37 protein-coding genes and 2 pseudogenes are annotated in these 45,260 nt (G+C 63.7%); 17 read left to right on the forward strand and 22 right to left on the reverse strand.

All coding sequences use genetic code 11. From position 1 onward, the window contains the following. The first annotated feature begins 655 nt into the window (after window positions 1–655). The 6 genes and pseudogenes from AC19YT_RS22125 to AC19YT_RS22150 all read left to right on the forward strand — a co-directional run bounded on the left by AC19YT_RS22125 (window position 656) and on the right by AC19YT_RS22150 (window position 5,462). A complete protein-coding gene (locus AC19YT_RS22125; RefSeq protein WP_095109044.1) occupies window positions 656–976 on the forward strand; it encodes a hypothetical protein in 321 nt (106 codons plus the stop codon). Window positions 977–1,275: 299 nt separating this feature from the next. After that, a pseudogene (locus tag AC19YT_RS22130) lies at window positions 1,276–1,715 on the forward strand (cytochrome-c peroxidase); the annotation flags it as partial. Between the two features lie 141 nt (window positions 1,716–1,856). Then, window positions 1,857–2,210, forward strand: coding sequence for a cytochrome-c peroxidase (locus AC19YT_RS22135; RefSeq protein ID WP_500611051.1), 354 nt, complete (start codon window positions 1,857–1,859; stop codon window positions 2,208–2,210). A gap of 276 nt (window positions 2,211–2,486) precedes the next feature. Further along, window positions 2,487–4,610 (forward strand): putative bifunctional diguanylate cyclase/phosphodiesterase, encoded by a 2,124-nt coding sequence (locus AC19YT_RS22140; RefSeq protein ID WP_500611039.1) that lies wholly within the window; start codon window positions 2,487–2,489, stop codon window positions 4,608–4,610. 41 nt (window positions 4,611–4,651) lie between these two features. After that, window positions 4,652–5,161: a M48 metallopeptidase family protein gene (locus AC19YT_RS22145; protein ID WP_095109041.1), complete on the forward strand. Its 510-nt coding sequence runs from the start codon at window positions 4,652–4,654 to the stop codon at window positions 5,159–5,161. Window positions 5,162–5,165: 4 nt separating this feature from the next. Beyond that, window positions 5,166–5,462, forward strand: a complete 297-nt coding sequence (locus AC19YT_RS22150; RefSeq protein ID WP_095109040.1) for a winged helix-turn-helix domain-containing protein — start codon at window positions 5,166–5,168, stop codon at window positions 5,460–5,462. A gap of 13 nt (window positions 5,463–5,475) precedes the next feature. Here AC19YT_RS22150 and AC19YT_RS22155 read toward each other — a convergent pair whose 3' ends face one another. After that, window positions 5,476–5,937 (reverse strand): GNAT family N-acetyltransferase, encoded by a 462-nt coding sequence (locus AC19YT_RS22155; RefSeq protein WP_500611040.1) that lies wholly within the window; start codon window positions 5,935–5,937, stop codon window positions 5,476–5,478. Between the two features lie 268 nt (window positions 5,938–6,205). Here AC19YT_RS22155 and AC19YT_RS22160 point away from each other — a divergent pair, with 268 nt between their 5' ends. After that, a complete protein-coding gene (locus AC19YT_RS22160) occupies window positions 6,206–6,949 on the forward strand; it encodes a substrate-binding periplasmic protein (RefSeq protein WP_095109038.1) in 744 nt (247 codons plus the stop codon). A 30-nt stretch (window positions 6,950–6,979) separates the two neighbouring features. Here the strand turns inward: AC19YT_RS22160 and yccS are convergent, their stop codons facing one another. The 10 genes from yccS to betI all read right to left on the reverse strand — a co-directional run bounded on the left by yccS (window position 6,980) and on the right by betI (window position 21,663). Beyond that, window positions 6,980–9,163: a YccS family putative transporter gene (gene yccS / locus AC19YT_RS22165; protein ID WP_095109037.1), complete on the reverse strand. Its 2,184-nt coding sequence runs from the start codon at window positions 9,161–9,163 to the stop codon at window positions 6,980–6,982. A gap of 353 nt (window positions 9,164–9,516) precedes the next feature. Further along, a complete protein-coding gene (locus AC19YT_RS22170) occupies window positions 9,517–10,695 on the reverse strand; it encodes a BaiN/RdsA family NAD(P)/FAD-dependent oxidoreductase (protein ID WP_500611041.1) in 1,179 nt (392 codons plus the stop codon). A gap of 77 nt (window positions 10,696–10,772) precedes the next feature. Continuing rightward, complete coding sequence (gene dbpA, locus AC19YT_RS22175) at window positions 10,773–12,158, reverse strand: ATP-dependent RNA helicase DbpA (protein ID WP_500611042.1); 1,386 nt, start codon at window positions 12,156–12,158, stop codon at window positions 10,773–10,775. Between the two features lie 143 nt (window positions 12,159–12,301). Then, window positions 12,302–13,729, reverse strand: a complete 1,428-nt coding sequence (gene mdtD / locus AC19YT_RS22180; RefSeq protein ID WP_095109034.1) for a multidrug transporter subunit MdtD — start codon at window positions 13,727–13,729, stop codon at window positions 12,302–12,304. A gap of 160 nt (window positions 13,730–13,889) precedes the next feature. Beyond that, window positions 13,890–15,215 carry a TldD/PmbA family protein gene (locus AC19YT_RS22185; RefSeq protein WP_500611043.1) on the reverse strand — a complete coding sequence of 442 codons (1,326 nt, stop codon included), beginning with the start codon at window positions 15,213–15,215 and terminating at the stop codon, window positions 13,890–13,892. Next, window positions 15,215–16,657, reverse strand: a complete 1,443-nt coding sequence (locus tag AC19YT_RS22190) for a TldD/PmbA family protein (protein WP_500611044.1) — start codon at window positions 16,655–16,657, stop codon at window positions 15,215–15,217. The genes AC19YT_RS22185 and AC19YT_RS22190 overlap by 1 nt, the downstream gene beginning before the upstream one ends. A gap of 82 nt (window positions 16,658–16,739) precedes the next feature. Then, window positions 16,740–17,435, reverse strand: a complete 696-nt coding sequence (locus AC19YT_RS22195) for an RraA family protein (protein ID WP_095109031.1) — start codon at window positions 17,433–17,435, stop codon at window positions 16,740–16,742. A 208-nt stretch (window positions 17,436–17,643) separates the two neighbouring features. Further along, on the reverse strand, window positions 17,644–19,347 hold the full coding sequence (gene betA / locus AC19YT_RS22200; RefSeq protein WP_095109030.1) for a choline dehydrogenase: 1,704 nt from the start codon (window positions 19,345–19,347) through the stop codon (window positions 17,644–17,646). A gap of 134 nt (window positions 19,348–19,481) precedes the next feature. Next, complete coding sequence (betB, locus tag AC19YT_RS22205) at window positions 19,482–20,954, reverse strand: betaine-aldehyde dehydrogenase (protein WP_095109029.1); 1,473 nt, start codon at window positions 20,952–20,954, stop codon at window positions 19,482–19,484. Window positions 20,955–21,069: 115 nt separating this feature from the next. Continuing rightward, window positions 21,070–21,663, reverse strand: a complete 594-nt coding sequence (gene betI, locus AC19YT_RS22210) for a transcriptional regulator BetI (RefSeq protein WP_095109028.1) — start codon at window positions 21,661–21,663, stop codon at window positions 21,070–21,072. Window positions 21,664–22,136: 473 nt separating this feature from the next. On the opposite strand from betI, the gene AC19YT_RS22215 reads away from it, so the two are divergent. Continuing rightward, window positions 22,137–24,077, forward strand: coding sequence for a BCCT family transporter (locus AC19YT_RS22215; protein ID WP_256576590.1), 1,941 nt, complete (start codon window positions 22,137–22,139; stop codon window positions 24,075–24,077). 137 nt (window positions 24,078–24,214) lie between these two features. On the opposite strand, the gene choV is transcribed toward AC19YT_RS22215, so the two are convergent. The 3 genes from choV to AC19YT_RS22230 form a co-directional block, all read right to left on the reverse strand. Then, entirely contained in the window at window positions 24,215–25,393 is a 1,179-nt protein-coding gene (gene choV, locus AC19YT_RS22220) for a choline ABC transporter ATP-binding protein (protein WP_095109026.1), read from the reverse strand. After that, window positions 25,390–26,235: a choline ABC transporter permease subunit gene (gene choW, locus AC19YT_RS22225; RefSeq protein WP_095109025.1), complete on the reverse strand. Its 846-nt coding sequence runs from the start codon at window positions 26,233–26,235 to the stop codon at window positions 25,390–25,392. Before choW ends, choV begins: the two co-directional genes overlap by 4 nt. Window positions 26,236–26,301: 66 nt before the next feature. Continuing rightward, window positions 26,302–27,252 carry a choline ABC transporter substrate-binding protein gene (locus AC19YT_RS22230; protein ID WP_095109024.1) on the reverse strand — a complete coding sequence of 317 codons (951 nt, stop codon included), beginning with the start codon at window positions 27,250–27,252 and terminating at the stop codon, window positions 26,302–26,304. Between the two features lie 434 nt (window positions 27,253–27,686). Between AC19YT_RS22230 and AC19YT_RS22235 the strand changes: the two genes are divergently transcribed. Continuing rightward, window positions 27,687–29,063, forward strand: a complete 1,377-nt coding sequence (locus AC19YT_RS22235; RefSeq protein WP_095109023.1) for an L-serine ammonia-lyase — start codon at window positions 27,687–27,689, stop codon at window positions 29,061–29,063. A 388-nt stretch (window positions 29,064–29,451) separates the two neighbouring features. Beyond that, complete coding sequence (gene gbdR / locus AC19YT_RS22240; RefSeq protein ID WP_095109022.1) at window positions 29,452–30,555, forward strand: choline metabolism transcriptional regulator GbdR; 1,104 nt, start codon at window positions 29,452–29,454, stop codon at window positions 30,553–30,555. Between the two features lie 76 nt (window positions 30,556–30,631). On the opposite strand, the gene AC19YT_RS22245 is transcribed toward gbdR, so the two are convergent. The 5 genes from AC19YT_RS22245 to choX all read right to left on the reverse strand — a co-directional run bounded on the left by AC19YT_RS22245 (window position 30,632) and on the right by choX (window position 34,734). Beyond that, complete coding sequence (locus AC19YT_RS22245) at window positions 30,632–30,895, reverse strand: hypothetical protein (protein WP_095109021.1); 264 nt, start codon at window positions 30,893–30,895, stop codon at window positions 30,632–30,634. Between the two features lie 255 nt (window positions 30,896–31,150). Continuing rightward, a complete protein-coding gene (locus tag AC19YT_RS22250) occupies window positions 31,151–31,630 on the reverse strand; it encodes a thioesterase family protein (protein WP_095109020.1) in 480 nt (159 codons plus the stop codon). Window positions 31,631–31,736: 106 nt separating this feature from the next. Beyond that, window positions 31,737–32,702 (reverse strand): L-carnitine dehydrogenase, encoded by a 966-nt coding sequence (locus AC19YT_RS22255; protein ID WP_500611045.1) that lies wholly within the window; start codon window positions 32,700–32,702, stop codon window positions 31,737–31,739. A 132-nt stretch (window positions 32,703–32,834) separates the two neighbouring features. After that, window positions 32,835–33,722 carry a 3-dehydrocarnitine:acetyl-CoA trimethylamine transferase CdhC gene (gene cdhC / locus AC19YT_RS22260; protein WP_095109018.1) on the reverse strand — a complete coding sequence of 296 codons (888 nt, stop codon included), beginning with the start codon at window positions 33,720–33,722 and terminating at the stop codon, window positions 32,835–32,837. A 70-nt stretch (window positions 33,723–33,792) separates the two neighbouring features. Further along, window positions 33,793–34,734: a choline ABC transporter substrate-binding protein gene (choX, locus tag AC19YT_RS22265; protein WP_095109017.1), complete on the reverse strand. Its 942-nt coding sequence runs from the start codon at window positions 34,732–34,734 to the stop codon at window positions 33,793–33,795. A gap of 192 nt (window positions 34,735–34,926) precedes the next feature. Here choX and AC19YT_RS22270 point away from each other — a divergent pair, with 192 nt between their 5' ends. Continuing rightward, complete coding sequence (locus tag AC19YT_RS22270; protein WP_500611046.1) at window positions 34,927–35,886, forward strand: GlxA family transcriptional regulator; 960 nt, start codon at window positions 34,927–34,929, stop codon at window positions 35,884–35,886. Window positions 35,887–35,995: 109 nt separating this feature from the next. Here the strand turns inward: AC19YT_RS22270 and AC19YT_RS22275 are convergent, their stop codons facing one another. From AC19YT_RS22275 to AC19YT_RS22285, 3 genes and pseudogenes are all read right to left on the reverse strand, one after another. After that, the gene (locus tag AC19YT_RS22275; protein ID WP_500611047.1) at window positions 35,996–36,412 is read right to left on the reverse strand and encodes a DUF3010 family protein; all 417 of its coding nucleotides are present in this window, start codon (window positions 36,410–36,412) and stop codon (window positions 35,996–35,998) included. A gap of 32 nt (window positions 36,413–36,444) precedes the next feature. Beyond that, window positions 36,445–36,657, reverse strand: a pseudogene (locus AC19YT_RS22280) (helix-turn-helix domain-containing protein); the annotation flags it as partial. A gap of 27 nt (window positions 36,658–36,684) precedes the next feature. Beyond that, on the reverse strand, window positions 36,685–37,086 hold the full coding sequence (locus tag AC19YT_RS22285; protein WP_095109014.1) for a lysozyme inhibitor LprI family protein: 402 nt from the start codon (window positions 37,084–37,086) through the stop codon (window positions 36,685–36,687). 220 nt (window positions 37,087–37,306) lie between these two features. Between AC19YT_RS22285 and AC19YT_RS22290 the strand changes: the two genes are divergently transcribed. The 6 genes from AC19YT_RS22290 to etfB all read left to right on the forward strand — a co-directional run bounded on the left by AC19YT_RS22290 (window position 37,307) and on the right by etfB (window position 45,024). After that, window positions 37,307–38,284, forward strand: coding sequence for a dipeptidase (locus tag AC19YT_RS22290; RefSeq protein ID WP_095109013.1), 978 nt, complete (start codon window positions 37,307–37,309; stop codon window positions 38,282–38,284). A 78-nt stretch (window positions 38,285–38,362) separates the two neighbouring features. Further along, window positions 38,363–38,893 (forward strand): DUF5943 domain-containing protein, encoded by a 531-nt coding sequence (locus AC19YT_RS22295; RefSeq protein ID WP_095109012.1) that lies wholly within the window; start codon window positions 38,363–38,365, stop codon window positions 38,891–38,893. Window positions 38,894–38,908: 15 nt separating this feature from the next. Next, window positions 38,909–40,969 carry a dimethylglycine demethylation protein DgcA gene (gene dgcA / locus AC19YT_RS22300; protein WP_095109011.1) on the forward strand — a complete coding sequence of 687 codons (2,061 nt, stop codon included), beginning with the start codon at window positions 38,909–38,911 and terminating at the stop codon, window positions 40,967–40,969. Between the two features lie 104 nt (window positions 40,970–41,073). Then, a complete protein-coding gene (dgcB, locus tag AC19YT_RS22305; protein ID WP_500611048.1) occupies window positions 41,074–43,017 on the forward strand; it encodes a dimethylglycine demethylation protein DgcB in 1,944 nt (647 codons plus the stop codon). Further along, complete coding sequence (gene etfA, locus AC19YT_RS22310; RefSeq protein ID WP_500611049.1) at window positions 43,017–44,237, forward strand: electron transfer flavoprotein subunit alpha; 1,221 nt, start codon at window positions 43,017–43,019, stop codon at window positions 44,235–44,237. The genes dgcB and etfA overlap by 1 nt, the downstream gene beginning before the upstream one ends. Window positions 44,238–44,253: 16 nt before the next feature. Then, entirely contained in the window at window positions 44,254–45,024 is a 771-nt protein-coding gene (gene etfB, locus AC19YT_RS22315) for an electron transfer flavoprotein subunit beta (protein ID WP_500611050.1), read from the forward strand. The last annotated feature ends 236 nt before the right edge of the window (window positions 45,025–45,260 follow it).

Genomic DNA, 45,260 nt, shown 5'->3' on the forward strand with positions numbered 1-45,260 from the left:
GGCTGAAACCTTGGGCAAGGCCGAGTTGAAGGGTCGCACGTTCGGGGATACTGAGTTCGTGATAGGACATAGTGGCAGCACCGTACCGGAAAGGTCAGGTGTTGCACTCAGTTTTTGCGGCCGCCCTCTTTATGTTTGCCTCTGTGTTCGGCTTGTTGGATGCGTCCAATCAGTAAAAATACATATCTGGATAGCTGCTGATTTATCTTTGAACCAGATCACAGAGGCTAGGCTGCCCCGCTAAGACTAAATGGAGGGGCTTCTCGGCTTCCTTGCTCCCCATTGAAACTAGCATATGGTTGTGCGCAGTTGACCTGTCATATTTACCGGTTTTTTATAGAGTTTTAGACGGGTTGTTATTCCAGTTTTGACAGTATGGCAGCGCTCAGCCATGTAGGTTATAAGCAAGTTTTGTGGATGAAGAGTAGAGCTCTATAAGCCGGATTGGGTCTTTGGGGGTTGCCGGACTCTTGCGTTGAATTGTCATCGCGGATGGAGTTAAAGGGTATGTTGGTTATGTGCTAACAATATTAAAAATGTTGTTTTTCGGTTTATATTATTTCGTGTTCTTCATATTATGTACTTCCTGCTCAACGTTAGCTTGTGAGCGAGACTTGGGTTGTTCGTTGTACTGTGTATTAGAGGAGTGCTTGAAATGGCAGATATCAAAGGCATGTACGGCCGTATGGGCCAGGAAATGTACTTGGATCTATCGAATCCAATTTTAGGGGAAGTTCATGGTTGGGTGATGACACGCACCAGCCAAGTGGGGTTGCAGTTCAAACCAACGGCAAATCCCATTACGCATGGCTGGGGTATGAAATTTACGACGGTGGAAGGCGATAGAACTTATTCATGGAGCCTCAGTTTAAGTGAGGTGAGGTTGGCAGGGACGCGGAGTTTTACTTACCCTGATGGACTCGTCGAAGTTGAAAATATCGACTTTGTCAGGATTAATAAATTGCCGTGGACTTAAGTGTGGTTTTGCCATGTCATGTTTGACAAAGGGGATGGGTAGGTTTTTTTTAATATATCCATCCCTTTTTTGCATCGACTCGCTTGTTTCATTATCAAGTACCCAGCGTTGCCCCCCCCTCCACACACCCCCAGCGCTTTTGTCGCACGCCAACCCCGCGCCCCATTGACTCAAATCACCCACTCCGGCCCTTGGCTGACCCATGGTTGAAGCAGACCAAAAACAGCAAAGGGAGCAGTACCGTGTTTAGACCGATGATTTTCATGTTGGGCATGGGGTTGGTGGCGAGTGCCTCGGGGATGGTGGCGAGCAACGAGCCCATTGTGCCGGTGCAACCGGTGAAGGTGGCGGATGCGGGCAAGGTGGAGTTGGGCAAGCAATTGTTCTTTGACCCGCGCCTGTCCAAGTCCGGGTTTATTTCCTGCAACTCGTGCCACAACCTGAGCATGGGCGGCAGCGACAACCTGCCGACGTCGATCGGGCATAACTGGCACCAGGGGCCGATCAACTCGCCCACGGTGCTCAACTCGGGGATGAGCATCGCGCAGTTCTGGGACGGGCGCGCCAAGACCCTGGCCGAGCAGGCCGGCGGGCCGATTGCCAACCCGGGGGGATGGGCTTTACCCACAACCTGGCGGTGGACGTGGTGGCGTCTATCCCGCAATACCGCGAAGCGTTCAAGAAGGTCTACGGTAAGAACGCGGTCGATATCGAGCAGGTGACCGACGCCATTGGCGAGTTCGAGAAAACCCTGGTCACCCCCAACGCACCATTCGACCGCTGGTTGAAGGGTGATAGCAAAGCCATCAGCGCCACGGCGCAAACCGGTTATCAACTGTTCAAATCCATCGGTTGCGTGGCCTGCCACAACGGCGAAGCCGTGGGCGGCGGTTCGTTCCAGAAGATGGGCGTGGTCGAACCCTACGCCACCAAGAACCCCGCCGAAGGCGTAGCTGGCCTGACCGGCAAGGACGCCGACCGCATGCGTTTCAAAGTGCCGACGCTGCGTAACGTCGAGCTGACCTACCCCTACTTCCACGACGGCGCGTACTGGAAACTCGAAGAAGCGGTGGACGTGATGGCCCGTCTGCAACTGGGGCGCAAGCTGAGCACCGATGAAGTGGGCCAGATCGTGGCCTTCCTCAAGACCCTGACCGGCGATCAACCGGACTTCAAACTGCCGATCCTGCCGCCCTCTTCGGCGCAGACGCCGCTGCCGGTGCCGTTCAACTAAAGGCCGCAGCCCAGGCAGTAAGCCAGGTAAAGGCCCGGGTGGCGACGCTCGGGCTTTTTTGTACCTGGCCATTGGCGTAGATCGCACATCTGGAAACGACAATTCCTGTCCTACAAGATGGCCATTTCCTACCGTTAGTCGGCTGCCCACGGGTTTGGGCCCTTGAGGGCCGGGGCTTTCCTATTGCTTTCCCATAACCGGGTCTAGAGTGAAAGCTCAGTATTTGCCCGGTTTTCCGTTCGATCGCCGGCAGGACGCTCCGACAAGAGAAGCAGCATGGAATGCGCGCAGCCCAAGCCTGGTGACAGCAGTTCGGTCCTTTTGATAGTCGATGACTATCCCGAGAATTTGGTCAGTATGCGCGCGCTGTTGCAGCGCCAGGACTGGCAGGTAATGACTGCGGCCTCCGGGGTTGAAGCCTTGGGACTGCTGCTCGAGCACGAAGTCGACTTGGTGCTGCTGGATGTGCAGATGCCCGGCATGGACGGCTTTGAAGTTGCCCGCTTGATGCGCGGCAGCCAGCGCACGCGGTTGACTCCGATCATTTTCCTCACCGCCAACGAGCAGTCCCAGGATGCCGTCATCAAGGGCTATGCCAGCGGCGCGGTGGATTACCTGTTCAAACCCTTCGACCCGCAGATCCTCAAGCCCAAGGTGCAGGCGTTGCTGGAACATCAGCGCAACCGCCGTGCCTTGCAGCGCCTGAGCCATGACCTGGAGGTGGCGCGGGCGTTCAACGCCTCGGTGCTGGACAACGCCGCCGAGGGCATCCTGGTAGTGGACGAGGACGGCGTGATCCGCTTCGCCAACCCGGCGATCTGCCGTTTGCTCAACGCCACTGTTGGCGAGTTGCAGGGCACGGAGTTCATCGCCTTCCTGCAAAACCCCCACGTGCCGAATTGGGCGGATTCCCTGCTCTACGAAACCTACCGCCGAGGCGAAACCTGGCGCCTGCACGATGCCTTACTGCGTACCGCGCCAGGGCAGTTGCTGCCGGTGGCGCTGTCGTGTGCGCCGCTGCCGGCCGAGCAGAAGGCCATGGTGGTGACGGTGCTGGACATGTCGGTGGTGCGCCACCTGCACCAGCAACTGGAGTATCAAGCCGTCACCGACCCGCTGACCGGGTTGTTCAACCGCCGCGGTTTTTATCAGGCCGCAGAAAACCAATTGCTGCGCAACGAGCGCACCAGCACCACCTCGGTGCTGCTCTACCTGGACTTGGACGGTTTCAAGCGGGTCAACGATTGCCTGGGCCACGACGCCGGCGACCGGGTGCTGCGCTGGGTGTCGGAGCAGTTGAAAGGCAGCCTGCGCTCATTCGACATTTTGGCGCGCATGGGCGGCGATGAGTTCACCGCGTTGCTGGATCTGGAGTTCCCGGAGCAAGCGGCGAAAATCGCTGAAAAGCTCATCGAACGCCTGTCCATCTGCCAGCAAATCGAAGGCCTGGACATGACCCTGGGGGCGAGCATCGGCATCGCCACCTACCCCGATTGCGGCGCCAACCTCGATGGCCTTTTGCGCGCGGCGGATATCGCCATGTACGAGGCCAAGCGCGCCGGGCGCCAGCAATACCGCTTCTACGATCACGAAATGAACGGCCGCGCCCGCTCGCGCTTGATGCTCGAAGAAAGCGTGCGCACGGCCATCGAAAGCAAGGATTTCAACCTTGTCTACCAGCCCCAGGTGTCCATCACCGATGGCCGTTTGCGTGGTTTTGAGGCGTTGTTGCGCTGGCAGCACCCCAGCGTTGGCGATGTGCCGCCGGGGCTGTTTTTGCCGTTGCTGGAAGAGGCACGCCTCATCAGCCGCCTGGGCAGTTGGATCTACCAGCAAAGTACTGCCCAGCGCCGCGCGTGGAGCACCGTGTTCAACGATGACCTGGTGCTGGCCGTGAGCCTGAGCAGCACACAGTTCGGCATGCCCAACCTGGTCACTGAGCTGCGCCAGGTGTTGGAGCGCCACAGCCTGCGCCCCGGGCAACTGGAGGTGGAGGTGACCGAGGACACCCTGGTGCGCAACCTGGACGAAACGCGCAAGCAACTGCGCCTGTTGCGCAACCTGGGGGTGCGGGTGGCGCTGGATGATTTCGGCTCGGGAGATTGCTCCCTGGCCCATCTGCGCGACCTGGACCTGGACACCCTCAAACTCGATCGGCACTTGGTGGCGCGGCTACTGGAATCGCCCCGCGACGCAGCCATGGCCCGCGGTGTCATTGAGTTGTGCAAGCAGTTCGGCCTGCTGGTGGTGGCCGAAGGGGTGGAAACCCTGGCGCAGTACGAGTGGCTGCACGCCCATGGCTGCGAGTACGTGCAGGGCTACTTGGTGGCGCGGCCGCTGCTCGCCGGGGACGCCAGCCAATTTCCCCTGGCCTTTGACTGGAGCGCAGTACGCGACTGAATTGGGTACACTGGCGACCTTTTACGCCCCGTTGCCGTCCCATGACCGCCCTTAAATACCTCCAGGCCTACCCTTTTGCGTTGCAGGAACAAGTGCGCCAGATGATCGCGCAGGATCGTCTTGGCGATTACCTGCACCAGCGCTACCCCGACAAGCATGCGGTGCAGAGCGACAAAGCGTTGTACAACTTCGCCCTGGCCCTCAAACAGGAGCATCTGCGCAACGCTCCGGCCATCGACAAAGTGCTGTTCGACAATCGCCTGGACCTGACCCACCGCGCGTTGGGCCTGCATACGGCCATTTCCCGGGTGCAGGGCGGCAAGCTCAAGGCCAAGAAAGAGATCCGCATCGCCTCGTTGTTCAAAGACGCGGCGCCGCAGTTTTTGAGCATGATCGTGGTGCATGAGCTGGCGCACTTCAAAGAGTCGGACCATAACAAGGCGTTCTACCAACTCTGCGAGCACATGCTCCCCGGCTACCACCAACTGGAGTTCGACCTGCGGGTGTATTTGACGTACCGGGATCTGCCGCCAAAAACCATTCAGGAATAAGCCGATGGACGTGAGCAAGACCAAAAGCAGCTTTTACCGACGCCTCTACGTGGCGTACCTGATCGACAGCCAACTGGCCAGTAGCGTGCCAGCCCTCACCGAAGCCACCGGCATGCCCCGGCGCACCGCCCAGGACACCATCGCCGCCCTGGCAGACCTGGACATCGTCTGCGAGTTCGAGCAACAGGACGGTGCCCGCAACCACGCCGGGCGCTACCGCATCCGCGACTGGGGCGCCATCGACAAAGGCTGGATCACCCTGCACCTGGGGCGGATCAAGGCTGTGTTGGGCTACCCCTGAGCCCTACCGCTTGCTACAACGACGACACCCTGCGCATGCCGATATGGGGAATGCCGTCTTCGACATACGGCTCGCCTGCTACTTCAAAGCCGTAGTTGGCGTAGTAACCCTGCAAATGGGCCTGGGCCGAGAGGTAGATCGGCACGTCGGGCCAGTATTTTTCGGCCTGTTTGAGGCCCTGTTTCATCAGCTCATGGCCAAGGCCCTTGCCGCGGGTCGATTCGGCGGTCACCACCCGGCCAATCACCACGTCGCCGCCCTGGGACGTGGGGTCGAGCAGGCGCAGGTACGCCACCAACTCATCGCCCTCCCAGCCCATCAGGTGGCAGGTGTCGCCGTCCAGGTCCAGGCCATCGAGGTCTTGGTAGGCACACTTCTGTTCCACGACAAATACCTCGTCGCGCAGTTTGAGGAGGGCGTAGAGCTGTTCCTTGCCCAAGTCGCTGTGGTGTTTGCACACCCATTCAATGGTCATCGCTTCGTCCTGTAGGAAAACTTCCCTGGATACTAAGCGCCCCGTCGCGCCTTGTCTGCCGCTGCGGGGCGTCTGTTTTTGTGAGAGCAATCAAATTGCCATCATTCATTTTGCGCGGGGCTGACTTCTTTGTGTAATCTGCTGTGCAGCTTGCAAATAGCTGCGATGAGCTAAGGTTAAGGCCGCAGATGGGCCCGGCCACCGACGCATCGGTCTTCGGTTTGAGCTAAAAACACGCAGGGCACCCGCCCGCTAAGGACGTTTTAGCATGTCGCGATTGCATCGAGCCTTTGCTTTGATCGGATTGCTCTTGCTAGGGCAGCACGCGCACGGGGAAAAACTGCGCCTGGTGGCGGATGCCTGGCCCCCCTTTACCGACGCCACGCTGCTCAACGGCGGCTTGGCCACCGACATTGTCAGCACCGCCCTGGCGCGGGCGGGGTATGCCAGCGAGTTCGAGCAAGTGCCCTGGGCCCGGGCGTTGCTGGGCATCGGCGAAGGTCGCTATGACGTGCTGGTCAACGCTTGGTTCAACGAGGCACGCACCCATCTGGGGCAGTTCTCCGGCGAGTACCTGCTCAACCGTGTGCGCTTTCTCAAGCGCAAGGACGCGCCCATCGAATACAAGAACCTGCAGCAACTGCACGAGTACCCGGTGGCGGTGGTGCGCGGCTACGCCTATTCCCAGGCATTCGACGAAGACCCGGGGTTGCAGAAGGTGCCGGTGCACAACTTTTCCATGGCGGTGCGCATGCTCGCCGCCGACCGGGTCAAGCTGACCCTGGAAGACGAGTTCGTGGCGCGCTATCACCTTTCTCGCGAATCCCCTCGGGTGCGCAATGCGGTGGAGTTTTTGCCCAAGTCCTTGAGCGAAAACAGCCTGCACATTCTGGTCAGCCTGAAAAACCCCGAGCACCAGCAGATCGTCGCCGGTTTCGACCGCGAGATCGCGGCCATGAAGGCCGATGGCAGTTATCAGCGCCTCTTGCGCCAGCATGGGATGGCGCACTGAACCATCTCCTTGCAGGCGAGCCTGTGGGCGCTAAACCTCGCTCGTATCCTTGATGAGATGCGCCGCCAAGGTGCGCAGCGGCCCCAGTTGCCGGCAGATCAGCGCCAACTGGCTTTGCACCAGGCGCTGGCTTTCGTCGATGTCGTCGCTCATCTGTTCCAGCTCATTGGCCAGGGCTTCTTCGGCGTCACTCTGGATGGCGATCGGTTGTTTGCTGGCCAGGCCCTGGGCGATTTCGTCGATGCTGGCCGCCAGGCGCACGCCCGCGCCTTCGATCAGGTGTTCGCGCACCTCGCCGGGCAGTTGGGTGTCGCGGTGCGCGCCCAGGCCCGAGAGGTAGCTGAGCAGGGTGTGGGACAGCACCAAAAAGCGAAAACCGACGTCCGCTTCCTTACGAAAATGCCCCGGCTCCATCAGCATGTTGGCCAGGGTGGTGGACAGTGCCGCGTCGGCGTTGTGGGCGTTGCGCCGGGCGAGGCGGTAGGCCAGGTCGTCGCTTTTGCCGTTGGCGTACTGCTGCATGATCTGGCGCAGGTAGATGCTGTTGCAGGTCAGGGTGTTGGCCAGCACCTTGTTCAGGCGCCGGCCCTGCCAGTCCGGCAGGAACAGGAACACCGCCAGCCCGGCGATCAGGCTGCCCAACAGGGTGTCGAACAGGCGCGGCAGGAACAGCCCATAACCGTCGCCCACCTGGTTGAAGCAGAACAGCACCATCAGGGTGATCGCGGCCGTGGCCAGGGTGTAGCGCGAGGTGCGGTAGATAAAGAACACCACCCCGGCGGCGATGGCGAAGCACGACTGCACCAGCGGGTTGGGGAACAGGTCGAACAGCGCCCAGGCCACGGTCAGGCCGATGGCGGTGCCGATGATCCGCTGCCCGAGTTTTCGCCGCGTGGCGCCGTAGTTCGGCTGGCAGACGAAGAGCGTGGTGAGGATGATCCAGTAGCCCTGGGACGGGTGGATCAAATGCACCATGCCGTAGCCGATGCTTAGCGCCAGCGGCAGGCGCAGGGCATGGCGGAACAGCAGCGAGGTGGGCGTCAACTGAGTGCGCAGGCGCGTCCACACGTCCTTGAGGTTGCGCGGCGAGCGGTCCAGCAGGCTGCTGTCGGTGGCGTCCGCCAGGCTGTCGGGGTTGCTGGCGTCGCTGAGCAAACGGTCGAGGGTGGCCAGGTTGGCCGCCAGGGCGCGCAGCGAGCGCAGCAGGCCGCGCCAGGCCGGGTTGCTCTGTATGCGCAGGTGTTCCAGGGACGCATCCAGGTCGCCCAGGGCCTGGGCGAAACTGGCGTCGTAGACGAACGGCTGGCGCAACTGGATCGACTCGGCCAGGGCCTGGCAGGCCTTGCCCTGCTGGCGCAACAGGCGCTGGCAGCGGAACAGCACGTCACTGTGGAAGAACGCCTCGGCCAGGGCGTTGTACGGGTAATGGGAAGAGCTGGCGCGTTCGTGGATGTCCTGGGCCAGGAAGTACAGCTTGAGGTAGCGGCTGACCTTCGACCCCGGCCGGCCATTGCCTACACGGTGCAGGATGATTTCCTTGGCGGCATTGAGCGCCGCCACCACTTTGCCGTTTTGCTGCGCCAGCTCCAGGCGCCGCGCCTCCACGTCCATCTGCCGGATCGGCTCGAACAGCGACGACTTGAGCTTGAGGTAGTAACCCAGTTCGCGAAACAAGCGCGCCAGGCTCTGCTGCACCGGTTGGTTGGAAAACAGCGCCTGCCACAGCACCGACAGCAACCCGTACCACGCCGCGCCCGCCACCAGCAGCACCGGCTCGTGCCAGAAATCGGTGACCGCGCCGCCGCGCTGATCGACGCCGATCATGGTGTACACCGACAAAATCAGCGTGGCCGAGGCAATCGCCCCATAGCGCTCGCCCAGGGCGCCGAGCATGGTCAGGGCGAAACTGGCCAGCGCCAGGGCGATCACGAAAACCCACGGGTAGGGGAACAACCACTCGACGGCGAATGCGGCGATGCTAAAGCACACCAGGGTCACGGCCAGGGCATTGAGGCGGCCCTGCCAACTGTCGTCGGTTTCGGCCAGGGCGCTGGCGATAATCCCCAAAAACAGCGGGATCAGCAGGCCCATTTCATCCTGATACCAGCACAGCGCCATGCTGCCGGTCAGGGCAATGAACACCCGGACGCTGTAGCTGAACTTATCCAGGGCCCAGAGGCGCCGCAGGGAGTGACGGAACGAGGTCGATGACATGAAGGGCAAAAGGCCTTGGCGGGCGGTGGGCTAAATTGGGCCAGTATGGACGCTGGCGCAATACTGGCAATCACATCCAACAAGCAAAATGTGTTCCTGGGGTGGTTTTCTAGGGGAGGGTGTGTGGGAGCAACTGTCTTACCCCTACTCTTCGGCCATCGCGAGCAGGCTCGCGCCCATAGAAAAAAATGAAAACCCCACCCACACCACCGTTCAACTGTGGGAGCGGGCCCTGCCCGCGATGAGGCCATTACAGCCAACACCTGTCTACCCAGCAGTCATGCCGTTATCGCGGGCGAGCGCAGCGCCCCCCGGCTCGCGCCCACAGGGTTGGTGCTGCGCTTGCACCGGTGTCAGGCGTACTGCGCCGCCGCATACCCCGAGGCCCACGCCCACTGGAAGTTGAAACCGCCCAGGTGGCCGGTGACGTCCAGCACTTCGCCGATAAAGTACAGGCCAGGGCTTTTCAGCGATTCCATGGTCTTGGACGACACTTCGCGGGTGTCCACACCGCCCAGGGTCACTTCCGCCGTGCGGTAGCCCTCGGTGCCGGCCGGCACCAGGCGCCAGTTCGCCAGTTTCTCGGCGATGGCCGCCAGTTCGCCGTGGGTGTACTGCTTCATCGGTTTGGAGACGAACCAGTGGTCGGCCAGCAGGTTGGCCATTTTCTTGGTGAAGAGCTCCCCCAGCAGGGTCTTGAGTTCGCTGTTGGGGCGTTCGGCCTGTTGCTCGTTGAGCCACTGCGCCGCGTCGTGGTCGGGCAGCAGGTTGATTTGCACGCTGTCGCCCGGTTGCCAGAACGAGGAAATCTGCAAGATCGCCGGGCCGCTGAGGCCGCGGTGGGTGAACAGGATATTTTCGCGAAAGCTCTGCTCGTTGCAGCTGACCAGGCAATCGACTGAAGTGCCCGACAGCTCGGCGCACAGGTCTTTGAGCTGGTCGGTGATGGTGAACGGCACCAGGCCGGCGCGGGTCGGCAGCAGTTCGTGGCCGAACTGGCGCGCCACTTGGTAGCCGAAACCGGTGGCGCCCAGGGTGGGGATCGACAGCCCGCCCGTGGCGATCACCAGGGATTGGCAGCGCACCTCGCCCAGGGTGGTGGCGAGTTGATAGCCGCCGTCGAGTTTTGCGATCTGCTCGATGCTCGTGTCCAGGTGCAGCTTGACGCCCGCCTGTTCGCATTCGTCCAGGAGCATGGCGAGGATGTCGCTGGCCTTGTTGTCGCAGAACAGTTGGCCGAGTTTTTTCTCGTGGTACGGCACGCCGTGCTTGGCCACCAGGGCGATGAAATCCCATTGGGTGTAGCGCGCCAGGGCGGATTTGCAGAAGTGCGCGTTGTGGGACAGGAAATTGCCCGGCTCGGTGTACATATTGGTGAAATTGCAACGCCCGCCGCCGGACATGAGGATCTTCTTGCCGGCCTTGTTGGCGTGGTCCAGCAACAGCACCTCGCGCCCGCGCCCGGCGGCGGTCAGCGCGCACATCAGGCCTGCGGCGCCAGCGCCGATGATGACGACTTGGGTAGAGCGCAAAGCGGTGTCCTCTTGGTGTCTGCCTACAAACCTGACTGTGGCAGCGGGCGTGCTCCCACAGGGAAGGGGTTTTGCTATTACAAGATGCGCACGCGCAACGAGCGGCCCTTGATCTTGCCGTCGTTGAGGCGTTGCAGGGCCTGTTTGGCGATGCCGCGTTCCACGGCGACGAAGGCCTGGAAGTCGAAGATCGCGATTTTGCCGACCTGGGCGCCGGGGATGCCCGCGTCGCCGGTCAGGGCGCCGAGGATGTCGCCGGGGCGGACTTTGTCCTTGCGCCCGGCGCCAATGCACAGGGTGCTCATCTGCGGCAGCAGCGGTGCGCCGCCCTGGGACGGCAGGTTGTCCAGTTGGTCCCAGCTCAGGGGGGCTTTTTGCAACTGCTCGATGGCCTGGGCGCGGTGCGCTTCGGACGGTGCCACCAGGCTGATGGCGATGCCTTTTTCGCCGGCGCGGCCGGTACGGCCAACGCGGTGGATGTGGATTTCCGAGTCGCGGGCCAGCTCAACGTTGATGACCATGTCCAGGGCATCGATGTCCAGGCCGCGGGCCGCGACGTCGGTGGCCACCAGCACCGAGGTGCTGCGGTTGGCGAACATCGCCAGGACCTGATCGCGGTCACGCTGCTCCAGGTCGCCGTGCAGGCCGACGGCGCTGATGCCCTTGGCGCTCAGGTGGTCGACGGTTTCCTGCACTTGCTGCTTGGTGAAGCAGAACGCCACGGTGGACACCGGGCGGAAATGCGCCAGCACCCGCACCACCGCGTCCATGCGCTCCTCGGGGGAGATTTCGTAGAAGCGCTGCTCGATCTGGCTGTCGTCGTGGAACGCTTCGGCCTTCACTTGCTGCGGGTCGCGCATGAACTTGGAGGCCAACTGCTTGATGCCCACCGGGTAAGTGGCGGAGAACAGCAGGGTCTGCCGGCGCTCCGGGCATTGGGCGATGATTTCTTCGATGGAGTCGTAGAAACCCATGTCGAGCATGCGGTCGGCTTCATCGAGGATCAGCTTATTGAGGCCGTGGAGCACCAGCGAACCCTTGCGCAGGTGCTGCTGGATGCGCCCCGGCGTGCCGACAATGATGTGCGCGCCATGCTCCAGCGAGGCGATCTGCGGGCCGAACGACACGCCGCCGCACAGGGTCAGGACCTTGATGTTGTCTTCGGCGCGGGCCAAACGGCGAATTTCCTTGGCCACCTGGTCGGCCAACTCGCGGGTCGGGCAGATCACCAGGGCCTGGCAGCCGAAAAAGCGCGGGTTGATCGGGTTTAGCAGGCCGATGCCAAAAGCAGCGGTTTTGCCGCTGCCGGTCTTGGCCTGGGCAATCAGGTCCATCCCTTTGAGGATCACCGGCAAGCTCTGCGCCTGGATCGGCGTCATCTGGGCATAACCGAGGGAGTCGAGGTTAGCCAGCATGGCGGCGGACAGCGGCAAAGTATTAAAAGCGGTGGCGATGGTGGTCACGGGACGGGCCTGCAAAACAAAATGTCGCGCAGTGTAACAGCCCCCCCGCGAACTTCTCGCATATTCCTGACGAGGGGAGAGGGGGCAGCCGCAAGCACTGAGCGACAAGCTCGCAGCTTAAAGCTCACCCCTTGCCGCTGCCGCTAATGCTCTATGTGCTCCTGAGCCGGCCGGGCGCGTTTTCCGTCCGTGGGCGAGAGTTGCAGGAAGATCGCCGCCGCGAGCATGGCCATCACGCCGACGGTGAGGAAGGTCAACTGGAACGCGCCGAGCACGGTGCTGACTTCACCGCTGCCGCTTTGCCCGGTAAAGCCGCCCAGCAGCGCCCCGGCGCAAGCCACGCCCAGGCTCAGGGCCAATTGCGCCACTACCGACAACAGGCTGTTGCCGCTGCTGGCGCTGGCGTCGTCGAGGTCGATCAGGGTCACGGTGTTCATCGCGGTGAATTGCAGCGAGTTGATCGCCCCCAGCACCGCCAGTTGCAGGAGCAACAGCCAATAAGGCGTCTGCTCGCTGACCAGGCCCATGCTCGCCAGCATCAGGCCCAGGGCCAGGGTGTTGCCGGTGAGCACCACGCGGTAACCCAGGCGCTCGATCAACGGCCGTGCCACGGACTTGGCCAGCATCGCGGCGGCGGCCAGGGGCAGCATGCTCATCCCCGCCTGGGACGGCGAGTAGCCCAGGGCTATTTGCAGCAACAGCGGCACCAAAAACGGCAGTGCGCCGCTGCCCAGGCGTGCGAACAGGTTGCCCAGGATGCCCACGGCGAAGGTGCGGGTTTTGAACAGCGCCGGGGCGAACAGCGGCGTGTCCACGTGCCCGGCCCGCAGCCAGTACGCCGCCAGGCACGCCAGGCCGGCGAACAGCAACAGCATCACCCGCAGGTGCGGCAGGTGCAGTTCCCCCAGGCCTTCCATGGCGATGGTGATAAGCACCATGGCAGCGCCAAACAGCAAAAAGCCGAAGCCGTCGAAGCGGGTGCGTTCGCTGCCACGCAGGTCCGGGATAAAGCGCCACACCGCGTAGCAGCCGATCAGCCCCACGGGCAGGTTGATAAGGAAAATCCAGTGCCAGGACAGGTACTGCACCATCCAGCCGCCCGTGGTGGGGCCGAGCAACGGCCCGAGCAAGCCGGGGATGGTGATGAAGCCCATGATGCGCACCAACTCTGAGCGCGGGTAGGCGCGCAGCACCACCAGCCTGCCGACCGGCAACATCAGCGCCCCGCCCAGGCCCTGCACCACCCGCGCGCCGATCAGCATGCCGAGGCTATTGGACAGCGCGCACAGCAACGAGCCGAGGCTGAACAGCAAGATGGCGCCGAAGAAAATCTTTTTGGTGCCAAAGCGGTCGGCGATCCAGCCCGAGGCCGGGATCAACAGGGCCACGGTGAGCATGTAGGCGATGATGACGCCCTGCATGCGCAGCGGGTCTTCGGCCAAGTCCCGGGCCATGGCCGGCAGCGCGGTGTTGAGGATGGTGCCGTCCAGGGACTGCATGAAAAACGCAATGGCCACCACCCACGGGATCCAGCGGGCGGTGGTGGCATCAAGGGCTGGGCGGTTGGGCATGGGGCCTCGCTGTTATCGGGAGTGTGATGCGCCGCCAATCTCCTGTGGGAGCGAGCCTGCTCGCGATAGTGGAGTGTCAGCCACCTAAGCGATCGACTAGCAGGCTGCTATCGCGAGCTGGCTCGCGCCCACCGTGCGGATCTTTCATGGAAACAGTGGTTTACAGCGTCAACGTCAACCGGCTCACCAGTGCCCCCGGCAGCAGCGCCGAGTCGGTGTGGCGCTGGCTGTAGGTGCTGGCCGACAGCAGCAGTTCGCGCTCGCGGGTCAGCGCCAGCAGGTGCGAGCCGAGCAGGCTGTAGGCGCTGTCGTCAAAACGCATGGTACTGACCGGCGCCTGGATCTGGCCGTTTTCCACCCAGAACGTGGCGAAGCGGGTCATGCCGGTCATGCGTGCGGCCGGTTGGTCCGAGTAATTCAAATACCACAGGTTGCTGATGTACAGGCCGGTGCCCAATTGCTCCAGGATATCGGCCTGGGCCAGGGTGCCGGGGGCCATGCTCAGGGCACCGGGGCTTTCACCGCCGCCCGCGCCGTTGGCGCTCAAGCCGTACTCGGCGGCGCTGCGCGAGCTGACCAGTTGCGCTTCGGCCAGGCCTGCGCGGATCAGGGTCAGGTCGCTGCGCGGGTAGCCTTCGCCGGAAAATGCCGGGCTGAGGGAACCGCTGACCTTCTCTTCCAGGCTCAGCAGCGGGCTGAACGCCTGCTCACCGCCATACAGGCGCTGCAACGGGCTGCTTTTGCTGGCGATGGCCTGGGCGGAAAAACCGCCCCAGGCCAGCAGGCCGATGATTTCTTCCATGGCCGCCGGCGCCAGGTAAGCGCGGTATTGGCCCGGCGCCACGGCGCGCAAGGGCCGGCCCAGGTAATCCAGTTGCTGGCGCGCCAGGGCAAAGCGCTGGGCGAAGGCCTCGTCGCTCCAGGCGTGGCCGGCGTAACTGGCCTTTACCGCTTCGCCATTGGCGTGAAACAGGCTGAAGTCGAGGTTGAAGCTATTGGCCTCGTGCCAGCCAAAGGCCCCCGCCGAACTGGCGAAGCCACGGCTGATGGGGCCTGCGGCATAGATGCCGACCAAATCCAGGCCAGCGGCGGCGCGGCTGATCTGCTCGACCACATGGCCGACGTCCGGCAGCGGCTGCGCCTGCGCCTGCACAGCTTGGCTGTGCCAGCCGTCGTGGTTGAGCAGCAGGTACGGGTCCGGCGCCAGCAGCGGCAAGGTTTCGCGCAGTTGCTGCAAGCCCTCGGCGAGGCGCTGGCGGTCCACGGCGGGGTCACCGGCCAGGGTGATCTCCAGGTCGGCGTGGTGCCCGCCATCAATCAGTTTCAGCCCTACGCTGGCCTGCTGCACCTGCCCGGCCTGGCGCACCTTGGCGTGGTTGAACCGCACGAAGGCCGAGGTTTCGGCGCTGTAGCTCAAGGTGAACTGCTCGGGTTCGCGCAGGGCGCCGCGCAGCCAGGTCACCAAGTGGTTGAATTGTTCGGCCATCAGGCATCTCCTCCAAATACATCCACCTGGCTGAACACGCAGGCCGGCGAAGCATGGCCCACGCGGATCACCTGGTTCGGCTCGCCTTTGCCGCAATTGGGCGTGCCCAACACCTTGAGGGTGCTGGCATCGCCCACGGCGCTGAGGTTGCGCCAGAACTGCGCGGAAACGCCCCGGTAGTTGGGGTTTTTCACCACGCCCTTGAGTTCGCCGTTTTCGATCAATTGGCCCCATTCGCAACCGAACTGGAATTTATTGCGCGCATCGTCGATGGACCAGGAGCGGTTGGTCGACATCAAAATGCCGCGCTCGATGCCCGCCACCAGTTGCGCCATGGAGTGCTCGCCCGGCTCGATATTGAGGTTGGCCATGCGGTCGATGGGTGCGCGGTTCCAGCTACAGGCGCGGCTGTTGGCCACCCCGTCGAGGCCAGCGCGAAACTGCGACAGCGCCCCGCCCATGGGCCGCAGCAGGCGCCCTGCGCGGATCAGGAATTCCTTGCGCGCCGGGGTGCCATCGTCGTCATGGCGGTAGCTGGCCAGTTGCTCGGGGATCAGCGGGTCGAAGGTCACATTGAGCAACGCGGAGCCATATTGCAGGGTGCCGAAGTCATCGGCTTTGACGAAACTGGTGCCGGCGTAGTTGCGCTCGTCACCCAGGATGCGGTCCAGCTCCAGCGGGTGGCCGATGGATTCGTGGATTTGCAGGATCATCTGGTCGGGGGTCAGCAGCAGGTCGCGCGGGCCGTGTGGGGTGTTGGGCGCGAGCAGCAGTTGCAGGGCCTGGTCGGCGATCCGCGGCGCGGCGCCGATCAGGCCGGCGCGGCCGAGCACTTCGGCGCCGCCCTGCTGGCCGAAGTTCTCGCGGCCCAGGGTGCGGGTCTGGCTGTCGCTGCCGTCATAGGCGGTGACTTCCAGGCCCGGGAAAATAAAACGCTGGGCCTGGCGCAACTCGGCGCCGGCGCTGTTGAGGTAGATCTGCTCGACGTGGCGGATACCCAGGCTCGCCTCCCAACTCACCAGGCGCTCGTCGCGGGGCACGGCGGCGGATTCGTCGGCCAGCACCTGGTAGCAGTCCTTGAGGGATGGAAAGGCCTGGTCGAGGTTGGGCGACAGGTAGTCGGCGCGCTCACTGGATACCGCCTGCTGGTGCAAATCGAGCAAGGCATGGGCGGCGATGGCGCGGGCCTGGTGCTCGGCACGGTCAAGGGCGGCTTGCAGCCCGGCCAGGGATAGGTCGTTGGTGGCGGCATAGGCTTCGACGCCGTTGACCCGGGCGGTGAGCATGGCGCCTTCATCGCGGCTCAGGCTCGGCGGTGCGGCGACGTTCTTGCGCACCGCCAGGTACTGGCCGGCCTCGCACACATGGCGCAGGGAAAAGAATTCGGCACCGGTGCGCAGGGCGGCGAAGTGCTTTTTGAGAGTAGGGTGGGCGGTGAACATGGGGCCTCCTTGGGGCTTTGGCGGCCTTGGGGGCCTTATCGCGGGCAAGCGGCGCTGCGCTGGCCCGCGATGCTTTTTAGCATCAGACCGGGCAACCCTTGGCGCGCAGGATGGCGTCGAAGCGGTCCGGGTCCAGGGTGCCAGCCTCGATAGCGGCAAGCGTAGCCTGTTCGCGGGCCAGCAGGTCGTGGCAGCGCACCAGCAGCTCCGGCAACTCGGCGCGGGCGGCGGCGACTACGCCATCGCCGTCACCGATCATCAAGTCGCCCGGTGCTACCAGCATGCCGGCGCAGGAAATCGGTACGTTGATTTCGCCGCCGCCATCGGTGCTCGGGCCACGGTGTACGCCGCCGATGGCGTAGGCCGGTAGTTCGCCGGTCTGCCATTCGTCGAGGTCGCGCAGGGCGCCGTTGATGACCACGCCGACGATCCCGGCCTTGAGGGCCATGGCACGCATGATGCCGCCGAACACGGCACGGGTCAGGTCGGCGCTGCCGTCGATCACCAGCACGTCACCGGGGCGGGCCATTTGCATGGCCTTGAGGATCATCAGGTTGTCGCCGGGGCGCACCCGCACGGTCAGGGCGCTGCCGAGCATCGGCGCATTGCCGTGGAAGGCTTTGAGGCCCAGGCCGCCGACATTGCGGCCCAGGCAGTCACTGACGGCCGCGGCGGGGATCTTGCTGAATTCTTTCAACCACTTCGGGTCCAGGGGCTCGACATTGGGGTTGATGAGATAGCCGGTGGGCCATTTGCTCGAAGAGACGACATCAAACATGAGAAAGCCTCGTGGCGGGGGTATTGGATGGGGCGGGGGTGAAGCGTGTGTGCGGCCTAGAGTAGGCCGGGGGAGGTTGTGGGATCAAGGGTGGTGGGGTGTGGGAATTAGGCGAGTGCTTGAGTGGGCCTTATCGCGAGCGGGCTCGCTCCCACCAGGAAATGGAGATTCCTGTGGGGCGAGCCCGCTCGCGATAGCCGCAACGCAATTACTGCGCGGTACGGCTCACTTCCCGCAACGGCTTGCCGCGCACCGGCGCGTCGCCTGCCACGTAATAGGCGGCGGTGCTGCGTGGCAGGGGCTGGCGGCCGCGGATTTTGTCGGCGATTTTCTCGGCGATCATGATCGTCGGCGCGTTCAGGTTACCAGTGGTAATCAGCGGCATGATCGAGGCATCCACTACGCGCAGGGCCTGCAAACCGTGCACACGGCCTTCGCCATCGACCACGGCCATCTCGTCGGTGCCCATCTTGCACGAGCAGGAAGGGTGGAACGCGGTTTCGGCGTGTTCGCGGATGAAGGTGTCCAGTTGCTCGTCGGTCTGCACGTCGATGCCGGGGCTGATTTCGCGGCCACGGAAGGCGTCCAGCGCGGGCTGTTGCATGATTTCGCGGGTCAGGCGGATGCCATCGCGAAACTCTTGCCAGTCCTGCTCGCTGGCCATGTAGTTGAACAGGATGCTCGGGTAGTCGCGTGGGTTCTTGGACGTGAGCTGGATGCGCCCGCGGCTGGGCGAACGCATGGAGCCCATGTGCGCCTGGAAGCCGTGTTCCTTCACGCCGTTGCTGCCGTTGTAGTTAATCGCCACCGGCAGGAAGTGGTACTGGATGTTCGGCCACTCGAAGTCCGGGCGGGTGCGGATGAACCCGCCGGCCTCGAACTGGTTGCTGGCGCCGATGCCGGTGCCGTTGAACAGCCACTCGGCGCCGATGGCCGGTTGGTTGTACCAGAGCAGCGAAGGGTACAGCGACACCGGTTGGGTGCAGGCGTATTGCAGGTACAGCTCCAGGTGGTCCTGCAGGTTTTCGCCGACGCCTGGCAGGTCGTGGACCAGCGGGATGTCGAGGCTTTGCAGCAGTTGCGCCGGGCCGACACCGGAGCGCTGGAGGATCTGCGGCGAGGCGATGGCGCCGGAGCACAGCAGCACTTCCTTGCGGGCGCGGGCTTCGACGCGCTCCTCGGCCGAACCCACCAGGTAGCGCACGCCGGTGGCGCGCTTGCCGTCAAACAGGATCTTGTCGGTCAGGGCGTGGGTGACGATGGTCAGGGTGTCGCGTTTCTTGGCGGTGTCCAGGTAGCCGCGGGCGGTGCTGGCGCGCCGGCCGTTGGGCGTGACGGTGCGGTCCATCGGGCCGAAGCCTTCCTGCTGGTAGCCGTTGAGGTCTTCGGTGCGCGGGTAACCGGCCTGCACGCCGGCCTCGACCATGGCGTGGAACAGCGGGTTGTTACCCGGTTTAGGCGTGGTCACGCTGACCGGGCCTTCGCCGCCGTGGTAGTCGTTGGGGCCGATGTCGCGGGTTTCCGCTTTGCGGAAATACGGCAGGCAATCCAGGTAGCTCCAGTCTTCCAGGCCCGGGTTTTTCGCCCAGCCGTCGTAGTCCAGGGCGTTGCCGCGGATGTAGCACATACCGTTGATGAGCGACGAGCCGCCCAGGCCCTTGCCACGGCCACATTCCATGCGGCGCCCGTTCATGTGCGGCTCGGGGTCGGTCTCGTAGGCCCAGTTGTAGCGCCGGCCTTGCAGCGGGAACGCCAGGGCCGCCGGCATCTGGGTGCGGAAGTCGAAGCGATAGTCGGGGCCACCGGCCTCCAGCAGCAGGACGGTGACGCCTTCGTCTTCCGTCAGGCGCGTGGCCAGGGTGTTACCGGCCGAGCCGGCACCGATGATGATGTAGTCGAATTCTTGGGACATGGGAACTCCGGGGGAGCTTTAAGCGGCAAGCTCCAAGCTTCAAGCTGCAAGAAAGAGCAGCGCGCTGTGCGTCAGGGATTACGGCAAGCCAAGCTGCGGTTACTGGCAGCTTGAAGCTTGCCGCTCAAGGCTGTTTAAAACACCGACGCGTAATCGCCCAGCTCGACCTGTACCGATTTGATGCGGGTGAAGTTGTTCAGCGAGCTGATCCCGTTTTCACGGCCCACGCCCGACTGCTTGTAGCCGCCGACCGGCATCTTGGCGTCGGATTCGCCCCAGGCGTTGATCCAGCAGATGCCTGCTTCCAACTGGTGAATCACGCGGTGGGCGCGGTTCAGGTCCTTGGTCACCAGGCCCGCGGCCAGGCCGAAGTCGGTGTCGTTGGCGCGGCGGATCACTTCTTCTTCGGTGTCGTAGGTGAGGATGCTCATCACCGGGCCAAAGATTTCCTCGCGCACGATGGTCATCTCATCGGTGCAGTCGGTGAACACGGTCGGGGCGACGAACGCACCCTTGGCCAGTTCGCCTGTGCTCAGGCGTTCGCCGCCGCACAGCACGCGGGCGCCTTCGGCCTTACCCTTGGCAATGTAGCCAAGCACGCTTTCCATGTGGGCGAAGCTGACCAGCGGGCCGAAGTTGGTGTTTTCGTCTTCCGGGTTGCCGATGCGGATGCGCGCCACGCGCTCGACGATCTTGGCCTCGAACGCGGCTTTGAGGTGGGTCGGCACGAACACGCGGGTGCCGTTGGTGCACACCTGGCCCGAGCTGTAGAAGTTGGCCATCATCGCGGTGTCGGCGGCGCGGTCCAGGTCGGCGTCGTCGAAGATAATCAGCGGCGACTTGCCGCCCAGTTCCATGGTCACGTCCTTGAGCGAGGAGCTCGAAGCGCTGGCCATGACCTTCTTGCCGGTGTCGGTGCCGCCGGTGAAGGAGATTTTTTCGATGCGCGGGTGCTCGGTCAGCCAGGTGCCGACTTCCCGGCCGCTGCCGGTCAGTACGTTGAACACGCCGTCGGGCAGGCCGGCTTCGGTGTAGATCTCGGCCAGTTTCAGGGTGGTCAGGGAGGTCACTTCGCTGGGCTTGAAGATCATCGCGTTGCCCGCGGCCAAGGCCGGTGCGGATTTCCACAAGGCGATCTGGATCGGGTAGTTCCACGCGCCGATACCGGCCACCACGCCCAGGGGTTCGCGGCGGGTGTAGACGAACGAGGTGGTGCGCAGCGGGATCTGCTCGCCTTCGATGGCGGGCACCAGGCCGGCGTAGTATTCCAGCACGTCGGCGCCGGTGACGATGTCGACGTATTTGGTTTCGGAGAAGGATTTGCCGGTGTCCAGGGTTTCCAGGGCAGCCAGTTCATCGTTGCGCTCGCGCAGGATGTCCACGGCGCGGCGCAGGATGCGCGAGCGCTCCATGGCGGTCATGGCGGCCCAGATTTTCTGGCCTTTCTCGGCCGAAACCACGGCGCGTTCGACGTCGTCGAAGGTTGCGCGTTGCACTTGGGCAAGGACTTCACCGTTGGCCGGGTTGATGGCGTCGAAGGTGGCATCGCTGCCAGCGTCGGTGTAGCCGCCGTCGATGTAGAGTTTTTGCAGTCCGAAACGGGCCATTTTTAAGTCCTCGCAAGTGCATAAAGTGGTTGGCGTTGACCGCACCGCGTGGGGCCACAAGGTTGTGGCAACAACGCGGCGCGGCAGTTCAGGGGTTGAGCGTTTTGTGTGGGCTCTAACTCACCTGCTTGGCCAATTGGAAATCCATGTATTCGTAAGCGATCCGCTGCGCCTGCACGGTGTCGAAAGCGTCTCCCGACAGCGCGCCGCGCAACCACAAACCGTCGATCAAGGCAGCCAGGCCCCGGGCGGCGCTGCGTGCCTCGGGCAACGGCAGGACGCGGCGGAACTGGCAGCACAGGTTGGAATACAAGCGGTGATCGTTGATCCGCTGCAACCGGTGCAATGACGGTTGGTGCATGCTGCTGGCCCAGAAGGCGAGCCAGGTTTTCATGGCCGGGCCATTGACCTGGCTGGCGTCGAAGTTGCCTTCGATAATCACCTGCAGATGGGCCCGCGGGCTGTCATCTGTCAGCGCCTGTCGGCGCTCGGCGACGTTCTCGATCAGGACATTCATCAGGTACCGCATGGTGGCGGCGATCAGGCCATTCTTGTCCTGAAAGTAGTGGCTGATGATGCCATTGGAGACACCGGCCAAACGGGCGATCAGCGCAATGCTGGCGTCCCCCATGCCGACTTGATCGACCGCCGTCAGCGTGGCTTCGATCAACTGCTGGCGGCGAATGGGTTGCATACCGACCTTGGGCATCTTGCACATCTCCTTAGGCCTTCCGGTGGGCGACAAGCGGCAACCGGAGTGAAGGCCAGTCTATTTTGTTTTGATTGAACGTTCAATCAACAAAGAATAAGCTCTGCGACAATTCGTCGCTGCCTACGGGTATTTCCTACTCGTGAGCGATGAAAAAAACGGCACCCTCAAACGCTCGAAACCCCGCCAGGGCAGGCGCGCACCGTTGCAACCCCGCTGCTTAGCGCTGCGCGGCCTCAAAGGCCCGGCAGTGGTGAGGCGGGCTTTCAACGTCGCGGGTCTGTGCCTATCGCATGGGTTCGGGCTTTTTTTCGGGGTGCCTTTATATCACCTGCCCGCCGGCTGCCAACTGACCGGTGGCGCAGGAGAAGCAATGCCTTGCGTCTTTCTCTCGCACTGCCTGGAGCATCTGTGCAATGAGTTCTGCCTCTCTTATAAAGACCCCGCCCCAGAAGGTGACGGTCAACGGTTGGGTGTTCTACACCTCCACCGCGCTGATTCTGCTGCTGACCGCCATTCTCATTGCCGCGCCGCAAGAAGCCGGGAGAGTGCTGGGGCTTGCCCAGGACTGGTTGTCGCGCAGCTTCGGCTGGTACTACATGCTGGTGATCGCCGCCTACTTGGTGTTCGTGGTGGGCCTGGCGTTTTCCTCCTACGGCAAGCTCAAGCTGGGGAGTAAGGACGACACGCCGGACTTCAGCTACGGCGCCTGGGCCGGCATGTTGTTTTCCTCGGGGATCGGCATTTCGCTGCTGTACTTCGGCGCGTCCGAGCCCCTGGACCACTTTTTCAACCCGCCCGAAGGCGTGGCCGGCAGCAACTTGGCGGCACGCCAAGCGGTGCAATTGACGTTCCTGCACTGGGGCCTGCATGGCTGGGCGATCTACGCCCTGGTCGGGCTGGCCGTGGCCTATTTCGCCTATCGCCATAACCAGCCGCTGGCCTTGCGTTCGGCGCTGTACCCGCTGGTGGGCGAGCGCTGGGTCAAGGGCGCGGCCGGGCACGCGGTGGACGGTTTCGGCATGTTCGTGACCCTGCTGGGCCTGGTGACCAACCTGGGCATCGGGGCGATGCAGGTGTCTTCGGGGTTGGAAAACCTGTTCGGCATGGAACACAGCAACACCAACCTGCTGATCGTCATCATTGTCATGAGCACCGTGGCCACCATCGCCGCCGTATCGGGTGTGGAAAACGGCATCCGCCGCCTGTCCAACCTGAACATCGTGCTGTTCAGCGGCTTGCTGATCTTCGTCTTGCTGTTTGGCCCCACCCTGCACCTGCTCAATGGTTTCGTGCAGAACGTGGGGGACTACCTCAACGGCGTGGTGCTGAAAACCTTCGACCTCTATGTGTACGAGGGCGACAGCGACAAGTCCGACCGCTGGCTGGGCCTGTGGACCCTGTTCTATTGGGCGTGGTGGATTTCCTGGGCGCCATTTGTCGGCATGTTCATTGCGCGTATCTCCCGTGGCCGCACGGTGCGTGAACTGGTGGCGGGGGTGCTGCTGATTCCCCTGGGCTTCACCCTGGCGTGGCTGTCGATCTTCGGTAACTCGGCCCTGGACCTGGTGATGAACCACGGGGCGGTGGAGTTGGGCAAGACGGCGCTGGAGCAGCCGTCCATGGCCATTTACCAATTGCTTGAGCATTACCCGGCGTCGAAAGTGGTGATCGGCGTATCGATCTTCGTCGGCTTCGTGCTGTTCCTCACCCCGGCCGACTCCGGCGCGGTGATGATGGCCAACCTGTCGTGCAAGGGCGGCAACGTGGACGAGGACGCGCCCCATTGGCTGCGCATCTTCTGGTCGGCGGTGATTACCCTGGTGACCATCGGGCTGTTGTTCGCCGGTAACTTCCAGGCCATGCAGACCATGGTGGTGCTGGCGGGGCTGCCGTTCTCGGTGGTGCTGGTGTGCTTCATGTTCGGCTTGCACAAGGCCATGCGCCAGGACGTGCAGATCGAACAGGAGCAGGCGCAACTGGCTGAACGTGGGCGCCGTGGTTTCAGCGAGCGCCTCAGCGCCCTGGACCTGCACCCCACGCAAGCGGTGGTGCAGCGCTTTATGGACCGCAAAGTGACCCCGGCGCTGGAAGAGGCCGCGACCCTGCTGCGCGCCCAGGGCCTGGATGTGCAGACGTTGTTGGGCAAGTCCAAGCGCTGCATGGGCTTGCGCCTGGAGATGGAAGAGGGCAATCCGTTTGTTTATGAAGTGAGCCTGGACGGCTACCTGGCGGCGCCGAGCGATTCGGCTGATGTCGCAGAAGACCGCGCCCGCTACTACCGCGCCGAGGTGTACCTGCACAACGGCAGCCAGGAGTACGACTTGATGGGCTTCACGGCCGAGCAGATCACCCGCGATGTGCTCGACCAGTTCGAAAGCCATCGCCAGCTCCTTGGGCGGGTTTACAGCTAAGGCCAACGCTGTGGGGCTTGCCCGCGATGGGGGTCGTCAGTCGGTACGCCAGTGACTGATCGACGGCTATCGCGAGCGGGCTCGCTCCCACACAAGCAGCTCCCACACGGCTGCACATGGATTTTTGGGCGGGGTTGTCAGCCCAGGTTCTTGCCCAGCAGCGCGTGGTACAGCTCGCTGTCGCCGAGTATCCCGACCACATGGTGGTTGTCGTGCAGCACCAGTTTGTTGCCGGTCTGGTAGCGGATCTGCAGGGCATCGCGCATGCCGATGTTCGAATCCACCAGGGTCGGGCGCCGGTCCAGGGCTTCGACCGCTTGGCCCGGGGCCCAGTTTTGCAGGTCCAGGCTCGCACCGTTCTGGCGCGCGCCCTTGATGGTGTTGCCTTCGGCCAGGTCGAGCCAGGAGTCGCCGCCCGGGTCCAGGCACACTGAACCGTTGATGCGTTTGCAGTTGTCCAGCGTGCGCATCAGGCTGCGCCCGCACAGCACGTTGAGCGGGTTGGTGTGGGCGACGAAGGTGCGTACGTAGTCGTCGGCGGGGTTGAGCACGATCTGCTCGGGCTTGCTGTACTGGATGATCCGCCCGTCCTTCATGATGGCGATGCGGCTGCCCAGTTTCAGGGCTTCGTCCAGGTCATGGCTGACGAACACGATGGTCTTGGCCAGCTTGCGTTGCAGCTCCAGCAATTCGTCCTGCAAACCCTGGCGAATCAACGGGTCGAGGGCTGAGAAGGGTTCGTCCATCAGCAGGATATCGGCGTCCATCGCCAGGGCGCGGGCCAGGCCGACACGCTGTTGCATGCCCCCGGACAGTTCATCGGGCTTCTTGTTGCGCCATTGGGTCAGGCCCACCAGTTCGAGTTTTTCATCCACCAGTTTCTTGCGTTCCTTTTCCGGGCGGCCCTGCATTTCCAGGCCGAAGCTGATGTTCTCGCGCACCGTCAGCCAGGGCATCAGAGCGAACTTCTGGAACACCATGGCGATGCGTTGGGTGCGCATCATTTTCAGCTCGGCGGGGGTGCAGGAGGCGATATCGATCTGGCGGCCTTCATGCTCGACGAACAGGTGCCCGCGGCTGACGGTGTTCAAGCCGTTGATGCAGCGCAGCAGGCTCGACTTGCCGGAGCCGGAGAGGCCCATCAGCACGCAGATCTCGCCTTTGTCGATATCCAGGCTGGCTTTTTCGACGCCGACAATCTGCCCGGTCTTTTTCAGGATTTCGTTGCGCGTCATGCCCTGGTCCAGCAGTTTCAGGGCCTCGCGCGGGTCTTTGGAGAAGATAACGTCTACGTTATCGAAGCGGATGATGCTCATGCGTCAGCCCCTACTTTGGCGTCGGGTTGTTTGCAGATACGGTCGAGCATGATGGCCAGCAGCACGATCGCCAGGCCCGCCTCGAAGCCCAGGGCGATATCGGCTGTGTTCAGTGCGTTGACCACGGGTTTGCCCAGGCCATCGGCCCCCACCAGCGCGGCGATCACCACCATCGACAGCGACAGCATGATGCACTGGGTGATGCCGGCGGCGATGCTCGGCATGGCGTGGGGCAGTTCGATGCGCGACAGCAGTTGGCGGCGCGAACAGCCAAAGGCCTTGCCCGCGTCGAGCAGTTCCTGGGGCACGTCGCGGATGCCCAGGTAGGTCAGGCGGATGGGCGCGGCAATCGCGAACACCACCGTGGAAATCAGCCCCGGCACCACGCCCAGGCCGAACAGGGTCAGGGTGGGGATCAGGTAAACGAAGGTCGGTACGGTCTGCATCAGGTCCAGCACCGGGCGCATCGCGGTGTAGAACATCGGTTTGTGGGCGGCGAGGATGCCCAGCGGCACGCCGATCACCACGCACACCAGGGTGGCGAACAGCACCTGGGCCAGGGTTTCCATGGTTTCCTGCCAGTAACCCAGGTTGAGGATCAGCAGGAACGAGGCGATGACGAACACCGTCAGGCCCCACTTGCGTTGGATGAAATGAGCCAGTAGCGCGACCAGACCGATCAGCGCCAGCGGGTTGAACCAGGTCAGCGCAAACGTCACGCCGTGGATCATCGTTTCCAGTGTCACGGCGATTGCGTCGAATACGTTGGCGCCGTGTTGCGTCAACCATTCGACGAATGCCGCGATGTGCTGGCCTAGGGGGATTTTCTGATCGATCAGCATGGTAGTGAACGTCCGCATGCAAGGAAAAAACAGCCCGGGCGGGCAAGCCCACCCGGCATAAGCGTTTTATTGTTTGGCCAGGTCGGCTTTTACCGCGTCCAGGCCTGGTTTTCCGTCAAGGGTGGTGACGCCAGCCAGCCAGGTGTCGAGCACCTGCGGGTTGTTTTTCAGCCACGCGCGGGCGGCGGCCTCGGGTTTCATTTTGTCGTCCAGGACATTGCCCATCAGGGTGCTTTCCATGTTCAGGGTGAACGACAGGTTTTTCAGCAACTGGCCCACGTTGCTGCATTCCTGGGCATAGCCCTTGCGGGTGTTGGTGTAGATGGTGGCCTGGCCGTAGTTGGGGCCGAAGAACGCGTCGCCGCCGCTCAGGTACTGCATCTTGAAACGGGTGTTCATCGGGTGCGGTTCCCAGCCCAGGAACACCACGTCCGTGCTGCGTCGCTGGGCGCGTTCGACCTGGGACAGCATCCCCGCCTCGCTGGATTCGACCACCTTGAAGCCGGCGTCTTTAAGGCCGAAGGCGTTTTTGTCGATCATGCTCTGGATCACGCGGTTGCCGTCGTTGCCCGGCTCGATCCCGTAGATCTTGCCGTCCAGCTCCTTCTTGAACTTGACGATATCGGCGAAGTCCTTGAGGCCCTTGTCGTACAGCGCCTGGGGCACCGCCAGGGTGTACTTGGCGTTCTCCAGGTTGGCGCGCACGGTTTCCACGGTGCCGGCCTCGCGGTAGGGCTTGATGTCGTTCTCCATGGTCGGCATCCAGTTGCCCAGGAACACGTCCATGTTCTTGCCGTCGGCCAAGGACTTGTAGGTCACGGGCACGGAAATCATGGTGGTCTTGGTCTTGTAGCCGAGGGCGTCGAGGATGACGCTGGCGGTGGCCGTGGTGACGGTGATGTCGGTCCAGCCGACATCGGAGAAGTTGACGGTACTGCATTGCTGCGGTTCGGCAGCCTGGGCCAGCGCGGGCAGACTCAGCATGGCGGCCAGCAACAACGACGGGGAACCTTTCATGGGTGGACTCCTGGGTGTTTTGTGGCGGTTGTCCGACGGGATCACCGCGCTTGTTCTGTTGCGGTTGGCGGGCGTTCTGGAACGGCTTTGCCACGGCGCCTTGCAATCGAGTCGAGACCGATCATGTAACAGTGAAAATCAAACGCCTACAGGGTGCGTCGTATCCAGTACAGGCAGGGTCGTATCCAGTGTCGGTGAGGTCGCTTACAGAATTTTTCCCCCCTGCAACAGGGCTTTTACCCGATCTGCGCCGCAAATAACGGCCGCAAATCACTGCTTTGGCCTGGCGGCGCTGGTGAGCATGGGTGCGTCGGTGTCAGACGTCGCGCTGGCGCCTGAAAACCGGATGATGCGGCCATTGCGGCTTGAGCGTAGCAGTTGCGCCGACAGGCGTTTCTGCGCGCGATAGCACGTCCATCAGGAGGTTCGCGGTAATGGCTATCAGCGTGTTTGACCTGTTCAAGATCGGTATCGGCCCGTCCAGCTCCCACACCGTCGGGCCGATGCGCGCCGCCGCGTTGTTCGTCCAGGTGCTGGGGGAGCGGGGCCTGCTGGAGCAGGTGCGGCGCGTCGAGGTGCAGCTCTACGGCTCGCTCTCGGCCACCGGCATCGGCCACGGCAGCGACAACGCGGTCATCATGGGCCTGATGGGCGAATGGCCCGACGCAATCGACCCGGCGCAGATCGGCGTGCGCATCCAGGCCCTGCGCGAAACCCAGACCCTGCTGCTGAATAACCGCTGGCCGCTGCCGTTTGTCTGGGCGCGGGACATGCGCCTGATCGACGAGAACCTGCCGTTCCACCCCAACGCCATGACCCTGGTGGCCGAGGGCGAGCAGGGCGAGTTGCACCGCGACACCTACTATTCCATCGGTGGCGGTTTTGTCGTCGACGAGCAACAGGCTCGCAGCGGCGTCGCCGACCTGGACCGCACCGTGCTGCCCTACGATTTCTCCAGTGCCGAAGAGCTGCTGCAACTGTGCGAAAAGCACAACTTGCGGGTGGCGCAACTGATGCTTGCCAACGAAAAAACCTGGCGTTCGGAAGAACAAATCCGCAGCGGCCTGATGACTCTCTGGCGCGCCATGCAGGACTGCGTGGAGCAGGGCCTCAAGCACGAAGGCATCCTGCCCGGCGGGCTCAATGTGCGCCGCCGCGCCGCCCGCCTGCACCGCAGCCTGCAAGAACTGAACAAGCCCAACGTGATCGGCTCGACCCTGAGCGCCATGGAGTGGGTCAACCTGTTTGCTCTGGCGGTCAACGAAGAAAACGCCGCGGGCGGGCGCATGGTCACGGCACCGACCAACGGCGCGGCGGGGATCATCCCGGCGGTGCTGCACTACTTTATGAAATTCAGCGAAGTGGTCACCGAGGCCAATGTGGTCGACTATTTTCTCGGCGCCGCGGCGGTGGGCATTTTGTGCAAGAAGAACGCCTCTATCTCCGGCGCCGAAGTGGGTTGCCAGGGCGAGGTCGGTTCGGCCTGCGCCATGGCGGCGGCGGGGCTGGCGGAGATCCTCGGTGCCACCCCGGAGCAGGTGTGCAATGCGGCGGAAATCGGCCTGGAACACAACCTCGGCCTGACCTGCGACCCGGTGGGCGGCCTGGTGCAAGTGCCCTGCATCGAGCGCAACGCGATTGCCGCGGTCAAGGCCATCAACGCCGCGCAAATGGCCTTGCGCGGCGACGGCCAGCACTTTATTTCCCTCGACCGGGTGATCCGCACCATGCGCGACACCGGCGCCGACATGCACGACAAATACAAAGAAACCTCCCGCGGCGGGTTGGCGGTGAGTGCGGTGGAGTGTTGAGCCGCATTTGCTACGGCGCAGGGCTCGCCACCTTTTAGCGCGTCGCAATCAGATAACTCCTCAATAAGGCGCACTCGCCACTGATCTCGTGCCAGGGGTGACACCGTGGTTCAAGGGGCGTGGAGGCGCTTCCCACAAGTGCTACCGAACTGCTCAAACGCAGCGGGGCAGGGCCTTTGCGGGCCATGCTGGCACTTTATTCCGCACGGGCCGTGGGGGCTTGTGTAGACGCATCGCGACGTCGCTTTTAGGAGTTATTGAATACCCATTCAACTTTAGGCATGGCAATTGCTCTGTCCTCACAAAGCCCGTTTGCGCAAGCCAACGCCGGCAATAACAAGAGCCTCCGCCTGAGGCCATCACCTGCTTTGTGTGAGGAGATACCGCGATGACGTCGTTCAACTCCGGGGCCCAACCCCAGAACCGTGCGCCTCAATCCATCGGCTTTTTGCTGCTGGACAATTTCACGCTGATTTCCCTGGCCTCCGCCGTAGAGCCCCTGCGCATGGCCAACCAATTGTCCGGTCGCGAGTTGTATCGCTGGACCACCCTCACCGCCGACGGCAACCAGGTCTGGGCCAGCGACGGCCTGCAAATCACCCCCGACGCCTCCATGCACAAGGCCCCCGCCCTGGACACCGTGATCGTCTGCGGCGGCGTCGGCATCCAGCGCACCGTCACCCGCGAACACGTGTCGTGGCTGCAAAGCCAGGCGCGCCAGTCGCGCCGCCTCGGCGCGGTGTGCACCGGCAGTTGGGCGCTGGCGTGCGCGGGCCTGCTGGACGGTTTCGATTGCAGCGTGCACTGGGAATGCCTAGCCTCGATGCAGGAAGCCTTCCCGCGCGTGTCCATGAGCACCCGCCTGTTCACCCTCGACCGCAACCGCTTCACCAGCTCCGGCGGCACCGCGCCCCTGGACATGATGCTGCACCTGATTAGCCGCGATCACGGCCGCGAGCTGTCGGCGGCGATTTCCGAGATGTTCGTTTACGAGCGCATCCGCAACGAACAAGACCACCAGCGCGTGCCGCTCAAGCACATGCTGGGCACCAACCAGCCGAAGTTGCAGGAAATCGTCGCGCTGATGGAAGCCAACCTGGAAGAACCCATCGACCTCGACGAACTGGCGGTGTACGTCGCCGTGTCGCGGCGCCAGCTCGAACGCCTATTCCAGAAGTACCTGCACTGCTCGCCGTCGCGTTACTACCTCAAGTTGCGCCTGATCCGCGCACGGCAACTGCTCAAGCAGACGCCCATGTCGATCATCGAAGTGGCGTCGGTTTGCGGCTTCGTGTCCACGCCGCATTTCTCCAAGTGCTACCGCGAATACTTCGGCATTCCGCCGCGTGACGAGCGCGTAGGTTCCAACACTGCCCAGCAGGTGGCCATGCTGCCGCTGCCCCAGGCCCTGGGTTTGGCGCCGTTGTCCGGGCCGCTGTCGGCGTTGAGCCAGGCGCGCAATGAGTCGACCTTTGCCAGTGTGAGGCTCTAGACCGAGTTGGCTTTGATCGCGGGCGGCGTTGCGCTCGCCCGCGATAGCTATTTATCCAGCGCTACAGCTCTTGAACTCAGGCGCTACGACTCTGCTGATAAGCCGCCAACGCCGGCAGTAACTGCTTATCGATCGCCTGGCGCACTGCCGGCAAAAGCGTTGCGCTGCCGGTGTACAGCTTCTCCACCATGCCCTTGAGGGCCTTGGCCCGTTCGTCGCTCAAGCCGCGTACGGCGCACTCGCAGGCTTGTTCGGCGCTGGCGCCGCTGGCCACTTCAAACCCCAGGGCGCGCAACTGGCCCAGCAGGTCATCCAGATCAATCAAATCGGCGTGCATCATGGGGCTCTTCCTTATTCGAGGGCGCGTGGTGGGCTTGATTCTGGAAGGGCTATCGAGGCGGGGCAAGGCTGACTTGCCGCAATGGCCGCCATACCTATGAACAGGTCGTTTTCGGCTAACTCGCTCGCTCCCGGGCTGGGCACACTGGCTTTACGCTTGAACCGCGAAGGTTTGGTCACCCTCGCTTCGGCTCCTCGCAAAACCCTCTGCGCCCCGATCCTGTCACGGCTTGATCGGGGCTTTTTTGTGTCGGTTTCAGGGCTTGCGCGGCACCAGGGCGATGACCCGGCCCAGGTTGGCGGGCGCGGGCAAGTCGCGTTGCTCGGCCATCAGCTTGTGCAACGCGGCCAACGCTTGCTCGCTGAACGGTGCCGCGTGGGGCCCGGCCAGGTCAACGTGCAGGAGCATTTGCTCATTGCCCGCCAGGGCTTGCTCGGCGCCCGCCAGGTGCAGGCTGTGATACAGGTGCAGGCGTTTGGCATCGTGGCCGATGAGTTGCGTGCGTACCTCGACCTGGGCACCGAGCTTGACCTCATGCAGGTAGTTCAGATGCAGCTCCAGGGTGAACAGTGAATGGCCGCTGGCGCCCCGCTGGGCGCTGTCCATGCCCAGGCGATCCATCAGGGCATCGGTGGCGTAGCTAAAAATCAGCAGGTAAAAGGCATCGCGCAGGTGGCCGTTGTAGTCGACCCAGTCGGGTTGAACCTTGGTGGTGTAGGTGGTCAGTGCGGGCATGGCAGCGGTTCCAGGCATGTGTACTCGGTCAAAAGTGGGAGCTGGCTTTGCGATGACGGTGGTGCATCTTGCATCGCCATCGCAGGCAAACCAGTGCCCCCAGCGGTTATTCGGCGAAGCTCATTCCATGCCGGGCCTTGGTGGCTTTTACCGCGTCCAGCACCGCCAGCAGGCAGTCATCACGATAGCGCTCCAGGGCCGCAATGCTGCGCTGGCCCAGTTGTTCGGCGGTGCCTTGGACCACGTCGTCGATCAGTTTGTCCGTCAGTGGCGGCGCGGGCAGGTGGGTCCAGGGCAGTTGCAGTGCCGGGCCGAACTGGGCCATGAAGTGGCGCATGCCGGCGTCACCGCCGGCCAGGGTGTAGGTCAGGAACGTGCCCATGAACGACCAGCGCAACCCGGCGCCAAAGCGGATGGCGTCGTCAATCTCGCCGGTGCTCGCCACCCCGTCGTTGACCAGGTGCAACGCCTCGCGCCACAGCGCTTCGAGTAGGCGATCGGCGATGAACCCAGGCACCTCCTTACGCACATGCAAGGGGCGCATGCCCAGGTGTGTGTAAACCTGGATCGCCGCTTGCACGGCCTCGGGCGCGGTGTGGCGGCCGCCCACCACTTCCACCAGCGGCAGCAGGTAAACCGGGTTGAACGGGTGGCCGACCACGCAGCGCTGCGGGTGGGTTGCGCCCTCGTAGAACTCGCTGGGCAGCAACCCCGAGGTGCTGGAGGCGATCAAGGCCTCGGGCTTGGCTGCTGCGCTGATTTTGCTGTGCAGGTCGAGCTTCAGTTGCAGGCGTTCGGGGGCGCTCTCCTGAATAAAGTCGGCGTCTTTCACGCAATCTTCGATCGTGGCGACAAAGCGCAGGCGCGCCTGCGATGCATCGGGGGCCAGGCCCTGCTTCTGCAGGGCGCCCCAGGCGTTGGCGACCCGTTGGCGCAGGGCCGCTTCGGCGCCGGGCGCCGGGTCCCAGGCGACGACGTCCAGGCCATGGGCGAGGGCGCGTGCCACCCAGCCACTGCCGATGACGCCACTGCCCAGGGCAGCGAAGGTGTTGATATGGGTGATAAAGGGCATGGGCAACTCCTGAAAACAGTGATGAACCCCTGTGGGGGTGAGCTTGCTCGCGAGGCGGGTGGTCGAGCCGGCATTTTTTTGTGCCTGGAGCACCGCCATCGCGAGCGGGCTCGCTCCCACAAGGGAGGTAGGTTAGTGGCGCTGGGCCAAGCCCATTTTCGTGCGCCCTTCGGCCGGGCTGAGGATGCGGGCGCCGAGGCGGCTGAGGATTTCGCTGGCCCGTTCCACCAGTTGGCCGTTGGTTGCCAGCACACCCTTGTCCAGCCATAGGTTGTCTTCCAGCCCGACCCGCACATTGCCGCCCAGCAGCACCGCTTGCGCGGCCATGGGCATTTGCATGCGGCCGATGCCGAACCCGGCCCACACGGCGCCTGCGGGCAGGTTATCGACCATGGCTTTCATGGTGGTGGTGTCGGCCGGGGCGCCCCAAGGAATGCCCAGGCACAGTTGGAACAGCGGGTCGTCGAGCAGGCCTTCGCTCATCATCTGCTTGGCGAACCACAGGTGGCCGGTGTCGAAAATCTCCAGCTCGGCCTTCACCCCCAGTTCCTGGATGCGCTTGGCGCCGGCGCGCAACTGGGCCGGGGTGGAAACGTAGACGGTGTCGCCATCGCCGAAATTCAGGGTGCCGCAATCGAGGGTGCAGATCTCCGGCAGCAGTTCCTCAACGTGGGCCAGGCGCGTCAGCGGGCCCACCAGGTCAGTGTTCGGGCCGAACGCCATGGGCCGCTCGCCGGCGCCGATCTCCAGGTCGCCGCCCATGCCGGCAGTGAGGTTGACGATGATGTCGACGTCCGCCTCGCGGATGCGCTCCATCAGCTCGCGGTACAGCGCCACATCGCGGCTGAACCGGCCGGTGGCGGGGTCGCGCACGTGGCAATGCACCACGGTGGCGCCGGCCTTGGCCGCTTCCACGGCGGCGGCGGCGATTTGTTTGGGGGTGACCGGCACGTGGGGGCTGCGGCCGCTCGTGTCGCCAGCACCGGTGAGTGCGCAGGTGATGATGACGTCGTGGTTCATGGTGCGGGTTCCTTCAGGCGTGAGGGTTCGCTGCACAGCCGTGTGGCGCTGCGCAGGTGGGCTTTGTGGCTCAGTTGCCGGTCAGTTGCAGGTGTTGGGCGGCGGGTTTGCCATCGAAGGTCGTCACCCCCTCGAGCCAGCGCTGGCGGTCTTGCGGATGGTCCTTGAGCCACTGGCGGGCGGACTCGAAAGCGTCCTTGTGGTCGAGCAGCGGTTGCATCATGCGGCTCTCGTCCTCGGCGGTGAACGTCAGGTTGCTCAGCAAGCGGCCGACGTTCGGGCACTTTTGCCCGTAGTCGGGGGCGGTGACGGTCCAGACCGTGGCCTGGCCTTCGTTCGGCCCTAGCGCGCCCTCGCTGCCGGACAGGTACGTCATCTTCTGGTTGACGTTCATCGGGTGCGGTGCCCAGCCGAAAAACACGATGGCTTCGTTGCGCTTCACCGCCCGGGACACTGCCGAGAGCATGCCCGCTTCGCTGGATTCCACCAGTTGGAATTTGCCCAGGCCGAACTGGTTCTTGGCGATCATCGCCTTGATTTGGGTGTTGGCGCCCGAACCCGGTTCGATGCCGTAGATCTTGCCGTCCAGTTCTTTCGCGAACCTGGCGATGTCGGCAAAGGTTTTCAGGCCCTTGTCCGCCAAGTACGTGGGCACGGCCAGGGTGGCGCGGGCGTCCTTGAGGCTGGGCGTGTCGAGGACCTGAACCTGCCCGGCATCGATGAACGGGGTGATGGTCTGGGTCATGATCGGGTTCCAGTAGCCCAGGAACAGGTCCAGGCGCTGGTCGCGGATGCCGGCGAAGATGATTTGCTGGGAGGCGCTGGTTTGTTTGGTCTTGTAGCCGAGGCCGTCGAGCAGTACCTGGGTCATGGCGCTGGTGGCGATCACGTCGGTCCAGTTGACCACGCCCATGCGCACGTTCTGGCACGCGGCAGGCTCGCCCGCCTGGGCGGTGGCGAGGGAAACCGTGCCGCTCAGGGCAAGTAAGCAACTACCAATCAATCGTTTCATGGAGGGTTCCTCGGCAGGTCGTTATTGTCGGTTCCGGCGTCTCGCGCACCGGTATGGCCACGTTACGCAGCCTGCCCGCGGGCAAAGCGCACAGGGGCGACCGGCTCTTGCACTGGAGCGACCTGGCGGTTGTCACTGCGGCGCAACTGGCGTATCAACCTGCACAGGCTAGCCGCGACCCGAGCAGGTGCCATGACCCAGGATTTCCACTTCTTGCTGATGCCGGGGTTCTCGGCCCTGGGCTTTATCTCGGCCCTCGAACCGTTGCGGGTGGCCAACCGCTTTCGCGGCGAGTTGTACCGCTGGCAGGTGTTGAGCAGCGATGGCGGCCCGGTATTGGCCAGCAACGGCATGTCGGTCAATGCCGACGCGGGGCTTGAGGTTTTGGGCAAAGGCGCAACGCTGCTGGTGGTGGCCGGTTTCGAGCCCCTCGCCCACGCCACGCCAGCCCTGGGCCACTGGCTGCGCCGCCTCGACCTGGAGGGCGTGACCCTGGGCGGCATCGACACCGGCAGCGTGATCCTGGCCGATGCCGGCCTGCTCGACGGCCACCGCGTGACCCTGCACTGGGAAGCCATCGAGGCGTTCAAGGAGACTTATCCACAGCTGCGGGTGACCCAGGAGCTGTTCGAGATCGACCGGCGCCGCATCACCTCGGCCGGCGGCACGGCCTCCATCGATTTGATGCTCGACCTGATCGCCCAGGCCCATGGCGCGGAGCTGGCGGTGCAGGTCAGCGAGCAGTTTGTGCTGGGCCGCATCCGCCCGCGCCAGGACCACCAGCGCATGCAGGTCGCCGCGCGCTACGGGATCAACAACACAAAGCTGGCCCAAGTGATCGGCGAGATGGAGCGCCACAGCGAACCGCCGCTGACCACCCTGCAATTGGCCGACGCCATCAAGGTCACCCGGCGCCAACTCGAACGCCTGTTTCGCCTGCACCTGGGCGACACGCCAAGCCATTTCTACCTGGGCCTGCGCCTGGACAAGGCCCGGCAACTGCTGCGCCAGACCGGCCTGAGCGTGCTGCAAGTGAGCATTGCCTGCGGCTTCGAATCACCGTCGTACTTCACCCGCAGCTACCGGGCACGCTTCGCCAAATGCCCGCGGGAAGATCGGCGCGGCGTGGAGGAGGGGCGGGAGAAGAACTGACCTGTAGGCGCCAGCCTGCTTGCGATAGCGGCAGTAGAGCCACTGCCCATGGTGACTGTGGTGCTGCTACCGCGAGCAGGCTCGCTCCCACCGTGAGGGTGGGGGGTGATTATTTTTTCAGCAGCGCCGCACAGGCTGCCTTGTACGCCTCGTGCTGATACTTGTTCAGCGTCGCCGGCAGCTCGACGTTGTGTTTTTTGCTTTGTGCGCTGAGGGTCTGGGGCGAGAGCAGGGTCACCTCGCAGCCGTCGAGCAACTGGAACACGCCCTCGATCTTGAAAGTGGTCGGCCCGCCCGCGAACTCACCCTTCTTACTGCGCTTCTTGATGGCGATGCGTTCGATGGCGTTGTCGCGTACAAACGCGGCCACCTCACGGGCGAAGGCCTTGACGTTGGCCGCGTCGTCATCGTCTTGCAGGGCGATTTTCTTGGTGGCCAAGGCCACGTGCCCCAACGCCTGGCCGTCTTGGCGGGCAACGGCGAAGATCGCTTCGCTGCCTTTGATTTCGATACCGCAGATATTCATGGCGATCCTGGAAAGAAGAGAGGGCGTGCAGCTTACAGCTCCAACTGCACGGCGTTGATGCCGAACGCAGCGGCAATTTTCTCGCGGGTGGCGCGCCGGGGCTTGGCCACCGCTTCCTGCTGGGCAAAAGCCGGTTGGGAAATCCCCAGGCGCTGGGCCACTTCGTCCTGGGTCAGGTTCAAATGCTCGCGCCAGGCACGGATCGGCGTGGCGCCATCGACGATGCGGCTGACCACTTCGTGGGGGAACGAATAGTTGCTCATGGGTTGTCTTTACTGCTGCCCAATCGACTCCAAAAACTCTGACCGCTCGTCGCTCATGCGCGCCAGGCAGTCGTTGTGGGCGATGGTGTAGGCCTTGCTGCCGGGTTTGGCGGGGAAGGTTTCGACGGCGCAGTCGGCGTCGCGCTGTTTTTGCCACAGGGCCTGGGCGGCCTGGAGTTTGCCGGTGATGTCCATCAGTTGCGCGCTGTTGTTGCCGTAGAGGGCGCCCAGGCGTTCGGTCAGGCCTTGCAGGTTTTCGCTGAGCAATTGCTCGGCGGTGGTTTTGTTGAAGGTTGCGCATTCGAGGGTCTGCTGGTCGTTTTCGACCGCGTCGCACGGGGTGTCGCCGCCTTCTTCGGCCGCGTGCACGGTGCCGGCAACCAGTGCCAAAGCCAGGAGAATCATTTTCATTGCGCTGCCCCAGATCCAGTGATGGCGCGAATTCTGGCGCAAGCGCCGGGGCTTGGATAGATGGGGGCTCGCAGGCGGTGGTCGAGCATTGCCGGCGATTGACGCTTTCGGCAATTGCGCTGTCGTTTTTGCACCCGGCCATCACGGCCCTCAGGCATATGCTGGCCCCAAAGCGCCGGCAGACGATTCGGCGCATGGATCGCCAAAAGGGGACAGCCTGATGAGCCCAGCCGAACTGCACGCCGACAGCATCGTTATCGACGGGCTGATTATTGCCAAGTGGAACCGTGAGCTGTTTGAAGACATGCGCAAGGGCGGCCTGACCGCCGCCAACTGCACGGTGTCGGTCTGGGAGGGCTTCCAGGCCACGGCCAATAACATTGCCGCCAGCCAGAAACTGATCCGCGAGAACAGCGACCTGGTGCTCCAGGTCAAGACCACCGCCGACATCCGCCGCGCCAAGGAGCAGGGCAAAACCGGGATCTTCTTCGGCTTTCAGAATGCCCATGCCTACGAGGACCAGATCGGCTACGTCGAGCTGTTCAAGCAGTTGGGCGTGGGCATTGTGCAGATGTGCTACAACACCCAGAACCTGGTGGGCACCGGTTGCTACGAGCGCGATGGCGGGCTGTCGGGCTTTGGTCGCGAGATCGTCGCCGAGATGAACCGCGTGGGGGTGATGTGCGACCTGTCCCACGTCGGCTCCAAGACCAGCGAAGAGGTCATCCTCGAATCGAAGAAACCGGTCTGCTATTCCCACTGCCTGCCCTCGGGGCTCAAGGCGCACCCGCGCAACAAGTCCGATGAAGAACTGAGGTTCATCGCCGACCACGGCGGTTTTGTCGGCGTGACCATGTTTGCGCCCTTCCTGGCCAAGGGCATCGATTCGACCATCGATGACTACGCCGAAGCGATCGAATACACCATGAACATCGTCGGCGAGGATTCCATCGGCATCGGCACCGACTTCACCCAGGGTCACGGCCAGGACTTCTTCGAGTACCTGACCCACGACAAGGGCTACGCCCGACGCCTGACCAGTTTCGGCAAGATCATCAACCCCCTGGGCATCCGCACCGTGGGCGAGTTCCCCAACCTCACCGAAACCCTGCTCAAGCGCGGCCACCCCGAACGTGTGGTGCGCAAGATCATGGGCGAGAACTGGGTCAATGTCCTGAAGGACATCTGGGGCGAATAGGCCACCGATCCGCTGAGTCTTTTCCCGCCGCAACCCGCGCGGTGGGTCATCTACAGAATTTTTTGGAGTTAAGTTTCCATGGCCAAGATCGCCCCGCAACTGCCCATCGAAGTCGACAGTGAAACCGGTGTCTGGACCTCCGACGCCCTGCCGATGCTTTACGTACCACGGCACTTTTTCGTCAATAACCACATGGGCATCGAAGAAGTCCTGGGTGCCGAGGCCTACGCCGAAATCCTCTATAAGGCCGGCTACAAATCCGCCTGGCATTGGTGCGAGAAAGAGGCCCAGTGCCATGGCCTGGAAGGGGTGGCGGTGTTCGAGCACTACATGAAGCGCTTGTCGCAGCGCGGCTGGGGCCTGTTCAAGATCCAGGCTATCGACCTCGATAAAGGCACCGCCAGCGTCAAGCTCGAACACTCGGCGTTCGTCTATGTGTACGGCAAGGTCGGGCGCAAGGTGGACTACATGTTCACCGGTTGGTTTGCCGGGGCCATGGACCAGATTCTGGCCGCGCGCGGCAGCCCCCTGCGCACCGTCGCCGAACAAGTTTACGGAGGCTCCGAAGAGGGCCACGAAGACGGCTTGTTCACCGTCAAGCCGTTGTAAGCCGAGGACCCTGCCATGGCTTTTGAAGCAATGTTCGCGCCGATCCAGATCGGCAAACTGACCATCCGCAACCGCGTGCTCAGCACCGCCCACGCCGAGGTGTACGCCACCGACGGCGGCATGACCACCGACCGCTACGTCAAGTACTACGAAGAAAAGGCCAAGGGCGGCATCGGCCTGGCGATTTGCGGTGGCTCCTCGGTGGTGGCCATCGACAGCCCGCAGGAATGGTGGAGCTCGGTCAACCTGGCCACCGACCGCATCATCCCGCACTTCCAGAACCTGGCCGATGCCATGCACAAGCATGGCGCCAAGATCATGATCCAGATAACCCACATGGGCCGTCGCTCGCGCTGGGACGGCTTCAACTGGCCGACCCTGATGTCGCCCTCCGGCGTGCGTGAGCCGGTGCACCGCGCCACCTGCAAGACCATCGAACCGGAAGAAATCTGGCGGGTGATCGGCAACTACGCCCAGGCCGCGCGCCGGGCCAAGGCCGGGGGCCTGGACGGCGTCGAACTGTCGGCGGTGCACCAGCACATGATCGACCAGTTCTGGAGCCCACGGGTCAACAAGCGCACCGACGAATGGGGCGGCAGCTTCGAGGGCCGGATGAAGTTCGGCGTGGAAGTGCTCAAGGCCGTGCGCGCCGAAGTCGGCCCGGACTTTTGCGTGGGCATCCGCCTGTGCGGCGACGAGTTCCACCCCGATGGCCTGAGCCACGAGGACATGAAGCAGATCGCCAAGTATTACGACGACACCGGCATGCTCGACTTCATCGGCGTCGTCGGCTCGGGTTGCGACACCCACAACACCCTGGCCAACGTCATCCCCAACATGAGCTACCCGCCGGAGCCGTTCCTGCACCTGGCCGCCGGCATCAAGGAAGTGGTCAAGGTGCCGGTGCTGCACGCGCAGAACATCAAAGACCCGAACCAGGCCACGCGCATCCTCGAAGGTGGCTATGTGGACATGGTCGGCATGACCCGCGCCCACATCGCCGACCCGCACCTGATCGCCAAGATCAAGATGGGCCAGATCGACCAGATCAAGCAGTGCGTGGGCGCCAACTACTGCATCGACCGCCAGTACCAGGGCCTGGACGTGCTGTGCATCCAGAACGCCGCCACCTCGCGCGAATACATGGGCGTGCCCCACATCATCGAAAAAACCACCGGGGTGAAACGCACCGTGGTGGTGGTCGGTGCCGGCCCGGCCGGGATGGAAGCCGCCCGCGTGGCCGCCGAACGGGGCCATCAGGTGACCTTACTGGAGAAGAAGGAATTTATCGGCGGGCAGATCACCACGGCGTCCAAGGCGCCGCAGCGCGACCAGATCGCTGGCATCACCCGTTGGTACCAACTGGAGCTGGCGCGGCTGAAAGTTGACCTGCGCCTGGGCGTGGCCGCCGACACGGCGACCATCCTCGACCTGCGCCCCGACATCGTCGTGCTCGCCGTGGGCGGGCACCCCAACCTTGAGCAGAACGAACATTGGGGCGCTGCCGAAGGCCTGGTGGTCAGCAGTTGGGACGTGCTCGACGGCAAGGTCGCGCCAGGCAAGAACGTGCTGGTCTACGACACCATTTGCGAGTTCACCGGCATGTCGGTGGCCGACTTTCTCGCCGACAAGGGCAGTCAGGTGGAAATCGTCACCGACGACATCAAGCCCGGCGTGGCGATTGGCGGCACGTCCTTCCCCACCTACTACCGCAGCATGTACCCCAAGGAGGTGGTCATGACCGGCGACATGATGCTGGAGAAGGTCTACCGCGAAGGCGACAAGTTGATCGCCGTGCTGGAGAACGAATACACCGGCGCCAAGGAGGAGCGGGTGGTGGACCAAGTGGTAGTGGAAAACGGCGTGCGCCCCGACGAGGCCCTGTACTACGGCCTCAAGCAAGGCTCGCGCAACAAGGGCCAGATCGACGTCGAAGCCCTGTTCGCCATCAAGCCGCAGCCGTGCCTGAGCGAGGCGGGTGATGGGTACTTGTTGTTCCGCATTGGCGACTGTGTCGCCCAGCGCAACACCCATGCCGCCATCTACGACGCCTTGCGCCTGTGCAAAGACTTTTAAGAGCGGTTGTTAGCGACAAGCGACAAGCGGCAAGCAAGAGCACCGAATGACCGGCTCTGGCTTGTCGCTTGCAGCTTGAAGCTTGCCACTCAGAGGCTACCCCCATGCTGAACACCCTTCTTCCCCTCCTGCTGTTCACTGCCTTGGGCCTCGCGGTCCTCGGCGCTTTGCGGCGGATGAACCTGTGGCGCCGGGGCCGGGCCTCGAAGGTCGACCTGCTTGGCGGCCTGCTGGCCATGCCCAAGCGCTACATGGTCGATTTGCACCATGTGGTGGCCCGCGACAAGTACATCGCCAACACCCACGTCGCCACCGCACTGGGCTTTGTGCTGTCGGCGTTGCTGGCGATTGTGGTGCACGGTTTCGGCCTGCACAGCCGCGTGCTCGGCTACGCCTTGCTGGCGGCCTGCGGGCTGATGTTCGTGGGCGCGATCTTCGTTTACCTGCGCCGGCGCAACCCGCCCGCGCGGCTGTCCAAAGGCCCGTGGATGCGCTTGCCGAAAAGCCTGATGGCGTTTGCCGTGAGTTTCTTTTTACTGACCCTGCCGGTGGCCGGCGTGTTGCCGGCGAACTTCGGCGGCTGGGTGCTGGTGGTGTTGCTGGGCCTGGGCGTGCTGTGGGGCGTGGCGGAGATGTTCTTTGGCATGACCTGGGGCGGGCCGATGAAACACGCCTTCGCCGGCGCCCTGCACCTGGCCTGGCACCGACGCGCCGAGCGTTTCGGCGGCGGGCGCTCCACGGGCCTCAAACCCCTGGACTTGAACGACCTGGCGGCGCCCCTGGGGGTGGAAAAACCCAAGGATTTCACCTGGAACCAACTGCTGGGTTTTGACGCCTGCGTGCAGTGCGGCCGCTGCGAAGCGGCGTGCCCGGCGTTTGCCGCGGGCCAGCCGCTGAACCCGAAAAAACTCATCCAGGACATGGTGGTTGGCCTGGCCGGCGGCACCGATGCCAAGTTCGCCGGCAGCCCCTACCCGGGCAAAGCTATTGGTGAACACGGCGGCAACCCGCACCAGCCTATCGTCAACGGCCTGGTGGACGCCGAAACGCTATGGTCATGCACCACGTGCCGCGCTTGCGTGGAAGAGTGCCCGATGATGATCGAGCACGTAGACGCTATCGTCGATATGCGCCGCCACCTGACCCTGGAAAAGGGCGCTACGCCGAACAAGGGCGCCGAAGTGCTGGAAAACCTGATCGCCACCGACAACCCCGGCGGCTTCGCCCCCGGCGGGCGGATGAACTGGGCGGCGGACCTGAACCTCAACCTGCTCAACGACAAGCAGGCCTGCGACGTGTTGTTCTGGGTTGGCGACGGCGCCTTCGACATGCGCAACCAGCGCACCCTGCGCGCCTTCGTCAAAGTGCTCAAGGCTGCCGGCGTGGACTTCGCCGTGCTCGGCCTGGAGGAGCGCGACAGCGGCGACGTGGCCCGGCGCCTGGGCGATGAGGCGACCTTCCAACGGCTGGCCCGGCGCAATATCCAGACCCTGGCCCAATACCGCTTCAACCGTATCGTCACCTGCGACCCCCACAGTTTCCACGTGCTGAAAAACGAGTACGGCGCCTTCGACGGCAACTACCGGGTGCAGCACCACAGCACCTACATGGCCGAGTTGATCGCGGCGGGCAGCCTCAACCTGGGCCGGCACAAAGGCGCCAGCGTGACTTACCACGACCCGTGCTACCTGGGCCGCTACAACGGCGAATACGAAGCACCGCGCCAAGTGCTGCGCGCCCTGGGCATCGAGGTCCAGGAGATGCAGCGCGCGGGGTTTCGCTCGCGCTGCTGCGGCGGCGGTGGCGGCGCGCCGATCACCGATATCCCAGGCAAGCAGCGCATCCCCGATATGCGCATGGACGACATCCGCGAAACCGGCGCCGAGCTGGTGGCAGTGGGCTGCCCGCAATGCACGGCGATGCTTGAAGGGGTGGTCGAACCGCGCCCAGCCATCAAGGACATCGCCGAGCTGGTGGCCGAGGCCCTGCTCGAAGACGCCGCGCCGAACCCGGCTGCGGCCCGCCGCGAACCCATGGAGGTGCACTGATGAGCGACATCATCCGCCGCGACCCTCACGCCGAGTGGATTGCCCGCAACCGCTTGCACCCGCTGCACGCGGCCCTGCAACCGGCGCAACACAGCTGGATGGGGCCCAACGGCGTGCTGCGCAAGAACCCCCACGGCATCGGTTTTATCGGCCCCAACGGCGTCAAGCGCATCGACCGCAGCGGCGCCCAGCAGGGCGGTACGGCCAAGCGCACGGCGGCGGTGCAGGTGCAATTGCCGCTGCACCGGGTGGCGCAACCGGCGTTTTACATCGCCGTGGTGCCGGACATGGTCGGCGGCCGCTTGAGCAGCCACGACCGCGACCTGCTGGGCCTGGCCCGGCAACTGGCCGGTACGGACGGCGCGGTGCTGGCGCTGGTGTTCGGCGAGCACAAGGAAAACACCTTCGCCACGGCGGGAGTGGATCGCCTGTTGCAGCTCGACGGCGAGCAGTTCAGCGGTTATGCACCGGAGCAACGGGTGCAGGGTCTGCGGGCTGTGGATAACCAATTCGCGCCACGCCATTGGCTGCTGCCCGACAGCCGCAGCGGTGGCGGCGAACTGGGCCGGCGCTTTGCCGCTGCCCTGGGCGAACGCCCGGCCACACGGGTGTGGCAGGTTAAGGACGAGGCCTGCATCGGCCGCGCCGGCGCGGGTTTGCAAGACCTCGCCCGGCCGCTGGCGCGGGTGATTTTGGCCGGCGCCGAATGCGCCGAACCGGTCAGCGAAAGCCGCCACGAAGCGTTGCCCGTGGAGTTATCCACAGCCGTGGCGCGCAGCCTCTCGCGCATCGAAGACCTGGGCGCGGTGGCCGTGGACCCGGCGGCGATTCCCATGGCCGAGGCCGAGTTCATTTTTTCCGGCGGCAACGGGGTCAAGGACTGGGCGCTGTTCCATCAGGCTGCCGCCGCGCTGGGGGCCACCGAAGGCGCTTCGCGGGTGGCTGTGGACGACGGCTTCATGGCCCGCGATCGCCAGGTCGGCGCGTCCGGCACCTGGGTCACCGCACGGGTGTATGTGGCGGTGGGGATCAGCGGCGCGATCCAGCACCTGCAAGGCATCGCTGCCTGCGACAAGGTGGTGGCGATCAACCTCGACCCCGGCTGCGACATGATTAAACGCGCCGACCTGTCGGTGATTGGCGAGAGCGCAGCGCTGCTCACCGCCCTGATTGAAGCGGTCGCCGCTTACCGCAATGAAACCCGGCGCGATGCGGCCTAACCCGAGGACGAAGGCAATGAGTACACACGTGATTAGCCTGGTGTCCATCGGCGCCCACCCGACCTCCGGCCGGCCCCAGCGCGCCGAGCAGGATGCACGGGCCGTGGAGCTGGGCCTGCAACTGGCTGGGGATAACTTGCAGGTGTTGCACGCCGGCGACGCCGCCGAACCGGCCCTGCGCGCCTACCTGGGCATGGGCCTGGCGCAACTGCATGTGCTGGAACAAACCCCGGGCAGCGACGCCTTGCCGGCCCTGGCCGACTACCTGCGCGGCGCCGGCGCCCAAGTGGTGCTCACCGGCAGCCAGGCCGAAACCGGCGAGGGCTCGGGCATGCTGCCCTTTTTGCTCGCCGAAAGCCTGGGCTGGCCGCTGGTGGTGGGGCTGGCCGAGGTCGAATCCATCGAAGGCGGCGCAGCCCTGGTGCTGCAAGCCTTGCCCCGGGGCCAGCGGCGGCGCTTGAAGGTCAAGCTGCCGCTCCTCGCCACCGTTGATAACGCCGCGCCCAAACCCCGGCAAAGCGCCTACGGCCCGGCGCGCCGGGGCCTGCTAGCCACCGAGGCAGTGCCGTTAACGGCCGACGCACTGCTCGCCAGCGCCACCCTGCAACCGGCCAAACCGCGGCCCAAGCGCCTGAAAGTCATCAAAGCCAAAAGCGGCGCCGACCGCATGAAGGCCGCCACCGCCAAAGCCAGCGGCGGCGGTGGCCAACTCCTGAAAAACCTCAGCCCTCAGGAAGGCGCACAGGCCATCCTCAAACTGCTGATCGAAGAGGGCGTAGTGCGCTGAAACCCCCTAGCTTAGCCAGGTGTGAGCGGCCTCTGTGGGAGCGGGCTCTGCCCGCGATGGGTGCCCCCATGCGGCCTCGCCTGCCGCTATCCCCTCAAGGGTCTTTATCGTCGTAGGCCGATTCCCACTTATCGCGTCCGTTTAGTCTGATTTCTAGCCGGAATCGGCGTCGTTACCATCGCGCCTTGCTTGTTTGCGAGGTTGAAATGATGGAGACACTCCTATGGCGTGAGCTG

Source organism: Pseudomonas sp. MF08875 (assembly GCF_059862525.1).

What these genes read in the sequence shown, in the direction of transcription:
- AC19YT_RS22295 (WP_095109012.1), top strand. Translation starts at nt 38,363, where the DNA reads ATGGCCAAGATCGCCCCGCAACTGCCCATCGAAGTCGACAGTGAAACC.
- AC19YT_RS22145 (WP_095109041.1), top strand. Translation starts at nt 4,652, where the DNA reads ATGACCGCCCTTAAATACCTCCAGGCCTACCCTTTTGCGTTGCAGGAA.
- AC19YT_RS22255 (WP_500611045.1), bottom strand. Translation starts at nt 32,702, where the DNA reads ATGCCCTTTATCACCCATATCAACACCTTCGCTGCCCTGGGCAGTGGC.
- AC19YT_RS22290 (WP_095109013.1), top strand. Translation starts at nt 37,307, where the DNA reads ATGAGCCCAGCCGAACTGCACGCCGACAGCATCGTTATCGACGGGCTG.
- AC19YT_RS22230 (WP_095109024.1), bottom strand. Translation starts at nt 27,252, where the DNA reads ATGAAAGGTTCCCCGTCGTTGTTGCTGGCCGCCATGCTGAGTCTGCCC.
- AC19YT_RS22190 (WP_500611044.1), bottom strand. Translation starts at nt 16,657, where the DNA reads ATGTTCACCGCCCACCCTACTCTCAAAAAGCACTTCGCCGCCCTGCGC.
- etfA (WP_500611049.1), top strand. Translation starts at nt 43,017, where the DNA reads ATGAGCGACATCATCCGCCGCGACCCTCACGCCGAGTGGATTGCCCGC.
- AC19YT_RS22250 (WP_095109020.1), bottom strand. Translation starts at nt 31,630, where the DNA reads ATGCCCGCACTGACCACCTACACCACCAAGGTTCAACCCGACTGGGTC.
- AC19YT_RS22185 (WP_500611043.1), bottom strand. Translation starts at nt 15,215, where the DNA reads ATGGCCGAACAATTCAACCACTTGGTGACCTGGCTGCGCGGCGCCCTG.
- AC19YT_RS22140 (WP_500611039.1), top strand. Translation starts at nt 2,487, where the DNA reads ATGGAATGCGCGCAGCCCAAGCCTGGTGACAGCAGTTCGGTCCTTTTG.
- AC19YT_RS22160 (WP_095109038.1), top strand. Translation starts at nt 6,206, where the DNA reads ATGTCGCGATTGCATCGAGCCTTTGCTTTGATCGGATTGCTCTTGCTA.
- dgcA (WP_095109011.1), top strand. Translation starts at nt 38,909, where the DNA reads ATGGCTTTTGAAGCAATGTTCGCGCCGATCCAGATCGGCAAACTGACC.
- choX (WP_095109017.1), bottom strand. Translation starts at nt 34,734, where the DNA reads ATGAAACGATTGATTGGTAGTTGCTTACTTGCCCTGAGCGGCACGGTT.
- betB (WP_095109029.1), bottom strand. Translation starts at nt 20,954, where the DNA reads ATGGCCCGTTTCGGACTGCAAAAACTCTACATCGACGGCGGCTACACC.
- cdhC (WP_095109018.1), bottom strand. Translation starts at nt 33,722, where the DNA reads ATGAACCACGACGTCATCATCACCTGCGCACTCACCGGTGCTGGCGAC.
- yccS (WP_095109037.1), bottom strand. Translation starts at nt 9,163, where the DNA reads ATGTCATCGACCTCGTTCCGTCACTCCCTGCGGCGCCTCTGGGCCCTG.
- choW (WP_095109025.1), bottom strand. Translation starts at nt 26,235, where the DNA reads ATGCTGATCGATCAGAAAATCCCCCTAGGCCAGCACATCGCGGCATTC.
- etfB (WP_500611050.1), top strand. Translation starts at nt 44,254, where the DNA reads ATGAGTACACACGTGATTAGCCTGGTGTCCATCGGCGCCCACCCGACC.
- AC19YT_RS22195 (WP_095109031.1), bottom strand. Translation starts at nt 17,435, where the DNA reads ATGTTTGATGTCGTCTCTTCGAGCAAATGGCCCACCGGCTATCTCATC.
- AC19YT_RS22125 (WP_095109044.1), top strand. Translation starts at nt 656, where the DNA reads ATGGCAGATATCAAAGGCATGTACGGCCGTATGGGCCAGGAAATGTAC.
- gbdR (WP_095109022.1), top strand. Translation starts at nt 29,452, where the DNA reads ATGACGTCGTTCAACTCCGGGGCCCAACCCCAGAACCGTGCGCCTCAA.
- mdtD (WP_095109034.1), bottom strand. Translation starts at nt 13,729, where the DNA reads ATGCCCAACCGCCCAGCCCTTGATGCCACCACCGCCCGCTGGATCCCG.
- choV (WP_095109026.1), bottom strand. Translation starts at nt 25,393, where the DNA reads ATGAGCATCATCCGCTTCGATAACGTAGACGTTATCTTCTCCAAAGAC.
- dgcB (WP_500611048.1), top strand. Translation starts at nt 41,074, where the DNA reads ATGCTGAACACCCTTCTTCCCCTCCTGCTGTTCACTGCCTTGGGCCTC.
- AC19YT_RS22285 (WP_095109014.1), bottom strand. Translation starts at nt 37,086, where the DNA reads ATGAAAATGATTCTCCTGGCTTTGGCACTGGTTGCCGGCACCGTGCAC.
- AC19YT_RS22150 (WP_095109040.1), top strand. Translation starts at nt 5,166, where the DNA reads ATGGACGTGAGCAAGACCAAAAGCAGCTTTTACCGACGCCTCTACGTG.
- AC19YT_RS22235 (WP_095109023.1), top strand. Translation starts at nt 27,687, where the DNA reads ATGGCTATCAGCGTGTTTGACCTGTTCAAGATCGGTATCGGCCCGTCC.
- betI (WP_095109028.1), bottom strand. Translation starts at nt 21,663, where the DNA reads ATGCCCAAGGTCGGTATGCAACCCATTCGCCGCCAGCAGTTGATCGAA.
- AC19YT_RS22275 (WP_500611047.1), bottom strand. Translation starts at nt 36,412, where the DNA reads ATGAATATCTGCGGTATCGAAATCAAAGGCAGCGAAGCGATCTTCGCC.
- AC19YT_RS22155 (WP_500611040.1), bottom strand. Translation starts at nt 5,937, where the DNA reads ATGACCATTGAATGGGTGTGCAAACACCACAGCGACTTGGGCAAGGAA.
- AC19YT_RS22270 (WP_500611046.1), top strand. Translation starts at nt 34,927, where the DNA reads ATGACCCAGGATTTCCACTTCTTGCTGATGCCGGGGTTCTCGGCCCTG.
- betA (WP_095109030.1), bottom strand. Translation starts at nt 19,347, where the DNA reads ATGTCCCAAGAATTCGACTACATCATCATCGGTGCCGGCTCGGCCGGT.
- AC19YT_RS22245 (WP_095109021.1), bottom strand. Translation starts at nt 30,895, where the DNA reads ATGATGCACGCCGATTTGATTGATCTGGATGACCTGCTGGGCCAGTTG.